This is a genomic window from Parazoarcus communis SWub3 = DSM 12120, assembly GCF_003226565.1.
Lineage (GTDB): Bacteria > Pseudomonadota > Gammaproteobacteria > Burkholderiales > Rhodocyclaceae > Parazoarcus > Parazoarcus communis.
In genome coordinates this window covers 1-53,302 of the sequence record NZ_QKOE01000024.1, presented here as the reverse complement: position 1 = coordinate 53,302, position 53,302 = coordinate 1, and the positions used below count along the sequence as shown (strand labels likewise).

51 protein-coding genes are annotated in these 53,302 nt (G+C 62.1%); 30 read left to right on the top strand and 21 right to left on the bottom strand.

Features of this window, described 5'->3' with window-relative positions:
* On the top strand, window positions 1-335 hold a 335-nt coding region (locus DNK49_RS20655; RefSeq protein ID WP_110529298.1), incomplete at its 5' end, for an ISAs1 family transposase.
* Here DNK49_RS20655 and DNK49_RS23960 read toward each other — a convergent pair.
* The 4 genes from DNK49_RS23960 to DNK49_RS25050 all read right to left on the bottom strand — a co-directional run bounded on the left by DNK49_RS23960 (window position 289) and on the right by DNK49_RS25050 (window position 4,851).
* The gene (locus DNK49_RS23960) at window positions 289-705 is read right to left on the bottom strand and encodes a hypothetical protein (protein ID WP_133255137.1); all 417 of its coding nucleotides are present in this window, start codon (window positions 703-705) and stop codon (window positions 289-291) included. The genes DNK49_RS20655 and DNK49_RS23960 overlap by 47 nt on opposite strands.
* Before the next feature lie 32 nt (window positions 706-737).
* Window positions 738-1,634: a hypothetical protein gene (locus DNK49_RS20650; protein ID WP_110529296.1), complete on the bottom strand. Its 897-nt coding sequence runs from the start codon at window positions 1,632-1,634 to the stop codon at window positions 738-740.
* Window positions 1,631-3,838, bottom strand: a complete 2,208-nt coding sequence (locus DNK49_RS20645; protein WP_110529293.1) for a peptidase domain-containing ABC transporter — start codon at window positions 3,836-3,838, stop codon at window positions 1,631-1,633. The genes DNK49_RS20650 and DNK49_RS20645 overlap by 4 nt, the downstream gene beginning before the upstream one ends.
* 707 nt (window positions 3,839-4,545) lie before the next feature.
* Window positions 4,546-4,851 carry a nucleotidyl transferase AbiEii/AbiGii toxin family protein gene (locus DNK49_RS25050; protein WP_207807060.1) on the bottom strand — a complete coding sequence of 102 codons (306 nt, stop codon included), beginning with the start codon at window positions 4,849-4,851 and terminating at the stop codon, window positions 4,546-4,548.
* A 504-nt stretch (window positions 4,852-5,355) separates the two neighbouring features.
* Between DNK49_RS25050 and DNK49_RS20635 the strand changes: the two genes are divergently transcribed.
* Window positions 5,356-7,332, top strand: coding sequence for a peptidase U32 family protein (locus tag DNK49_RS20635; protein WP_110529291.1), 1,977 nt, complete (start codon window positions 5,356-5,358; stop codon window positions 7,330-7,332).
* 27 nt (window positions 7,333-7,359) lie between these two features.
* On the opposite strand, the gene DNK49_RS20630 is transcribed toward DNK49_RS20635, so the two are convergent.
* Both DNK49_RS20630 and ylqF read right to left on the bottom strand, forming a co-directional pair.
* Window positions 7,360-7,560 carry a SlyX family protein gene (locus DNK49_RS20630; RefSeq protein ID WP_110529307.1) on the bottom strand — a complete coding sequence of 67 codons (201 nt, stop codon included), beginning with the start codon at window positions 7,558-7,560 and terminating at the stop codon, window positions 7,360-7,362.
* A 425-nt stretch (window positions 7,561-7,985) separates the two neighbouring features.
* Window positions 7,986-8,906 (bottom strand): ribosome biogenesis GTPase YlqF, encoded by a 921-nt coding sequence (ylqF, locus tag DNK49_RS20620; RefSeq protein WP_110529284.1) that lies wholly within the window; start codon window positions 8,904-8,906, stop codon window positions 7,986-7,988.
* Between the two features lie 316 nt (window positions 8,907-9,222).
* Here ylqF and cspE point away from each other — a divergent pair, with 316 nt between their 5' ends.
* From cspE to DNK49_RS20600, 4 genes are all read left to right on the top strand, one after another.
* On the top strand, window positions 9,223-9,432 hold the full coding sequence (cspE, locus tag DNK49_RS20615; protein WP_110529282.1) for a transcription antiterminator/RNA stability regulator CspE: 210 nt from the start codon (window positions 9,223-9,225) through the stop codon (window positions 9,430-9,432).
* A gap of 143 nt (window positions 9,433-9,575) precedes the next feature.
* Entirely contained in the window at window positions 9,576-11,630 is a 2,055-nt protein-coding gene (locus DNK49_RS20610) for a DEAD/DEAH box helicase (protein ID WP_110529279.1), read from the top strand.
* On the top strand, window positions 11,631-12,635 hold the full coding sequence (locus DNK49_RS20605; RefSeq protein WP_110529276.1) for a serine/threonine protein kinase: 1,005 nt from the start codon (window positions 11,631-11,633) through the stop codon (window positions 12,633-12,635). It abuts the gene before it with no gap.
* A 78-nt stretch (window positions 12,636-12,713) separates the two neighbouring features.
* Window positions 12,714-13,607 carry an alpha/beta fold hydrolase gene (locus DNK49_RS20600; RefSeq protein ID WP_110529273.1) on the top strand — a complete coding sequence of 298 codons (894 nt, stop codon included), beginning with the start codon at window positions 12,714-12,716 and terminating at the stop codon, window positions 13,605-13,607.
* A 22-nt stretch (window positions 13,608-13,629) separates the two neighbouring features.
* Here DNK49_RS20600 and DNK49_RS20595 read toward each other — a convergent pair whose 3' ends face one another.
* From DNK49_RS20595 to DNK49_RS20585, 3 genes are all read right to left on the bottom strand, one after another.
* Entirely contained in the window at window positions 13,630-14,178 is a 549-nt protein-coding gene (locus DNK49_RS20595) for a YaeQ family protein (RefSeq protein ID WP_110529270.1), read from the bottom strand.
* 7 nt (window positions 14,179-14,185) lie between these two features.
* On the bottom strand, window positions 14,186-14,962 hold the full coding sequence (locus DNK49_RS20590) for a hypothetical protein (protein WP_110529267.1): 777 nt from the start codon (window positions 14,960-14,962) through the stop codon (window positions 14,186-14,188).
* Between the two features lie 111 nt (window positions 14,963-15,073).
* A complete protein-coding gene (locus DNK49_RS20585; RefSeq protein ID WP_110529263.1) occupies window positions 15,074-15,574 on the bottom strand; it encodes an HAD domain-containing protein in 501 nt (166 codons plus the stop codon).
* Between the two features lie 206 nt (window positions 15,575-15,780).
* Between DNK49_RS20585 and fabI the strand changes: the two genes are divergently transcribed.
* The 3 genes from fabI to folE all read left to right on the top strand — a co-directional run bounded on the left by fabI (window position 15,781) and on the right by folE (window position 17,888).
* The gene (fabI, locus tag DNK49_RS20580) at window positions 15,781-16,563 is read left to right on the top strand and encodes an enoyl-ACP reductase FabI (RefSeq protein ID WP_110529261.1); all 783 of its coding nucleotides are present in this window, start codon (window positions 15,781-15,783) and stop codon (window positions 16,561-16,563) included.
* Between the two features lie 16 nt (window positions 16,564-16,579).
* Window positions 16,580-17,176 (top strand): hypothetical protein, encoded by a 597-nt coding sequence (locus DNK49_RS20575; RefSeq protein ID WP_110529258.1) that lies wholly within the window; start codon window positions 16,580-16,582, stop codon window positions 17,174-17,176.
* An 82-nt stretch (window positions 17,177-17,258) separates the two neighbouring features.
* Complete coding sequence (gene folE / locus DNK49_RS20570; RefSeq protein WP_243632462.1) at window positions 17,259-17,888, top strand: GTP cyclohydrolase I FolE; 630 nt, start codon at window positions 17,259-17,261, stop codon at window positions 17,886-17,888.
* 32 nt (window positions 17,889-17,920) lie between these two features.
* On the opposite strand, the gene DNK49_RS20565 is transcribed toward folE, so the two are convergent.
* The 4 genes from DNK49_RS20565 to DNK49_RS20550 all read right to left on the bottom strand — a co-directional run bounded on the left by DNK49_RS20565 (window position 17,921) and on the right by DNK49_RS20550 (window position 21,270).
* Entirely contained in the window at window positions 17,921-18,253 is a 333-nt protein-coding gene (locus DNK49_RS20565) for a DUF3301 domain-containing protein (protein WP_110529252.1), read from the bottom strand.
* Between the two features lie 49 nt (window positions 18,254-18,302).
* The gene (locus tag DNK49_RS20560) at window positions 18,303-19,886 is read right to left on the bottom strand and encodes an inorganic phosphate transporter (RefSeq protein WP_110529250.1); all 1,584 of its coding nucleotides are present in this window, start codon (window positions 19,884-19,886) and stop codon (window positions 18,303-18,305) included.
* A 173-nt stretch (window positions 19,887-20,059) separates the two neighbouring features.
* Entirely contained in the window at window positions 20,060-20,428 is a 369-nt protein-coding gene (locus DNK49_RS20555) for a nucleotide pyrophosphohydrolase (RefSeq protein ID WP_110529247.1), read from the bottom strand.
* Window positions 20,425-21,270 carry a 23S rRNA (adenine(2030)-N(6))-methyltransferase RlmJ gene (locus tag DNK49_RS20550; RefSeq protein WP_110529244.1) on the bottom strand — a complete coding sequence of 282 codons (846 nt, stop codon included), beginning with the start codon at window positions 21,268-21,270 and terminating at the stop codon, window positions 20,425-20,427. The genes DNK49_RS20555 and DNK49_RS20550 overlap by 4 nt, the downstream gene beginning before the upstream one ends.
* A 162-nt stretch (window positions 21,271-21,432) precedes the next feature.
* Between DNK49_RS20550 and DNK49_RS20545 the strand changes: the two genes are divergently transcribed.
* The gene (locus tag DNK49_RS20545; RefSeq protein WP_110529242.1) at window positions 21,433-23,037 is read left to right on the top strand and encodes an NAD(P)/FAD-dependent oxidoreductase; all 1,605 of its coding nucleotides are present in this window, start codon (window positions 21,433-21,435) and stop codon (window positions 23,035-23,037) included.
* 38 nt (window positions 23,038-23,075) lie between these two features.
* Here DNK49_RS20545 and DNK49_RS20540 read toward each other — a convergent pair whose 3' ends face one another.
* From DNK49_RS20540 to DNK49_RS20510, 7 genes are all read right to left on the bottom strand, one after another.
* A complete protein-coding gene (locus DNK49_RS20540) occupies window positions 23,076-25,193 on the bottom strand; it encodes a TonB-dependent receptor plug domain-containing protein (protein ID WP_243632461.1) in 2,118 nt (705 codons plus the stop codon).
* 355 nt (window positions 25,194-25,548) lie between these two features.
* Window positions 25,549-26,361 (bottom strand): peptidoglycan-binding protein, encoded by an 813-nt coding sequence (locus DNK49_RS20535; RefSeq protein ID WP_110529239.1) that lies wholly within the window; start codon window positions 26,359-26,361, stop codon window positions 25,549-25,551.
* A 105-nt stretch (window positions 26,362-26,466) separates the two neighbouring features.
* The gene (locus tag DNK49_RS20530) at window positions 26,467-28,527 is read right to left on the bottom strand and encodes a TonB-dependent receptor plug domain-containing protein (protein ID WP_110529236.1); all 2,061 of its coding nucleotides are present in this window, start codon (window positions 28,525-28,527) and stop codon (window positions 26,467-26,469) included.
* 280 nt (window positions 28,528-28,807) lie between these two features.
* Complete coding sequence (gene speE / locus DNK49_RS20525) at window positions 28,808-29,695, bottom strand: polyamine aminopropyltransferase (RefSeq protein WP_110529232.1); 888 nt, start codon at window positions 29,693-29,695, stop codon at window positions 28,808-28,810.
* Entirely contained in the window at window positions 29,688-30,305 is a 618-nt protein-coding gene (locus DNK49_RS20520) for an acyl carrier protein phosphodiesterase (RefSeq protein WP_110529228.1), read from the bottom strand. Before DNK49_RS20520 ends, speE begins: the two co-directional genes overlap by 8 nt.
* A gap of 15 nt (window positions 30,306-30,320) precedes the next feature.
* Window positions 30,321-30,953, bottom strand: coding sequence for a DUF2238 domain-containing protein (locus DNK49_RS20515; RefSeq protein WP_110529225.1), 633 nt, complete (start codon window positions 30,951-30,953; stop codon window positions 30,321-30,323).
* A gap of 162 nt (window positions 30,954-31,115) precedes the next feature.
* Window positions 31,116-32,021, bottom strand: a complete 906-nt coding sequence (locus tag DNK49_RS20510) for a LysR family transcriptional regulator (protein ID WP_110529222.1) — start codon at window positions 32,019-32,021, stop codon at window positions 31,116-31,118.
* Between the two features lie 161 nt (window positions 32,022-32,182).
* Between DNK49_RS20510 and DNK49_RS20505 the strand changes: the two genes are divergently transcribed.
* From DNK49_RS20505 to DNK49_RS20475, 7 genes are all read left to right on the top strand, one after another.
* Window positions 32,183-33,223, top strand: coding sequence for a cupin domain-containing protein (locus DNK49_RS20505; protein WP_110529219.1), 1,041 nt, complete (start codon window positions 32,183-32,185; stop codon window positions 33,221-33,223).
* 27 nt (window positions 33,224-33,250) lie between these two features.
* A complete protein-coding gene (locus DNK49_RS20500) occupies window positions 33,251-33,961 on the top strand; it encodes a fumarylacetoacetate hydrolase family protein (RefSeq protein ID WP_110529216.1) in 711 nt (236 codons plus the stop codon).
* A gap of 81 nt (window positions 33,962-34,042) precedes the next feature.
* On the top strand, window positions 34,043-35,242 hold the full coding sequence (locus DNK49_RS20495) for a 3-hydroxybenzoate 6-monooxygenase (RefSeq protein ID WP_110529214.1): 1,200 nt from the start codon (window positions 34,043-34,045) through the stop codon (window positions 35,240-35,242).
* A 13-nt stretch (window positions 35,243-35,255) separates the two neighbouring features.
* Complete coding sequence (gene maiA, locus DNK49_RS20490) at window positions 35,256-35,897, top strand: maleylacetoacetate isomerase (RefSeq protein WP_110529301.1); 642 nt, start codon at window positions 35,256-35,258, stop codon at window positions 35,895-35,897.
* A gap of 69 nt (window positions 35,898-35,966) precedes the next feature.
* Window positions 35,967-36,956, top strand: coding sequence for a TRAP transporter substrate-binding protein (locus tag DNK49_RS20485; protein ID WP_243632460.1), 990 nt, complete (start codon window positions 35,967-35,969; stop codon window positions 36,954-36,956).
* 132 nt (window positions 36,957-37,088) lie between these two features.
* Window positions 37,089-37,592 carry a TRAP transporter small permease gene (locus DNK49_RS20480; protein ID WP_110529208.1) on the top strand — a complete coding sequence of 168 codons (504 nt, stop codon included), beginning with the start codon at window positions 37,089-37,091 and terminating at the stop codon, window positions 37,590-37,592.
* Window positions 37,589-38,866: a TRAP transporter large permease gene (locus DNK49_RS20475; protein WP_110529205.1), complete on the top strand. Its 1,278-nt coding sequence runs from the start codon at window positions 37,589-37,591 to the stop codon at window positions 38,864-38,866. Before DNK49_RS20480 ends, DNK49_RS20475 begins: the two co-directional genes overlap by 4 nt.
* A gap of 39 nt (window positions 38,867-38,905) precedes the next feature.
* On the opposite strand, the gene DNK49_RS25045 is transcribed toward DNK49_RS20475, so the two are convergent.
* Window positions 38,906-39,823 (bottom strand): AraC family transcriptional regulator, encoded by a 918-nt coding sequence (locus tag DNK49_RS25045; protein ID WP_120719294.1) that lies wholly within the window; start codon window positions 39,821-39,823, stop codon window positions 38,906-38,908.
* A 347-nt stretch (window positions 39,824-40,170) separates the two neighbouring features.
* Here DNK49_RS25045 and DNK49_RS20460 point away from each other — a divergent pair, with 347 nt between their 5' ends.
* From DNK49_RS20460 to DNK49_RS24165, 13 genes are all read left to right on the top strand, one after another.
* Window positions 40,171-41,391 carry an amino acid ABC transporter substrate-binding protein gene (locus DNK49_RS20460; protein WP_110529200.1) on the top strand — a complete coding sequence of 407 codons (1,221 nt, stop codon included), beginning with the start codon at window positions 40,171-40,173 and terminating at the stop codon, window positions 41,389-41,391.
* A 90-nt stretch (window positions 41,392-41,481) separates the two neighbouring features.
* Window positions 41,482-42,354: a branched-chain amino acid ABC transporter permease gene (locus DNK49_RS20455; protein ID WP_110529197.1), complete on the top strand. Its 873-nt coding sequence runs from the start codon at window positions 41,482-41,484 to the stop codon at window positions 42,352-42,354.
* Window positions 42,351-43,322, top strand: coding sequence for a branched-chain amino acid ABC transporter permease (locus tag DNK49_RS20450; RefSeq protein WP_110529194.1), 972 nt, complete (start codon window positions 42,351-42,353; stop codon window positions 43,320-43,322). Before DNK49_RS20455 ends, DNK49_RS20450 begins: the two co-directional genes overlap by 4 nt.
* A complete protein-coding gene (locus DNK49_RS20445) occupies window positions 43,319-44,053 on the top strand; it encodes an ABC transporter ATP-binding protein (RefSeq protein WP_110529191.1) in 735 nt (244 codons plus the stop codon). Before DNK49_RS20450 ends, DNK49_RS20445 begins: the two co-directional genes overlap by 4 nt.
* Window positions 44,046-44,765 carry an ABC transporter ATP-binding protein gene (locus DNK49_RS20440; protein ID WP_110529188.1) on the top strand — a complete coding sequence of 240 codons (720 nt, stop codon included), beginning with the start codon at window positions 44,046-44,048 and terminating at the stop codon, window positions 44,763-44,765. The genes DNK49_RS20445 and DNK49_RS20440 overlap by 8 nt, the downstream gene beginning before the upstream one ends.
* A gap of 19 nt (window positions 44,766-44,784) precedes the next feature.
* Window positions 44,785-46,236 (top strand): aldehyde dehydrogenase, encoded by a 1,452-nt coding sequence (locus DNK49_RS20435; RefSeq protein ID WP_110529185.1) that lies wholly within the window; start codon window positions 44,785-44,787, stop codon window positions 46,234-46,236.
* Window positions 46,237-46,374: 138 nt separating this feature from the next.
* Window positions 46,375-47,160 carry a coniferyl-alcohol dehydrogenase gene (locus tag DNK49_RS20430; RefSeq protein ID WP_110529181.1) on the top strand — a complete coding sequence of 262 codons (786 nt, stop codon included), beginning with the start codon at window positions 46,375-46,377 and terminating at the stop codon, window positions 47,158-47,160.
* 291 nt (window positions 47,161-47,451) lie between these two features.
* Window positions 47,452-47,706: a hypothetical protein gene (locus DNK49_RS20425; protein WP_110529177.1), complete on the top strand. Its 255-nt coding sequence runs from the start codon at window positions 47,452-47,454 to the stop codon at window positions 47,704-47,706.
* Window positions 47,707-47,841: 135 nt separating this feature from the next.
* Entirely contained in the window at window positions 47,842-50,277 is a 2,436-nt protein-coding gene (locus DNK49_RS20420) for a type VI secretion system Vgr family protein (protein WP_110529173.1), read from the top strand.
* A 61-nt stretch (window positions 50,278-50,338) separates the two neighbouring features.
* The gene (locus tag DNK49_RS20415) at window positions 50,339-50,815 is read left to right on the top strand and encodes a hypothetical protein (protein ID WP_110529170.1); all 477 of its coding nucleotides are present in this window, start codon (window positions 50,339-50,341) and stop codon (window positions 50,813-50,815) included.
* Entirely contained in the window at window positions 50,812-51,417 is a 606-nt protein-coding gene (locus DNK49_RS20410; RefSeq protein ID WP_110529167.1) for a hypothetical protein, read from the top strand. Before DNK49_RS20415 ends, DNK49_RS20410 begins: the two co-directional genes overlap by 4 nt.
* 7 nt (window positions 51,418-51,424) lie before the next feature.
* A complete protein-coding gene (locus DNK49_RS24170) occupies window positions 51,425-52,846 on the top strand; it encodes a Tle-like phospholipase domain-containing protein (protein WP_110529165.1) in 1,422 nt (473 codons plus the stop codon).
* Window positions 52,785-53,302: ankyrin repeat domain-containing protein (locus DNK49_RS24165; protein ID WP_207807059.1), on the top strand; the 518-nt coding region annotated here is incomplete at its 3' end. The genes DNK49_RS24170 and DNK49_RS24165, both read left to right, overlap by 62 nt.

Genomic DNA, 53,302 nt, shown 5'->3' with positions numbered 1-53,302 from the left:
TCGTCGAGCGCGAGCGCATCGCCGCGGGCAAGCGTACCCGCGAGCGCCGCTACTACATCAGCTCCCTGCCGGCCGACGCCGCGCGCATCGCGCGCGCCGTTCGCAGTCACTGGGAAGTAGAGAACCGCCTTCACTGGTGCCTGGACGTCCAGTTCAACGAAGACCAATCCACCGTCCGTACCGGCTTCGCTGCCAACAACTTCGCCATCGTCCGCCACATCGTGATGAACCTCTTCCGATTGAACACATCACGCAAGGGCAGCATAAAGACCAAGCGCATGCTGGCCGCTACGTCGGACAAATTTCGCGCAGAACTGCTCGGGGTGATGACATGAAGGTGCGATTGCCCTGGTGAACATCCTTGGTTTCTTTGTAGGTCAAATCGCGCTCAAGTTTACCGTTGGGGGAGTTTTCCGCAATTTTGATGTACTCGTCCAGAGTGCGTTTCGCCATGTCCGCACGAATCTTGTCGATCTGGGCGTCTGAAAGCTTTTTGCATGTGGCTGCAAAATATGAGTCTTTCAAGAAATCGAGTGCAGAAAGACCGGTGATGCTATTGCCCCTGGCAACACCTTCAGCCCAGCCTGCATAGTTATAACCTTGGGCGTAGAGTTCGGCGTACACCTGCGCGGCCGCACTGGCTCCCCCGTTTTCGATGGCCTGTCTGTATTGCTGTAGTTGTGCTGTGGTAATAGCGTTTGGCACGAAATAATCCCCTTGAAAAAAATCAATAAAATTTACTTGACCGACAAATGAGGTGATCTGTCAGCGTTGGTCATAGATGTTTCCTTGGCTTCAAAACTCAGAAACAAACCAGTGACGGACTCCTTGATGGTTCGCCACTCTTTCAGGAGTTTGGGGTAGAAGCGCACGGTGACCGCCACTTCGGCTTTGGGCTCAAGACCGAACTCAAGAGCGCATCTTGAAATGCCTCCCGGCACGGACGTTCTGCCGCATTGAATATAGGTATCAACATGGCCTGATGTGTCTCTATGGATATAGATGTCGTAGGTGGAATCACTTTCGCGCGCTGATTTTCCGGTTTTGGGGTCGGTGCCGCTTGGTACATAGGCTTCTAATCCATAAATGTCACTTGGCAAGCGCTCATAGTTATTCCACCAGTACTCGCTGCGCTCCCAAAGTTTTTTTGCGCGCCCTTCACGGGCCTTAGCCCCTAGTCCAGGATAAATCTCACCTGCGTTAATTCCGATGCTAATCCACGGATTCTCTGGGTTGAGATCGTAGGATCTGTATTCATCCCTCGTTGCTTGATTTTCTAGGCCTTTCATATCCGGGAAACGCACATCGATTCCGAAGCTACGCAACCTCGATTCGAATGTGCGTTCAGGAGCAGGCCCTTTGCTCTTCTCACCAAATCCCGGATCGCCGTCGTATTCCACATATTCAGCGTAGTGCCGGGGAATGCGAACTTTCATTCCGCCAAGGTCGCCAATAACATCTTTCGGGGTGTATTGCGCCAGGGCCATTTCTGGCGGCTGAAAGCCAAATAATTGATTTTTTGTCGACTGGAATTTCCAGAAGACATAACCGCTTGCTATTGACAGCCCTATCAATAAATAAGCTATCCAGCGCCATGCCCGCGAACGATTGCTGTATTTGTTTTCGCTGCTCATATTTCCTCCTTCACCAAACTCATATGCATGGCATGCTGCCCCATATTCACCACCTCATCCACTTGCAAGCCCTTGGGCACTTGATGCGTGATGAAGATCATCGTTACCTTGCCTTTGAGCCGGTTGATGGTCTGTGCAAAATGCTCTGCGGTCTGTTGATCCAGATTGGAAATCGCCTCGTCGAAGATCAGCACCTTGGGGCACTTGAGCAGCGCCCGGGCAATCGCAATGCGCTGCCGCTGCCCGCCCGATAGCCCGGTACCGCGCTCGCCGATTTCGGTCTGGTAACCCTGGGGGAGTTTCTCGATCACATCGTGGATTTCCGCGGCCTTGCAGGCGGCGATCACATCCTCGAAACTCGCGTGCGGATGAGCCATGATCAGGTTGTCGTACACCGTGCCGGAGAACAGCACGGTCTCCTGCGGCACCACACCAAAAGTCGCCCTGAGTTCGTTGGCAGCCAGTTGGCGGATATCTCGCCCGTCCAGCGTGATCTGCCCTTCCTGCGGCCAGTAAAAGCCCTGCATCAGCTTGGCCAGCGTGCTCTTGCCACAGCCGCTGGGGCCCATTAGCACGGTGAGCTTGCCGGTGGGGATGGTCAGACTCAGGTTGCGGTAGAGCCAGGGGTGTTGCTCCGAGTAACGAAAACCCACGTCGCGGATGTCGATGCGGCCTTCGCCACCCGCGGCGCGTTGCGGGGTGAGCGTGAAAGGCTCTTGCGGCATGTCCAGGATGTCGCCCAATCGCTTGACGGAAATGCTGGCCTGCTGGAATTCCTGCCACAGCCCGACCAGGCGCAGCAGCGGTTGGCTCATGCGGCTGGCGAACATTTGGAAGGCCACCAGCATGCCCACCGTCATGCCCGCTTCGGGCTGCATCACCAGCCACGCCCCCACGATGAGGATGGCGAGCGTCATCACCTGCTCCAGACCGGAGGCGACCACCTGATAGGTGTTGCTGACCTGCCGCGTCGCAAAACCTGCCGAGAGGTATTGCGCCAGATAGGTGCCGTAGCGCTTGCCGACATCCGGCTCCAGTTGCAGGGACTTCACCGTGGCCATGCCCGCCAGGTATTCGGTGAGGAAGGCCTGATTACGCGCGCCAAGCAGGAACTGTTTGTCCAGCCGCGCGCGGAAGATGGGCACCATGATCAGGCTGGCGAGCACGATGAGCGCGAGGATGCCCAGCACGATCAGCGTGAGCTGCCAGCTGTAGGCGAACATGACCCCGAGGAAGATGAACAGGAATGGCAGATCAAGCACGAGCGTCACCGCCGCGCCGGAAACGAACTCGCGCAACTGCTCCACCCCGTGCAGGCGGGCCACCAGGGTGCCGGTGGGCCGCGCCTCGAAGTACGGTAACGGCAGGTGCAACAGGTGCTTGAGCACCTTCTCGCCCAGCACGGCATCGATGCGGCTGCCGGTATGCAGCACAAGATACTGGCGCAGCCAGCTCATGCCGCTGGTAAAGAGCATGAACACCACCAGCGCCACGCCCAGCACGATGAGGGTGCTTTCCGAATGGTGGGCGATGACCTTGTCGATGATGACCTGGGTAAAAAGCGGCGTGGCCAGGCCGACCAACTGGATGGCAAGGCTGGCCAAGAGCACGTCGCGCCAGATGCGCTTGTGGCGCAGCAGCTCGGGCACGAACCAGGAAAAACCGAAGGGCTTTTTCTGGGACTCGGGCGATTCGACGCGGCTGACGGACTCCGACACCGGAGGGTCGGCCTGCGCCACCAGCAGCAGCACCGGCGCGGCCTGGGCGCGGGCGGCGTCGAGCGCCACGGTTTCCGGCGCCGACTGACCGGGCTTGACCCAGGCCAGGGTGTCGTCGCCGTGCTGGACGATCAGCGCCGGGGTAAGTGTGGTGCGGGATGGATGCTGGGGTGAAACGGTGCTTGCCGGTTCGGCAGAGGTCTGAGAGGCTTCTAAAGCCGGAACAGCCAGCAGCGCCACGGCGGGCAGCGGCAAGGCCGACAGCCCCGCGTCGGGCCAGTGCGCCAACCCGGCCTTGAGGCCGAGCGCGCCCAAAGCCTCGATCAGCGTGGGCAGATCGATCGGCGGCGGAAAACGCTTGATCACCAGCTCGGCATCGAACGGCTGGCGATAGAGTCCGGCCAGACTCGCCAGGAGCCACAGCGCGGCTGGTGTGTCTACGTGCTCTTCCGGATCGGCAACAGTGTCCTGATGCGCTCCCTGCATGCTTTGTTCTTCTTCGTCATGGGTTATTTATGTCAAAATGATTATGTAATTGCAATAATTTGGGCTGCCAATAGCAATATGACATTTTGTCGCAGACATTTTTCAGAAGTGTTGTGCTTTCGATACGGCGGCGTGCGCTCACAGATGCGGGCAAGCGCTCAAGCTGAGGTTGAGTCCGTTCATCCGCTGGCGTACAATTCTGCGCAGGCACTCGCCCGAGTTGTGAGCGACTCAAAAAGGTCTTCCCGTTGCACCCTAAAGTTTTCATCCGACCATTGAGATTCCCACTGTGCTGAATGCGTAATCGCTCAACGCCCCGCGCAGAATTTGGAGAATTTCAATGAAATCCGACTTCAGTTTCCTCGCGTTTGTCGCCCGCCAAAACCTCGTGGCGCCTGGCGTTTTCGTGCCAATTGCATACGCAGCAGTTGCTTGCGGCCAGCCTGGGGTATGGCAGCCTGGCGGTCATCCAGGCATCCACTGAAGAAGCCCCCGGTATCGCTGGGGCAGACTTTGTCATCCTGGACGTGGCAGGCCTGTTCGCCCGGGCAGCCTCCCTCGGCTATGGGGCTGCATCGAATCAAATCACCGATGCGATTGCCTCCGCCATCAAGCGTGATCCTGAGCCGCCAGCCGTTTTCCTGGCCCTGCTCGACTTCATCGAAGAGGTCGCAGCCCGGTTTGCCAATGAACGGGATAGACCGAATCTACAGGTGCCGGGGTCGGGGTACCGGGGTGCCGGGGTGCCGGGGTGCCGGGGTGCCGGCGTCACCGAAGCCGACATCGATTTGGGTCTTGCAGCGTACTCTGGCCAGATCGCCTGCAATCATCACGCGAACGCCACCGTAGCCAGTTTCCTTGCGGATCTCCTCGACCGCGACGGAGGCTGGGTCGAACGCAATGCCGTCGTCGACCGGTACAGCTGCGATGTCCCGGAATACTTGGGCCACTGACCCCAGATCACTGGCACCGAAACCCAACAGATCGGCGTCGCGTGTGGCCCGGTGTGGCATGTCGTACCAGCGCGTGAACAGCAGCGCACCCTAGGAGGCTGTCGGACTTGAGCGATCGTAGCGAGCCGAGGGGGAAAACGAGGACAGATTCGGCCATTTTTGAGGCGCATAGTCATTCTATGCAACGAAAAAACGGGCGGATAAGGACCGTTTCTCCCACTGGCGCAGCAGATCGGCCTCAAGCCCGACCGCCTCCTAGGCATGGCGATCCAGGTCTGACGTGGCAGCTGCGTGGTCAGCTCATGAAACTGCAGCGCCGTAAGCAGGCAGAACACCGCTTGAGGTACCTTGGTGGCGATGGTGCCAAGGCTCTCGAATTCCGAAACCTGTGCATCCGGCAAACGGTACAGGCCTCGCCCCACCTTCGTCAGTAAGTGGCGTACAGGAACGCAAGCACCCGAGTGAGACGCATATCTTACGCGCTGCATGGACCGGGATGCCTTAAACGCACACAACGCGGTATCATCTTCGCTATTAGATCAAATACTTGAGTCATCCCCCAGAATGAGCGCCCGCCACACCCTCGAACTGCTCGCACCGGCCAAGACGGCCGACATCGGCATCGAAGCCATCAACCACGGCGCCGATGCCGTCTACATTGGCGGCCCGTCCTTCGGCGCACGTTCGGCAGCCGAGAATACCGTGGCCGACATTGCCCGCCTGGTCGAGCATGCCCACCGTTATCACGCCCACATCTATGTGGCACTCAACACCATTCTGCGCGACGAGGAGCTGGAGCCCGCACGTACGCTCATTCATCAGCTCTACGACGCTGGCGTGGATGCGCTGATCGTGCAGGACATGGGCCTGCTCGAGCTCGACCTGCCCCCCATCCAGCTGCATGCCAGCACCCAGACCGACATCCGCGACGCGGCCAAGGCGCGCTTCCTGCAGGATGTGGGCTTCTCGCAGATCGTGCTGGCGCGCGAGCTGACGCTGGACGAGGTGGTCAAGATTGCGGCAGCCACCGACTGTCAGCTCGAATACTTCGTGCATGGTGCGCTGTGTGTGGCCTTCAGCGGCCAGTGCTACATCAGCCACGCCCACACCGGCCGCAGCGCCAACCGTGGCGAGTGCTCGCAAGCCTGTCGTCTGCCTTACGACCTGGCCGACAAGGACGGCAACATCATTGCCCGCGACCAGCACATGCTGTCGATGAAGGACAACAATCAGAGCGCCAACCTTCGCCGCCTGGCCGCGGCCGGCGTCAGCTCGTTCAAGATCGAGGGGCGCTACAAGGAACTGGCCTACGTCAAGAACATCACCGCCCACTACCGGCAGCTGCTGGACGAGATCATCGACACCCCCCTGCCCGGCGAGCCAGCCTGGCAGCGTGCATCCAGCGGCCGGTGCAGCTACACCTTCACCCCCCAGGCGGAAAAAACCTTCAACCGCGGGTATACCGACTACTTTACCAACAAGCGCCAGCACGGCATCGAGGCCTTCGAGTCGCCCAAGTTCGTCGGCGAGGCGATCGGCCGGGTCACCCGTATTGACACCAAGAGCCGCAAGTTTTTCGACATCGAGCGCGTCGCGCCACTGCACAACGGTGACGGTCTCACCTGGTACGACCCCAAGGGCGAGCTGACCGGCCTGCGCGTCAATCGTGCCGAACACGATGCCGGCGGCCCGGGCATCGACCGGGTGTTTGCCGCCGACAGCCTGCCCGCCGACCTGGTGCCCGGCACGTCGGTGTTCCGCAACCACGACCACGAATTCGAACGCGCGCTGGAGAAGAAATCCGCTGACCGCCGCATCCGCGTCGATGCGCGCTTCTTTGCGACCGACAACGGATTTGCCCTGAGCCTTCGCGACGAAGACGGCGTCACGGCCAGTGCCAGCATCGTTGCCTCGCACGAGGTCGCCCAACAGGCAGAACGCGCCCTTGCCAGCCTGCGCGAACAGATTGCCAAGCTTGGGAACACGATTTTCCAGATCGGCGACATCGAGCTCGACGTCTCGCCTGCCCCCTTCCTGCCGGCTTCGGCACTCAATGGACTGCGTCGCGACGCAGTTGAACAGCTCGAGCGGGCGCGGCAGAAGGCCCACCCGCGCTTACTGCGCGCGCAGCCGGTTGAGCCGCCAGTGCCCTATCCGCAAGATGCGCTCAGCTACCTTGCCAATGTGCTCAATGACAAGGCTCGTGCCTTTTACGCCCGTCACGGCGTGACGCTGATCGACTCGGCCTACGAGGAGAACGAGGAAAAGGGCGAGGTGTCACTGATGATCACCAAGCACTGCCTGCGCTACAGCTTCAACCTCTGTCCGAAGGAGGTCAAAGGCATCCGCCCCGACCCGATGACCCTGGTCAACGGCAAGGAAACGCTGACGCTGAAATTCGATTGCAAGCGCTGTGAGATGCATGTGATGGGCGAGCTGAAACCCCACGTCGCCCGCCTGCATGAACAGGTCAAGCCTCAGAAGGTCAGCTTCTTTCCGAACAAGGCCGGCAAGGTCCGGGCGCACGATCACGCCGGGTGATAAACGCCATCCGGCGCCGCCCCGCCATCAGTAGTGGGGCGGGATTTCATCCTCTGGACGCCGGGCCTCGCCCGGCTGCACGCTCTGCACCTGCTGGGCAAGCTGGCGGATATGCTGCTGCATCAGGTCAATCTGCTGTTGCTGCCGGTAGACAGTCCGGTTCAGCTCATCGAGCAGATCCTCGACGTACATCAGCTTTGATTCCAGGGTTTCGAGGCGGGATTCCATGGCAGACACCATCTTGCAGGGGCTGAGATTCTATCCGATGCTGTGCACTGCACCGGTACTTGAGCATCAGGCAACACCCACACGGCAGTTCAGTCATCTCCACGATCAGCCCCGGACATGTCAGCAAGCCCTCCCCAGCCCGAGACGCCCCACCCCGTGAGGCTCATCGCAGAACTGCGGCGCTGTCCAACCTGCCAGCGCTGGGCAGGCAGTCGCCGTATTGGCGACGACGGCCACCAGGTTGAACTGGATCCCGCACAGCCACGCGGCAATTGCACGGAAGGGCCCTGGCACGGCAGTTCCCGCGGCCCCCGCAACGCCTGCGGACAATGGCTGAAGTGGGAATGCATCGCCCCCCCGGTTACGGACGACTGCAGCGCCCCACCCAAAGCCTGAGACCCGGCAACCAACGTAGCCGGCAGCGCTCACTCCTCGGTATCGTCATCCACAGCAAGATCCGGATTGACCGGCGTCGGGCCGTTGGCCGCGGCGTCTGCCAGCATCACTTCGCGGGTGGCAGGGGTTTCCAGGCTGATCTGCCCGAGCGCCCCGCTACGGTAGTCAAGCAGCAGGATCTGAGCGGCCTTCTCCAGATCCAGACCACCACCTTTCTGCAGGCAACCGCGACGACGGCCGACCTCCTCGAGCAGGGCCGGTGCATCGAAGCGGCTGGGGTCGATGCGATAACGTGCCGCCAGAAGCTGCGGGTAACGCGCCAGCAGAATGGTGCCGAGAAAGGTCGCCACCTCTTCGTCGATCACCGCATTGCGCCCGATCGCATGGCTGGCGGCAAGCATGAAGCCGTCCGAATCATGGTTGATCTTGGGCCACATCAGCCCCGGCGTATCGGTCAGCGTCATGCCCGGCCCCAGGTCCAGCGTCTGCTGACTCTTGGTCACGGCCGGCTCGTCGCCGACCTTGGCCACCTTACGCTTGAGCAGGGCATTCATCAGCGTGGATTTGCCGACATTGGGGATGCCCATCAGGATCATGCGCAAGGGTTTGGTGCCGTCGTTACGATGCGGCGCAAGTTGCCGGCACAAGGACGGGATGCGTGATACGTCAGCCGGTTTCTTGGCCGACAGCGCCACCGCCTTGACGCCCGGCTGGCGGTTGTAGAAATCCATCCACGCCCGAGTGGCCTCCGGATCCGCGAGATCGGATTTGTTAAGCAGTTTAAGGCAGGGGCGATTACGGAACTGGCGTAGCTCGGCGATCATCGGATTGCTGCTGGCCTCGGGCAGGCGGGCATCGGTCACCTCGATGACGACGTCGATCGCAGCCAGCGTTTCAGCCGCCTTTCTGCGCGCCGAATTCATGTGACCAGGGAACCACTGGATGGGCATCGGAAGTCCGGGATCAATTACTTAAGGGCGAGTATTATCCCACTGCTGACGCGGTCGCGAATCGAATCTGTTGAAGCCTGTGCGGGGCACACGTTCGCCCGAGATAAAAAAGAAGGCGGGCGGCATTAAAAAAAACTACACAAGCCCGCAAAACCGTGTATTCTGGCGTCGCAGTCGATTCAAGCAGTTGTCTTTGTGGTGTCGTTTCCGCGTGTTCGTTCCGCGAACTTTCCGGTTTGATTCCCTCGATACGTTTCTTGATCGTTCCTGCACTCCGGACGATAGTCCACCAACATGTTTTTAAGGAACGCATAAAATGAGCACTCAAACCGGTACCGTGAAATGGTTCAACGACGCCAAGGGCTTCGGCTTCATCACCCCGGAAGGCGGCGGTGACGACCTGTTCGCCCACTTCAGCGAAATCCAGTCGAAGGGTTTCAAGAGCCTGGCCGAAAACCAGCGCGTTGAATTCGAAGTCAAGAACGGCCCCAAGGGCCTGCAGGCGGCCAACATCCGCCCGCTCTGATCAGCCCTCGCTGATCATGCAGAACGCGGCCTGCGGGCCGCGTTTTTGTTTTTGTGGCGCCGGACAGCCATACTGGGAATCCGACCAGACTGCGGCTCGATGCGCCCACCCGGCCACGGCCCCATTACGTTTGATGCCCCATCATGACTGAATCCATCCAGACCTTCGCCGAACTCGGCCTGCCCGACAACCTGCTGTCGGCCCTGACCGCAGTGGGCTACGAAACCCCGTCCCCCATTCAAGCTGCGTGCATTCCGCACCTGCTCGAAGGCCGCGACCTGCTGGGCGAAGCCCAGACCGGCACCGGCAAGACGGCTGCCTTCGCGCTGCCCCTGCTGGCCAAGCTCGACCTGAGCAATGGCAGCCCCCAGGTATTGGTGCTGACCCCCACCCGCGAGTTGGCCATCCAGGTTGCCGAGGCCTTTACCAAGTACGCCCATGATCTGAAAAACTTCAATGTGCTGCCGATCTACGGTGGCCAGAGCATGGTCGTGCAACTGCGCCAGTTGTCGCGCGGTGCGCAGGTCATCGTCGGCACACCGGGGCGGGTCATGGACCACCTCGAGCGCGGCAGTCTCAAGCTCGACACCCTGAAGGCCCTGGTGCTGGATGAGGCCGACGAGATGCTGCGCATGGGCTTCATCGACGATGTGGAGTGGATTCTCGACCACACCCCGGACAGCCGCCAGACCGCGCTGTTCTCGGCCACCATGCCCAACGTGATCCGTGATGTAGCCCGTCGCCACCTGCGCGAACCCGAAGAAATCAAGATCCGCGCCAGCACGGCCACCGTCGCCAAGATCCGTCAGCGCTACTGGCTGGTGCGTGGGGTGGACAAGCTCGACGCCCTCACCCGTATCCTCGACGCCGAAGAAACCTTCGACGCCGCCATCGTCTTCGTGCGCACCAAGATCGCCACCGAAGAGCTCGCCGACAAGCTGCACGCCCGCGGCTATGCCGCCGCTGCGCTCAATGGCGACATGACCCAGGGCCTGCGCGAGCGTGTGATCGAGCAGCTCAAGAACGGTAGCCTGGACATTGTCATCGCCACCGACGTCGCCGCACGCGGCATCGACGTTCCGCGGGTCAGCCACGTCATCAACTACGATATTCCCTACGATACCGAAGCCTACGTTCACCGCATTGGCCGCACCGGGCGCGCCGGACGCGAAGGCTCGGCCATTCTCTTCGTCGCGCCGCGCGAGACACGCATGCTCAAGGTCATCGAGCGCGCCACTCGCCAGCCGATCGAACCGATCGCGCTACCCAGTCGCGAGGAAGTCTCCAACCTGCGGGTCAGCCAGTTCAAGCAGCTGGTGCTCGACACCCTGAGTAGCCAGGATCTTGGCTTCTTCATGGACGTGGTCAACAGCCTGTCGGAAGAGAACGAACTCGAAGCCCATGAAATCGCCGCGGCGATGGCCTTCCTCGCACAACGCGAACGCCCGCTGCAGATCGAAGAGAGCGGTCGCGGCTGGGATCTGGCGACCGCGCCCACCCGCGACGGTGGTCGTCCGCCGCGCGAAGAGCTCTTCACCACCGGCGTCGCTCGCGAACGCGCGCCCCGCCCCAACCGCGACGAAATCCTGACTCGCCGTCGCGCCTTTGCCGATGGCGCACTGGTGCGCTACCGCATCGAGGTCGGCCGCAACCAGGGGGCGAGCCCCAAGGAAATCGTCGGTGCGATCGCCAACGAAGGCGGTATCGAAGGCCGTTACATTGGCCAGATCCACCTGTTCAACGACTTCTCCACGGTGGAACTGCCGGCCAACCTGCCAGAAGACCTGCTCGGCATGCTCAAGCGCACCCGGGTACGCCAGTGCATGCTCAACATCCGTCCGCTTACCGACGAAGAGGCCAGCACCGTCCCGGATCGCCGTCGTCCGCCACGCGAGGAGGGACACCGTCGCGACGAAGGTCCACGTCGCGACGATGGCCAGCGCCGCGAATTCACCCCGCGTCGCGAAGACAGCGGCGATCGCCGCCCGCCCCGCCCGTCTGGCGACAAGCCGGCCTGGGGCAACAAGCCCGCAGGCGGTGGCTACGGCAAGCCCGGCGGTGGTGGTTATGGCAAGCCCGGTGAAGGTGGCTCGGCACGCAAACCCTGGGACAACAATGCACCGCGTCGCGATGATCGTGGCCCGGGACGTTCTGCCCCGTTCTCGGCCGGCAAGCCGAGAAAACAGCGGGACGAGTGATTGTCGCCCACCGATGACGCCGGCACGGCCCCCTTTGCCGGCCTGACCCCGGATTTCGTGCTCGACGCCGTAGAGAGCGTCGGCTTGCGGCCCGACGGCCGCATGCTGGCGCTCAACAGCTACGAGAACCGGGTCTATCAGCTTGGCATCGAAGATGGGCCGATGCAGGTGGTGAAGTTCTACCGCCCCGGCCGCTGGAACGACGACGCCATCCTCGAGGAACACCGCTACACCGCCGAGCTGGCCGAGCGCGAGATTCCGGTTGCTGCGCCGATCTGCATCGCCGGTCTCAGCCTGCATCAGCACCAGGGCATGCGCTTTGCGCTGTTTCCGCGCCTGAGCGGCCGTGCGCCAGAGCTATCCGACCCGGCCACGCTGGAGTGGCTGGGCCGCTTCATTGCACGCATTCATGCAGTCGGTGCGATCAGGCCGTTCAAGGCCCGCCCCGCCCTGGACATCGCCAGCTTCGGTGAAGAACCGCGCCAGTGGCTGCTGGCGCACGACTTCATTCCGCCCGACCTGCTGCCGGCCTGGACCAGCACCATCGATCAGGCACTGGATGGCATCCGCCGAGCCTACGACCGCGCTGGCCGGGTGCGCACGCTGCGTCTGCATGGTGACTGCCACATGGGCAATGTGCTGTGGTCGCAGCACGAAGGCGGCGGACCGCAGTTTGTGGACTTTGATGACGCCCGGACGGGTCCGGCAGTCCAGGATCTATGGATGCTGCTGTCGGGTGAGCGCGGCGAACAGGTGCGCCAGCTTGCGGACATCCTGGCGGGTTACGAGGATTTCATGGAGTTCGACACGCGGGAACTTCACCTGGTCGAAGCCTTGCGAACGCTACGCCTGATCCACTATTCCGCCTGGCTCGCCCGCCGCTGGCACGACCCGGCCTTTCCCGCGGCGTTTCCGTGGTTCAACACCCAGCGCTATTGGCAGGACCGGATCCTGGAGTTACGCGAGCAGATCGCCTTGATGGATGAGCCTCCGCTACCGGCCTGAAGCGACCACCGCAGTGCACCATCGAAGCCGATAGCCGGTAAACTCGGTGGCATCGAATCGAGCCTCTACACCCCGTACATGCAACTCCAAGCCTGGTACCACTCCTGCTCCGCGGGCTACACCCTGCGCGGCGAGCACTCGCTACCCTCAGGCAAACCCGTGCTGCACTTCCTGCATGGCAATGGCTATTGCGGACGTACCTACGAACCGATGCTCGCCCGCCTCACCCCACACTTCGATCTGTTCTTGTCAGACGTCCAGGGGCATGGCGACAGCGATCACGGCGGCCGCTTTCACGGCTGGAACCGCACCGCCGAGTTGTGTCTGGAGGCCTGGCGCGCACGCGGCCGGATCTTTGGCAATGTGCCAGTGTTTGCCGTCGGGCACAGCTTTGGCGGCGTCATCACCAGCCTGATGCTGGCGCGTGCGCCAACGCTGTTCAGCCGCGCGGTGCTGCTCGACCCAGTGCTGTTTCCGCCGGCGATGATCGGCCTGATGGCCTTGTCCGACGTGGTCGGCCTGTATTCGCGCAACGCCCTGGCCAGCCGTACCCGCAAGCGTCGGCATCACTGGCCGGACCGGCTCACCGCCTATCAGGCGCTGGAGGGCCGCGGCATGTTCAAGGGCTGGAAGGAAGAAGCCTTGTGGGCCTACGTCAACCATGCGCTGCGCCCGGCGGCGGACGGCGGCGTAGAACTCAAGTGCAAGCCGGCGCGAGAGGCGGAGATCTTCAGCTCATACCCCAAGCGCCTGTGGTCGCAACTGGACAAGATCCGGACGCCCACACGGGTGTTGCGCGGCGAGGATACCTATCCCTTTGCCGCCAAGGGTATCGCCCGTCTGTGTGCAAGCAACGCCGTGGTCAGCCAGCGAACCATGGCTGGCGGGCACTGCTTCATGCAGGAGGATCCTGCCAGCAGTGCGGACGCCATCCGCGCCTTCCTGCTGGCCCCGTCAGCAACGGACACCTGAAGCAGCCCCCTGACCAAACCGCTCAGTAACGCGGCTCGCCCATCAGCAGTTCGGGCTGAACCTCGACCGTCTCCTGGCCGTTGGTGACCCATACATGCCCATCCTGCAGGGTGAATTGCAGGCGCATGCCGCGGTCGGTCAGGCGCGCCAGCGCCGGCGCGACCTCGGCCGCCAGGTTGATGACCGTCAGGTTGCTCTGGCGGCTCAGCTTGTCACGCATGCCGCCCCACCAGATCGATGCCGCACGTCCGTAGCTGATCACAACCACCTTGTCGGCACGACCGCAAGCCTTGCGGATCCACTTCTCGTCAGGCTGGCCCACATCGATCCAGCGCTCGATCGCACCCGTCAGGTCGCGTTGCCAGAGGTCCGGCTCGTCATCGACGCACAGGCCCTTGCCGAAACTCAATGCCGGGTCGGCGTAAAGGGCAAAGGCCAGCAGCCGCACCATCATGCGCTCATCGGTTTCGGACGGGTGGCGAGCCAGGGTCAGGCCATGATCGCCGTAATAATTGCGGTCCATGTCCGCAATCTGCAACTCGGCCTTGTAGACCGTTGCCTTCAGTGCCATGAAAATCTCAGTGTAAGGTGTCGGAAGGACGGCTGGCACGCTGCCACGCAAGCACGGCCTGTGTGGAGTGCGCCATGACCGCATCGCGGCAATCGGCAGGCAATTCGCGCGACAGTGCCCCGAACAGGGCCTGGGTTGCCTCCTGCGCAATGCCTTCGCTGGCCAGCCCTTCGGTCAGACAGCGGATCTGGATGTGTGCCAGCGCATCGGCCAGCAGCCGCCAGCCGGCTACCGGCATCTCACGCACCAGCGCCAACATCAGGCCACCGAGTTGACCCGCCAGGCGCAATGCCTCATCGCGATCCTCGGCGGCAATCGCCGAGTGCCACAGCGCAAGGTGAATACCGCGACGCAATTCAACCTTGAAATCGATCGCGCATTCCTCGCGCGCACCGAGCGCTTCGAACTGCTGCAGGAAACGCGCATCTGCCTGCGCGTCAAGCCCGGTACGCAAGGCGCCGACCAGTTCGGTCAGACCGGGGATGGCAGTCAAGCCAAAAGCACGACTCCAGGCCAGTCCCCATTGATCCGCACCCGCCAGCAGCATGGCCAGCCGCAGAGCGCCGGCCTCGTCTGCGCCGCCAGCCTGTGCCCAGTTCCGCATCGCCTCGACCAGGGCCGCCACGCCCTCACGACGCCCCGCCTCATCGGCCTCCAGCGTCAGCCGGAAGACCCGGCCGAAAGCATCTTGCGCCATCCGCGCGGCCTGGCGCTGAACGTCGGCGGAAGCGAGCGCCGCCATCGGATCGGCAGGCAGGACAGCTTGATTGGACGCAGCGGACATGATCGGCTCCGGATAAAGGGCGTGTATTGTGCCGGCCCCGGTGCGATCGGGCAAACTCAGGCAAATGACATGCGTGCGCGCAACGGGGTCACCCCCAAGAGCAGCTGCAGTTCAGGAGGCCCAGCGGAATCCCGAACGCGGCTTTTCCAGTGCGGGAACGCCTTCGCGAAAACCTTGCAACATGCGACGCATGGCGCCTGCATCCTCGTCGGTAAAGCCGCGCTTGAAATCAGTCAGGATCAGGCGTGAGCGGCTGAGCCAGTTGCCGGGAGCATCATCGATCGCACACCAGGGCGCGGTGGTGAAATCGGCTTCGTGCTGCGCCAGCCACAGCATGGATTCGCGCTCACGCAGACCGTGCAATTCGGCCCCCTGCTTGGGCAAGACGTGCGGCGTCACCCCGACAACCCGCGGACGGATGTCTTCGGCAAAGCGCGCAACCAGCTTCTGCAGCGAGAAAAGCATGCGCCAGTCAGAGGAGATGACGATGCGGACTTCCTCGAACTCCCGCACCACGGATTCGATCAGCGGCAGGCAGCGGAAATCCTCCACCTCGCCCCAAGGGTGGGTCACCCCGTCGAAATCCATGAAGACATACGTGATTCGGTCCATGCGTCACACTCTTGGAAACACCGCAATGCACAATCGTCACCGCGGGCAGGCTGGCAGCCTTGCCTGAAGGATATACCGGAAACTTTATTTTGTGCACTGCACAACAAAGATTATTCAACTACGTCTAGAATCATAGACAATTCTTGCCGGTCCCATCGTGCACCGCAACCCATTCCTTCACGACTGACTCATATTTGGAGAGCAATATGGCCGCCCCCATCGTCAACCTGGAAGGCAAGATCGGTCTCATCACCGGCATCGCCAACGAGAAATCCATCTCCACTGGCGTCGCCGAAGCCTGCGCCCAGGCTGGTGCCAAGCTGATCATCACCTACCAGAACGAAAAGACCCGTGCCTTCATCGAGCCGGTCATCGCCCGCCTTGGCGTGACCGACGCCTTCCTGCTCGACGTCACCAAGCCGGAAACCATGGATGCAGTGTTCGCCGAGATCGACGCCCGTTATGGCAAGCTCGACTTTGCCCTGCACAGCATGGCCTTTGCCAAGCGCGACGACCTGCACGGCCGCGTAGTGGATACCTCGGCCGACGGTTTCGCGCTGGCAATGGACGTATCGACCCACTCCTTCGTCCGCCTGGCCAAAAAGGTCGAGCCGCTGATGATCAAGGCCGGTGGCGGCTCGCTGGTGACGATGACCTATCTCGGCTCGGAGAAGGTCATTCCCAACTACGGCGTGATGGGCCTGTGCAAGGCCGCACTCGAGGCCGCAACCCGCTACCTTGCGGCCGAACTCGGCGAAAAGAACATCCGCGTCAATGCCGTCTCCCCTGGCCCGCTGATGACCCGTGCCGCATCGGGTATCGCCGGCTTCGACGGCCTGATGGCTGCCGCCGTCGAGCGCTCGCCGATGCACAGCCTGGTGACGCCGGAAGACATCGGTGCGCTGACCGCCTTCCTGGTGTCGGATGCCGGCCGTCTGATCTCGGGAGGCGTACACTTCGTGGATGCCGGTTACAACATCATGGGCTGACGCCCGGAGCACAACCGTGATCGATCTCGCCGAGGCACGCAGCCGCATGGGGCGCGAAGCGGTGGTCCTGCCGGACCCCGTCCCTGCGCATCCCTTGCTGGATGGCAAACCCGAGATCGGTCGCGGCGAATACTCCATCGTGATCGACAAAGGCGACGGCGAGCGGGTCTACAAGATCGTCAGTTCGCCTGCCGACTATTTCCTGTACACCGCAGACGATCGCCCGGCCGGGGAACACTTTCCTCAGGTTTATGCCGATCACGGCATCATCGGCCGCGCCGTGTCCGGCTACCCCTTTCACCTGATCGAGATGGAGCGCCTGTATCCCTTGCCGGATAACAGTCCCGCAGCCGAACTCGCCACCCGCCTGATCGAGGTCTATTGGTCGGCCTGCCAGCAGTGGAGCCAGCTCGGCATGGACATGGGACGGATTGCGCTCTACCACATGACGGTCGACCCACTGGGCGTCGGTGACAGCCTGCAGCAGGCCCTCAAGGCCCTGTCAGACTTCATCGAGGAATACCACGTGCTGCCGGACATCCTCAACGCGAACAACCTGATGATGCGCAAGGACGGCACGCTGGTGTTTTCCGATCCCGTCTTCATCGCCTGAGCGCAGCACTGTCGCACTTGAAGCGGCGCACCGGCGCGCAGTGACAGAGCCGCGCGTTATCATGTCCGCACAGGAGAGATGCATGAGTCACGATCACACCCCCACAGCACGCCCGAGCGGCATCGGCATTCCCCGCAGCGCCCCCTTTGACGCCCCTGCCTTCGAACAGGCCGTATCCGACCTGCTCAAGGCCTGCGGTATTGCACCGCAATCCAGCCATACCGCCCGCACTGCTGAACGCGTTCGTGAGTTGTGGCAGCGGCGCCTGCTGGGCGGCTACGATCTGGACCCGGCCGAAGCGCTGGGGGAAGGTTTTGAGGACAGCCGTCGCGACATGGTGGTCGTACGAGGTATCGCGATCCACGGCGTCTGCCCACATCATCTCGTCCCGTTTCGCGGCTACGCGCATGTCGCTTACCTGCCAGGCGGCAGGCTGCATGGTTTTGGCCGCATTGCCCGTCTGGTGGATGCCATTGGCCATCGCTTTACTTACCAGGAATGGATGACACGTGACATCGCCGATGCGCTCATGCAGCACGGTCAGGCTGCGGGCGCCGCCTGTGTCATCGAGGCAGAGCAGCTTTGCCTGTTGCTCGGAGAAGACCGCCGCGGCGACGAACGTGTGATCACACAGGCTTTCGCCGGCGAGTTCGAACACTCACCGCAGTGGCGCAACGAGTTCCTGCGCGCGATCGACAGCCGGACGGTCTGAACCCCTGCGTCTCGTCTCTGGAAGGAGACGGGTCAGAACAGTGAGCGGACCGTGTTGCGGTGGTGCGAGGCCAGCTCAAGCAGCACCACCTCACGTCCGAGCAGCACGACCGCCCCGCGATGGCGATCATCCCCCGAGTCCGAATACTCAAAATCGTAAGCCCGCCGCACGACCATCCGCCCGTTGTCGTCGCGCGCCAGGCGCAAACCACGCCCCACCACGGTTTCGTCCAGCAGTTGTACGCCCTCCCTGGCACAAGCTGCACGCGCGGCAGCCACACCCGCCTCACGGGCTTTCAGGCTATCGAGCCAGAACCAGGCGCCAAGACAGAGCAGGATGAGGGCAAGCAGTTCGGGGAAGGACATGTCGGCAGTCGCACAAGTTGCACCGTTCGACCGCCAGGCAAGCGGCCGATCAGCTGATCATCATGCCCCGGATCATATAGAAAATCATCGCAGCCATCAGCGCAGACGCCGGCACGGTGATGATCCAGGCCGCGGCAATGCGCAACAACTGCGAACGCTTGACCAGTTCGCGTTTATAAACCTTGCGCAGCCCCTTGCGTTCGACCTTGGAGAAGTTGGCCGGATCCTCGCTTTTCTTCGAGCGCAGTTTCAGGTCACTGAGCATCTCGCCCTTCACCTCGATCGAGGCCTTGTTAAAACGCACCAGGAAGGCATCAATCGCCGCCTGGTCACCTTCGGGGTGATGCGCCTTGATCTCGGCCACCATGCGGTCGTAATTACTCTTGAGATACTCGCGCAGGAAGCCGACACCAAACACCCCACCCACGGCGATATGCGTGGAGCTGACCGGCAGACCGAACTGACTGGCCACGATCACGGTCAGGGTGGCCGCCATCGCGATGCAATAGGCACGCATCTGGTCCAGTTCGGTGATTTCCGAGCCCACCGTACGGATGACCTTGGGGCCGAACAAGGCCAATCCCAGGGCAATTCCCAGGGCACCGATCATCATCACCCACGTCGGGATGCCCGCCTTGTCGTGAATGGCCCCCCCACTACTCACCACATCGACGATCGCAGCCAGAGGGCCGACCGCGTTGGCCACATCGTTTGAGCCATGAGCAAAACTGAGTAACGCTGCAGCGAAAATCAGCGGCACGGTAAACAGCTTGTTGACACCGCTCTTGGTATTGGCGATCACATGGGTTTCACGTCCAAGATGCCGCTTCACCAATACAAACACCAAGAACGCAATGATCAATCCGTAAACGACTGACTCGACGAAGCCCACCTTCCAGATCTTGCTGAGCCCCTTGAGCATCAGATAGCTCGAGAACGTCCAAGCCATCAGACCTACCAGTACTGGTACCATGCGTCGCGCCGCCTGTGCCATGTCCGGTTGATAGGTGATGCTACGCTTGATCAGGTACAGAAAGCCCGCCGCAACCAGCCCACCCAGTATCGGCGAGATCACCCAACTGGAAGCAATGGCCGACATCGACGACCAATTTACGATAGCGAAGCCTTTAGCCGCCACCCCAGCCCCCAGCACCGCACCCACGATCGAGTGCGTGGTCGATACCGGTGCCCCGACCGCCGTCGCGATATTCAGCCACAAGGCGCCGGCCAGCAGGGCCGATAGCATCACCCAGATGAAGGTGTCGGCAGAATCACTCAGCTTGGTCGGATCGATGATGCCGCTGCGGATGGTGCTGACGACCTCGCCACCTGCGATCAAGGCACCGGCCGCCTCGAAGATTGCCGCAATCATCAGCGCCCCCCCCAGCGTCAGGGCACGTGAGCCAACTGCAGGGCCGACGTTGTTGGCAACATCATTGGCGCCAATATTCATGGCCATGTAGCCACCGACCATCGCCGCGATGACCAGGATCATGCTGGCTTCGCCCTGCCCGCGCATGGCGGCGTAGAGCATGACGCCCACGATGAAGATCAGGCCAAGGCCAAAACGGAAAAGCTCGGTGCGACCACGCTCGGTCGCGCGCTCGATTTCACTGATATGTTGCAGTTCCACGCGGGAATATCCGGCAAAAACAAAGGCGCTATTGTTTCAGAAAAGTGACACTTGCCCCAAGGCAAATTTCACCCTTTGCCGGATCCAGGATGTGGAGGACGGTATTCGCGCAACAACCGGCAGCCGTGATCCGTTGCACAGATGTGAAACGATGACGCGGCCGCGCGTCCGGACTATAGACGGTCGTACTTGTCTGCCCGCCCGCGCGCCTTATCTACAGGATAGCGCCCGGCGTTGATCTGCATCTTCCTGCGGGCAGCGTCAGCGAGATCAACCCCCAGCACATCGCTCAGACGGATCAGGTACAACAGCACATCGGCCATCTCGAGGGCAACGGCCTCCCGCGTAGCCTCGTCGAGTGTGACGGATTGCTCCGCACTCAACCACTGGAAGTGCTCGATCAACTCGCCAGCTTCACCAGACAAGGCCATCGCAAGATTCTTCGGCGTGTGATACGGCGCCCAGTCACGCTCGTCGGCAAAACGTCGCAAGGCCAGGCGCAATTCGGTCAGGGCATCGCCACCTGTCGCATCGTCCTTCATTCGATGTGGTGCTCCAGATCAAAACCTGCATCTTCGTCCTGACGCAAGGCCTCCACCAACCAGGGCATCATCGTCTCAAGCCGCTCGGGTAGCACCCAGGGCGGATTGATGACAAACAAGCCACTACCGAACATTCCAAAGCCGTCACGCGGCGCCCCCTTGATCGCCAACCGGACATCCAGCCAGCTTTCTGCGCCCAGCGCAGCAAGGCGCTCCGGTAGCTGACGCGCCTCCGGTCGCGCCAGCAAGGGATACCACAGCACGTAGGTGCCATTGGGAAAACGCCGCATCGCATCGCGCAGGGTATCGACCGCCAACCGGTAGTCATCCTTGATCTCGTAAGGCGGATCGATCAGCACCACCGCGCGGCGTGCCGGCGGCGGCAGCAGGCTGCGCAAACCGGCAAAGCCATCCGCCTTGCGTACCTGAACACGCTCGGTCTCGGTGGAAAAGGTCTGCTGTAGCGAGACGTAGTCGGCAGGGTGCATCTCGAACAGGCGCAGCCGGTCCTGCGGACGGGCAAGGGTCATCGCGAGCGCAGGCGAGCCCGGGTAAAACACCAGACGTCCGTGCGGATTGAACTGGCGCACGGCTTTCACATAGGCGGCGAGCGGCGCAGGCAGATCACTGCGATCCCACAAACGGCCGATGCCATCAACATACTCCGACGTTTTCTCAGCCTGCTCGCTGTCCAACGCATAACAGCCTGCTCCGGCATGGGTATCGATGTAATGCCAGGGCTTGTCCTTGCGATTGTAATAATCGAGCAATTCAAGCAGCACAGTGTGCTTGAGCACATCGGCGTGGTTGCCGGCATGAAAGGCGTGACGATAACTGAGCATGGGCAGAAGGCTTGGGCGAAGGGCAGAATGCTACCACCGCAGTCGGCTCCATGCTGCACCGGGTGACACGTGGACATCACATCTGGAGACATCGGCAACTTTGCCGATACGCTAGAATCGCGCCTTCTGGCGAGTCGATCGCCCATCTGTGGAACTCATCTCATGCTGCGCATCACCGAACTCCGACTGCCACTCGAACACCTGGAAGACGCCCTCCGCCCCGCCGTCGTCAAGCGCCTGGGCATCGCCGATGGCGACCTGCTCGGATTCACCGTATTCAAGCGCAGCTATGATGCGCGCAAGAACAACGCACTGACCTTCATCTACACCATCGACGCCGATGTGCGCGATGAAGCGAAAGTTCTCAAGCACTTCGCTGGTGATCGCCACATCAATCCCGCACCCGACACCCGCTACCACTTCGTTGCGCAGGCCAGCACGCCGCCTGCGCACCGGCCTCTGGTGATCGGCTTCGGCCCCTGTGGCATCTTTGCCGCGCTGATCCTGGCGCAGTCCGGTTTCCGCCCGATCGTGCTGGAGCGCGGCAAGGCAGTGCGCGAACGGACCAAGGATACCTGGGGTCTGTGGCGCAAGAACGTGCTCAATCCCGAATCCAATGTTCAGTTTGGCGAGGGCGGAGCGGGCACCTTCTCCGACGGCAAGCTCTACAGCCAGATCAAGGATCCGAAACACTACGGACGAAAGGTGCTGACCGAATTCGTCAAGGCCGGCGCCCCGGAGGAAATCCTCTACGTCAGCAAGCCGCACATCGGCACCTTCCGCCTGGTTGGCATGGTCGAGAACATGCGTGCGGAAATCGAATCGCTCGGCGGCGAGATCCGCTTCCAGCAACGCGTGGTTGATGTGCTGATCGAGGATGGACATTTACGCGGGGTGGTGCTAGACAGCGGCGAGCAGATCCGCAGCGATCACGTCGTCCTTGCCCTCGGCCACAGCGCCCGGGACACTTTCGAGATGCTGCACGAACGCGGCGTGTTCATGGAGGCCAAACCGTTCTCGGTCGGTTTCCGCATCGAGCATCCCCAGTCGCTGATCGACAAGGCCCGTCTCGGCAAGTATGCCGGCCACCCCCTGCTTGGCGCTGCCGACTACAAGATCGTGCACCATGCGCGGAATGGGCGCGCGGTGTACAGCTTCTGTATGTGCCCGGGCGGCACGGTCGTAGCCGCCACTTCGGAGCCGAACCGGGTCGTGACCAATGGCATGAGCCAGTATTCCCGTAACGAGCGTAATGCCAATGCCGGCATCGTCGTGGGTATCACGCCGGACGACTACCCCGGCGGTCCGCTGGCCGGCATTGCCCTGCAGCGTGCGCTGGAATCCCGCGCTTTCGAACTGGGTGGCGGCACCTACGAAGCCCCTGGCCAGCTGGTCGGCGATTTCATCACCGGGCGGCCATCAACGGCACTCGGCTCGGTCGAACCGTCGTACAAGCCTGGCGTCAAGCTTGGTGACCTTTCGACCGCCCTGCCTGGCTACGCCATCGAAGCCATGCGCGAAGCCCTGCCCGCCTTTGACCGCCAGATCAAGGGCTTTGCCATGCACGACGCCGTACTGACCGGCGTCGAAACCCGGACCTCGTCACCCCTGCGCCTGACCCGCGGCGAGAACTGCCAGAGCCTGAACGTCAAAGGCTTGTACCCGGCTGGCGAGGGCGCTGGTTACGCTGGCGGCATTTTGTCTGCTGGCGTGGACGGCATCCGCGTGGCAGAAGCGGTCGCACTGGCGATCAGCAACGGCCGCTGACCCCCCAGACACGACAAACGGGTCTCCTACCGGCTGCGTCAGAAATCCAGCCTCAAGGAGACCCAATGTCGGGTATGTACGATGCGATCGTCCGGATCTCCTTCCCACTTGAACTCCCCGTGCCTACCGTTGATCGACTGGGCCGTGTAGGCCAGTTCGCCGCGTTGACCGGCAATATTGAAGGGATAGCCCAGACGCATGTCGAAGCGACGGTAGAAATCCACTGCCGTGTTGCGCGTCCATTTCATGCTATCCACCCAGTAGCCCGCCAGGGAAAAATCCACCCCCCAAGGCAGGCGCTGCATCAGCAGCAAGGACGTTGATCTGCGGGGGGCTGACTGCTCGGTCTGCGCCTCGACGCGGAAGCGATCATATATGCCCTCGAGAGTCAGCAAGGATGGATCCGCCAGCGCCGAATCAAGGAAAGTGGAGTCAATGCGGGTGAAGGCTTGGCCAAACATCACCCGAGTCGAATCAAAAGGCTGCCAGCGCCATTGATACTCCAGCCCGCGAATGGTCACACGCTGGATCTCGGTCAAGGTGTATGGCGCAGCACAACCTGCAGTCGGCGGATAGTCACACAGCACCGGTTCGGAGATGAAACGCCTGACCTCGTAAAGACGATTCGGAATACGCTCACGGAACAGACGCACATCCAGGTTGCTGCGCAACGCGCGGAATTCACCCAAATATGCCAATTCAATGGTGTTGATTTCTTCAGGCTTCAGGTTCTCATTGCCGTAATAGAGCCTGCGATACGGATTCGGAGAAGGCAAAGGCGCCCCATTCGTCGTTGCATAAGGCTCAACCAGATAGTTTCCCCGATAATCGAGCGTACTCGCAGTGCGGTAGGCACGAGAGGCGCCGATACGTACGGTATGCTCGGGTGCCAGATGGAAGCTGGTACTGACCCTCGGTGCGAAATTCCGCCCGGCCATCGAGTCGTACTCGCTTGCCGCGCCCAGATTGGTCGTTATCCATCCAGCAGGACGCCATTCCAGGTTGCCGAAAACACGGGCAACCCTGCGATACTCCGTACCCAGGCCATGCAGCATCTGTTCCGATCGGGCGCTATCCAACCGATAGCCGCCTCCCCACACTACGCGGGCATCCTCTGCCAACGCAAACGTATGCTGACCTTCGAGTTCATGACGTGCCCCCAGCCCACCGAATGCATCGACCCTGATGAGCAGGTTCCCCAACGCGACGTCATGGGCTTCCGACCCACGATCTTCCGTGTATGCATAGCGCAACTGGAAATCAGACGAATCGTCCAGTACCCGGCGCCACGAAGCCTGGAAATGAGTGTTCGACTGAGTAAAGTTTCGCAGTGGATTATCCACCTCCTCCTTTCCCGTCAGAACCTCGATCCAGCGCCCGTCAACGAATACATCTTCGGTATCCAGACGCCCGCGACGCGTTACGGCATCCACATGCCCAAGACTAAGCTTGAGCTCATCCCGATGGCTCAGCCAGAAATCTGCACGTAGGGTAAACAAACGCGACCGGAACGAATCCTGCCAATTGAAACGGTCGTTGAGTCCGTCGTCGTCCTTGGACTGGTAGCTCAGACGGAAATCCCCTGCGCTCCCCAAGCGCCCCCCTGTACGCACCATGACATCACGTACCCCCTGGTTACCGTGATTGACGCCTACGGAAGTGCCATGGGTGAGAGCAGGATCCACGGTGATGATATTGATCACCCCCATGAAGGCATTCGAACCGTAGGAAACTGCATTAGACCCACGCACCACCTCGATACGCTCGATATCATCCAGCGTCACGGGCAGCGTAGCCCAGTTCACCCCGCCCCGAAACAATGGCGAGTAGAGGGAACGCCCATCGATCATGACTTGGAGTCGGGGCGAGAACTCATCGTCGGACAAGCCGTGATAGGTTACCCGCGCGGCATCGGTGGTATTGGGGAAGGTCTGAAATCCGGGAATCAGGCGGAAGACATCGTTGAGATCGCGAGCACCACTACCCTTGATCATGTCGCGATCAATGACCGTCACAGAGGCTGACGCATCTTCTACACGCTGTGGCAGGCGGCTGACCGAAGCGACGATCGGCAGATCACTGAAGAACAGGTCATCGTCGGAGAAGGCATGGGCCTCCCCCCCCAGCAGTGACAGCGCCGCAAATAGACCAGACACAGAAAGCCCTGCCTTACGCGGAAATCGCCGCCGGCAGAAAAGCCTGGACACATCGGCAAGCGCAATCTCCCCCTTGCCCACCATCACACATCGCAACGCTTGCACCACCAATTGATCGCCCAGCCTCAGATTTTCCAAGCTTTGGCACCCGCCTCCGGACACCTCCACACATCCCGCCCATAAGGGCCTTACAACAGGCCACAGGAAACAACTGCCCCCGAACCCAGGCATCGTCAAAAAAAGACAGCGCCATCATTGGGGGCTATTACTATAGTAACAGGCTGGAAACGATTGTAACCGGCTTGTATCGCGTGGTGTAAACAGATAAATAGCCTGCCCTGCAGAGAAAGACGGATCACGTCATCATATCGGGAATGACAGACTCGCCACGACGAAAAGCGTCACTGAACCGGTCCAGACCGTGGCTACCGCCATTGACCAGGCGACGGGCGTGACGCAAATCCCCCTCCAGCAGCGCTCGCTTGACCTGAACCTCCTTGTCCTTCAGAAAGGCGGCCAGCAGACGGCCGGCAATCAACGGATCCGAAGCCAGTTCAGGGTTGTCGATCAGGCCCTGTCCCAAACCAAGCTGTTCACTGTATCGCTGGTAGTTGAACCGCCCGGTCAGCTGAATGTAGCCACGACCACGAAAACGCTCCCCATCAGGGGCTCCCCGATTACCCAGATCGCGGCGATTATCGTAAAGATCAAAGGGATGGCCACGCGGCGAAGTGTTGTAACGCGACAAACCCTCTGCCACTGGCTTGAAGCTCTCGGTCTCTGCACGGATCGTTGCCATCGCCATCAAAACCATCGGTTTGTCGGTCAGCCCATATTCGGACAAAGCTGTCGTCACCGGCGGCAGATTCTCGATGATGTTGCCGATGGGCGTAAAGGGAAACATCTGCGAAACAGCTTGAACACTGACGCCAGGCAGCACATCCGGCCAGATGTCAGCAGGTTTGGCCAGTTCGAGCGCAGCGAGTGACCGCGGGCCGGCAATGCCGTCCGACACCAAACCCTCGCTGAGTTGAAAGGCAATTAATGCCGCCTCAGTCCCACCACCGAAATCTCCGTCGACCAATCCAGGATCGAAACCCCGGGCCTTGAGCTGCTTTTGCAGACGCTTGACCGCCGCGCCTTTCATTCCCCGCTTGAGCATCGCCATTGCCGTCCCCTCCCTTGAGCATGACAATCCCAATATAGGTCAGGCGGCAGGACAAATCAGGCAGGTATCGGGCAGAGGTCTCAGAGCATGGAGCAGTGATTCCGCTCAGAAATCGAGGCGCAAACTAACCCACTGACGGGTATCGACAACGCGATCCGCGGGACTGCCGTCCGCCTTGAATTCGCCATGAGCGCCATTGATCGATTGTGCGGTGTAGGCGATCTCGCCCTTCTGCCCCCCGATATTGAAGGGGTAGCCCAGACGCAGATCGAAGCGACGGTAGGCATCCACCGCGGTATTCTGCGTCCATTTCATGAACTCCATCCAGTATCCGGCGATCGACAGATCCACACCACCGGGCAAGCGCTGCATGAGCAGCACAGAGCTGCTGCGACGCGGTGCCGAACGCTCGGTATGCTCATCAATCCGCCCCGCCCTCCATGCCAGCCATGGTGAAGCTGCCAGCGCCTCTGCACGGTAGTCGGATGAGATGTCAGTCCAGGCCTGACTCAGCACAATCCGGGTCGAATCGAACGGCTGCCAACGCAGCTGGTACTCCAGACCGTCAATTTCCAGATCCTGGATCGGCATGGTGGTGTAGGCATTGCCGCAACTCGCAATCGGCGCAACGCCACAGACCTCCACCTGCACATTGAACAGACGCCCCTTGACTCTCTCCCGGTACAGGCGAACATCCAGACTGGCATGTACAGCCGGCCACTCTCCCAGGTAGGCCAGCTCAGCCGTATCCACCCGCTCCTGCGGCAGGTCCGGATCCCCGATGTACGACCGACCCAAGATCACGGGTGAATCCAGCGGGGTACCATCTGCCAATGCAAATCCTCGTACCACCCAGTCACCGCGGTAATCGACAATACCTGCGGTTCGGTACGAACGCGAACCTCCCAGTCGGATCGTATGCGCCGGCGACAGGTGGAAACTTGTGCTCAACCGTGGGGAAAAGTTACGTCCGGCCATCGAGTCATACTCGGTTGCGGCCCCCAGGTTACCCGTAAACCAGGTCAGCGGCTTCCATTCGGCGTTGGCGAATAGTCGCGATACACGACGACTAACCTCATCCCGACCCTCGATGTAGGTATCCGAACGCAGGCTGTCTATCCGGTGTCCAGCCCCCCACACCAGGCGCATCGAATCGATTGGCGAGAACATGTGCTGCCCTTCGAGCTCATGCCGGCTTCCCTGGTCCCCGTAGAGATCGATCGATGCCAGATAATTGACACCGCTCAGCCTACGCCGCTCGACATGCTGCTCTGACCCGCGATCCTGAGTGAAGGAATAGCGCAACTGAACATCCGAATCCACGCCCAGCGCTCTACGCCAGAGCGCCTGCAACTGCGTTGATGACTGATCAAAGTAACGGAACGGGTTTCCGGGAGACTCTCCACCCAGCAGCACCCCGCCACTTTGCGCCAGCCTGCCCAAACGCGTCCGCGCTTCGACATGCCCCAGGCTGAGCATCAACTGATCCGCCGGGGTCAGCCAGAAATCCGCATGCAGGTTGAACAGGCGGGACCGGAACATGTCCTTCCAGTCGAACTGGTCCTCCAGTCCGTCATCGTCCCTGGACTGGTATGTAAAGCGAAAATCACCGCTTTCCCCCAAACGTCCCCCGGAACGGAGGGTCAGGTCGCGCACGCCCTGATTGCCGTAGTTGACGCCCACCGACACGCCCCTGACCAACGCAGGATCAACAGTGATGATGTTGATCACGCCGAGGAAGGCATTCGAACCATAGGAGACGGAATTCGACCCCCTCACCACCTCGATGCGTTCGATATCCTCGATCGCAACCGGCAACGTTGCCCAGTTGATACCATTGCGGAACAGCGGAGAATACTGCGACCGGCCATCGATCAGCACCTGCACCCGCGGTGCAAAATCCTCATCGGTCAAGCCGTGATAGGTCACCCGGGCCGCATCGGTATTGTTGGGATAGGTCTGAAATCCGGGCACCAGCCGGAATATATCGTTCAGGTCACGTGCGCCGCTGGCCTTGATCATGTCACGATCGATCACCGTCACCGACGCCGACGCGTCAGCCAAGCGTTGAGGCAAACGGCTGACCGAGGCCACGATCGGCAAGTCGCTGAAGAAAAGATCATCATCAGCCGCCCAGACCACAGCCTTTGGCCATGCAAGCGCCATGACTGCCACAGCAACACACGCACCTCTGCGAGGGATAGCCAGATCAGGATGATCCGAAACCTTGAACAGTTTGTGTTGGACTTGAGGCTTCACAAATACTCGCAAAAATAATCTCCGGCATCCAGTACCAGCCTGGCACCGTGAAAGCCTGTTTCAATCCGCCCGCCAATGCTGAACACAACAGCCTGCATCAAGACACGGACACGTTTGCCAAAACTATATCAAAAGTAATAGTTACAAACCTACAGGAAAGCAAGATTCAGATGCCGTACCGACCGACTCAAGTTCCCAGCAGGCGACGCAGATTGTTCGGCAAGACGAACTGGGCGCGGTGGATGTCGCCGTTATAGTACTTCAGCCCGTCCACCCCTCGTTCGCGCACACGCTGATCCAGGTTATGTGGTTGACATGCAGCAGGATCCAGGCTTGCCGAAGCCGTCGCCAGCCCCCACAAACTGCCATACAACGGGATATAGAGGAAATAGGGGCTTACCACCGCAAAGGTCGCCCTCAAGGCATTCACCACTGCGCGGACCTGAGCGGGTTGAAAGACGGGCGACCCCAGATGCAGGCTCAACACACCACCAGGTGAAAGCAGACGCGAACACGCCTCAAAAAAGGGCTCGCGATAAAGCGCATCGGCGGGCCCGCCCGGATCGGTCAGGTCGAGCACGATCAGGTCATATGCATCCCCAGTTGCCGCTGCCTCAACCGTCACATGGTGAAAGCCATCGCCGATGACGAGCTCTACCCGGGGATCGTCCAGCGCCCCGCAATGCACGCCTGATAGATGACGCCTGGCCAGCTCGACCACGCACGCATCAAGCTCCACCAGACGAATCTGCTCGATGCTGGCGTATTTCAGCAACTCCTTGGCGGCGCCACCATCACCACCGCCGATGATCAGCGCCCGCCGGACACCGGCATGCGCCATCGCGGGAACATGAACGACGTTCTCGTGGTAGTAGAACTCGTCGGCCTCCGAGCTCATGAAGCATCCGTCAAGGCGAAACAGCGTCCCAAACTGCGGGGTGTCCCACACCTCGTAGCGCTGAAAGCTCGACTGCCCCTGCTCCAGCAGACGTGCCCCCTGCAGAAAGAAGCCCACGTGTTCGTTGAGCCGCTCGATGATCAGCCCCTCTTCGCCCATCCGCTCCAAATCACCCATGTGACTCACCCCGCTCGCCCGTGGACGCTTCCTTGACCGCAAACGCCATGAGTTCAGGATAAAAACGCAGAAAGCCCGCTTCCAGCGCCATCCAGCGCGCCTGATCCAGAGACCCGACGCCATCCCCCAGGGGCACCGGCTGCCGCAGCCGACGCCCGATGCCATCCAGCGCCCGCTGCACATCCGCGACCTCTGCATAGCTGGAGAGCCAATCCTGCTCCGCCATCCGGATCAGCACAGGCGGCAGGGCAGGCGCATGCCCCGCACGACCTGCGTCATAGTCGAACAGGGCCTGATAATGATTGTCCAGAAACGTCCGCATCGGCAGCACCTCGAAACGCGCCCAGTGCCTGCTCAACAGGTGGTCGTAAAGCACATCGACCAGAATGCCCCCATAGCGTCGCCACGGCGCCTCGAAAGCGCGCACCGCCGCACGATGTTCCGGATGCGCATCGGTGAAGCCGTCAATACTCCGGTGCAGGCGGATGCCTGTCGCAATGGACGACGGCAGTGCATCCGGCACGGGCCCCTTGACGAAATCCCCCAGCAGATTCCCGACTGGCGAGGTACCCGTCAGATAAGCCAGATGCAGGTGCGCCAGAAAGTTCATTGCATGCCGCTTCCGCTAAGGCCTGACCAGGCGCGCCAGCTGACGATCATGCAAACGGGACAGCAGCATGATCGCCACCGCAGCCCCCAGAAACGCCATGAACATATCCGACTGCGTATCCCACTCGTCGCCCTGCGTCCCGAGGAACTCATCCGCCCCCTGCCCCATGAACAGCGCAGCCGCCCACTCGATCAGCTCGTACCAGGCACTGATTGCCATGGCAACACAGATCGCCAGAAAGCCCACCATCCGCCGCCCCTGCGCATACGCGCCACGCAGCAGGATTTCGCGTGCGACCAAGGCCGGTATCAGACCTTGGGCAAAGTGCCCGATCTTGTCATAAGGGTTGCGTTCGGTCCCGAGCAGATCCTGCAGCCAGAACCCCAGCGGCACCCTCGCATAGGTATAGGCCCCCCCCAGAATCAGGATCAGAGCATGAACAAAGATCAACGCATACAGCAGTGAAGTCAGTGGATAACGCTCACGGGTGGCAACCAGCACCGGCAGCGCAATCAACACCGGTGCCACCTCCATCAACCAGGTCGCTCTGTCATAGGGCTGGATGCCGGAAACAAGCAGCGCAATCAGGATGACCATTAACGCACCCTTCAGCACCCACAGATCAGGGGAATCCTTTTGATCAACCATGCACGCTCCACACCACGTCACGACACCGATAGAACCCGGAGCATGCCAGTCCCCAACGCAAATGAACATCCGGTACAAGTACACGGGAAAACGCGACCGCAAACAGACTATCGCCGGGTGCGCTTGCATGATCTGGCAACCCGCTCATGATCTGGGCATCAATCAGGCAGAACCCGCATCCGACAGCAACTCGGAGATCACCCCGCGCAACCAGCGATTGCCCGGATCGTGATGAAAACGCTCATGCCAGTGCTGCTTCACCGCATACTCGGGCAAGGGAAAGGGCACCGACAGCATCCTGAAATGCCCCCGTCCGGCCAGGACTTCGCCCAGGCGCTGCGGAATGGTCACCAACAGATCGGTATGCTCGATGACGAATGCTACCCCGAGAAAGTTGGGGATGCGCAACGCGATGCGGCGCTCGATGCCCTGCCGCGCCAGCTCGCGGTCGATGATCAGGTGGCCGGTACCTGACGAGGTCACCACTGCATGGTCGGCGGCCTGATACTGCGCCAGATCCAACGTCTTACCAATACGCGGATGGTCGGCGCTGACCATGCAGACGTAGTTCTGGCGGAACAGCGCCTGCTGATAGAAACCCGCCTCCAGCTGCGGCATGAAACCCAGGGCCAGATCGGCCTCACCCGCCTCCAGCATGCGTCCGGTATCGCTCGACAAAGGGGCAATGTCGATGCGGATGCCCGGCGCGGCCACCCGCAGGCGAGCCCACAGCCGCGGCAACAACACAAGCTGGCTGATGTCGGTCATGCAGATCCGGAAAGTGCGATCGGACGCTGCCGGATCAAAGGTGTTGCGATGCCCGGATACCCGTTCGAGCGCATCGAGCGCCTCGCGCACCGGATGCAGCAATTGCGCCGCCAGCGGCGTGGGCTCCATGCCCTGGGAGGTACGCACGAACAGCGGGTCGGAGAAATGCTCGCGCAGTTTCGCCAGCGCAATGCTGACCGCGGGCTGTCCCAGCCCCATGTTGTCGGCCGCGCGCGTGACACTGCGAGTCTTGTAGATCTCGTCAAACACCGCCAGCAACCTGACATCGAGGGCATCCATAGCATTATTCGATTATTGAATTGAATGGATTGATACCATTGCATGGACCGAATGTCGAGCGATCGATACAGTGCGCCCATCACAAACAAGGCCGCAACACTCTGATCCGGATCAAATTTTTGTCGATTCGGGAAGTGCGGCAACCGATGGAGGAGCACACCATGCAGGAACTCGGTCGCCTGGAAGACCTGCCCGCAGACTATCGCGACGCACTGACCGCTCACAACCTGGTACCGCTGTGGCCCAGTCTGCGCGCGGTGCTGCCTCCCGGCAAACCGGCGCTGCGTACCCGCCCCACCTACTGGGCTTACGAGACCATCCGCCCCCTGCTGCTTCAGGCCGGCGAACTGACCCCGATCGAAAAGGCCGAGCGCCGCGTGCTCGTTCTCGCCAACCCCGGTCATGGGCTGGAAAAGATGCAGGCCAGCGCCAGCATGTATCTGGGCATGCAATTGCTGCTGCCGGGCGAATGGGCACCGGCACACAAACACACCCCCAACGCCGTCCGCATGATTGTTGAAGGCGAAGGCGCCTACACCACCGTCGACGGTGAGAAGTGCCCGATGAGCCGCGGCGACCTGATCCTGACCCCCACCGGGCTATGGCACGAACATGGCCACGACGGTACGGCGCCGGTGGTGTGGCTCGACGTGCTGGATCTACCTCTGGTGTACTACACCGAGACGTCCTACCACAACGAAGGCAAGGCGCAGGACGTCACCGCGACCTGTGCCGAGCGCAACTATGCCCGCGGCGGCGTCGTGCCCTCGCCGGTGTTTTCGCGTGGCAGTTCGCGTCGTTACCCGATGCTGCGCTACCCCTGGGCCGACGCCCGTGCCGCCCTGCTGTCGCTGGCCGAAACCCAGCCCGGCATCGACGCAGTGCAAGTCTCATACGTCAACCCCGAGACGGGCGGTGACTGCGAAAACATCCTCGGTTTCTATGCCCTGATGCTGCGACCGGGCGAAACCCTGCGCCTGCCAGCCCGATCCCCAGCCATGGTGTTCCACCAGATCGAAGGCGCAGCCCGCGCAGAGATCGACGGCCATACCTTCCAGCTGGGCGCAGCCGACACCTGCTGCGCGCCGGGCTACACCCCGGTCACGCTCAGCAATGCATCGAGCACCGAAGCCGCCTTCCTTTTTGTCGCCGACGAGACGCCGCTGCACAAGAAGCTCGGCGTCTACGAAGTCCGCGCCTGACCCCCATCCGAACAGAGAGCCCCCGCCATGAGCCAGAACACCTACCTGTGGAACCCCGCCCCGGTATACTCCCTGCCCGTCCGTGGCAGTGATGCCCGCCTGCCGGTCAAGCGCATCTTCTGCGTCGGCCGCAACTATCACGCCCACGCGGTGGAAATGGGCCGCCCGGTCGACAAGTCGACGATGAGCCCCTTCTACTTCCTCAAGGACGCGTCCACGCTGGTCGAATCCGGCGCCACCGTACCCTATCCCACCGGCACCGCCAATTACCACTATGAGATGGAACTGGTCGTCGCCATCGGCAAGCCCGGTTTCCGCGTTGCCGAAGCCGATGCACACACGCTGATCTACGGCTACGCCGCCGGTCTGGACATGACCCGGCGCGACCTGCAACTGGTCGCCCGCGAACAAGGTCGCCCCTGGGATCTGGGCAAGAACTTCGAGAAGTCCGCAGTGTGCACCGAGATCGTACCTGCTGCTGACCTGGGCGTACTTGAAGCGGGCGCCATCAACCTGCAGGTCAATGGCCAGACCAAACAGACCTCGGATCTGTCGATGCTGATCTGGAACATCCGCGAAATCATCGCTGACCTGTCCAGGTTCTACCACCTTGAACCGGGCGACCTGATCTATACCGGCACGCCGGAAGGTGTCGGCGCAGTCAGCAGCGGCGACCGCATCACCGGCCACATCGACCAGGTCGGCGACATCGAGCTGACCATCGGCAGCGCCGAGTAAGCCCACGCGCGTCCACATGGCCACCGGCTGCCACGTGCAGCCGGCAAGGCCGGCTTCAACCCTCTGATCGAGGAGACAGACATGACCCAAGCACAACAACTTCCCGTTCTGGTCGCTGGCGGCGGCATCGGCGGCCTGGCCGCAGCACTCGCGCTGGTGCGCCAGGGCTTTACCGTCAAGGTGCTGGAACAGGCCCCCGAGATCGGCGAGATCGGCGCCGGCATCCAGCTCGGCCCCAACGCCTTTCACGCCTTTGATGCACTCGGCGTCGGCGACAAGGCGCGCGGTCGTGCGGTCTACACCGACTACATGGTGATGCACGACGCTCTGGATGAATACCAGGTTGGCAAGATTCCCACCGGCGAGGCCTTCATCAAACGCTTCGGCAACCCGTATGCCGTCATCCACCGCGTCGACGTGCACCTGTCGCTGCTCGAAGGCGCCCAGGAAACCGGCCGGGTCGAGTTCCTGACCTCGACCCGCGTCGAGCGCATCGAACAGGATGAGGACAGCGTCACCGTCTACGACCAGCACGGCAATGCCCACCGCGGCCTCGCGCTGATCGGCGCCGACGGCGTCAAGTCCGTGGTGCGCCAGCAGTATGTCAACGACCCCCCGCGCGTCACCGGTCATGTGGTTTACCGCGCCGTGATCGACAAGAAGGACTTCCCGGAAAACCTGCAGTGGAACGCCGCCAGCATCTGGGTCGGCCCCAACTGCCACCTGGTGCACTATCCGCTGCGCGGCGGCGAGCAATACAACGTGGTCGTCACCTTCCACAGCCGCAACAAGGAAGAATGGGGTGTCACCGAAGGCAGCCTGGAAGAGGTCCAGAGCTACTTCCAGGGCATCTGCCCCAAGGCCCGCCAGCTGATCGACCTGCCCAAGAGCTGGAAGCGCTGGGCGACCGCCGACCGCGAACCGATCGGCCAATGGACCTACGGCCGCGCCACCCTGCTTGGCGATGCCGCCCACCCCACCACCCAGTACATGGCCCAGGGCGCCTGCATGGCGCTGGAAGACGCCGTCACACTCGGTGAGGCCCTGCGCGTCAACAACAACGACTTCGCCAAGGCCTTCGACCTGTACCAACGCTCGCGCATCGCCCGCACCGCACGCATCGTGCTGTCCTCGCGCGAGATGGGTCGCATCTATCACGCCAAGGGTGTCGAGCGCCTGGTACGCAACGACTTGTGGAAGGGCCGCAGCGCCGAGCGCTTCTACGATGCCATGGAGTGGCTGTACGGCTGGAATGTGGACAACTGCCTGGCCCGCGACTGAGGACACGATGACGATGAGGCTTTACAACTTCTTCCGCAGCGGCACCTCGCACCGGCTGCGCATCGCACTGAACCTGAAGGGCATCCAGTACGATTACGTTGCCGTCGATCTGCGTACAGAGGAACACCTCGGCACCGCCTTCAAGGCGGTCAACCCGCAGCAACTGGTGCCCGCACTGATGGATGGCGACCTGACCCTGATCCAGTCGCCCGCCATCATCGAATGGCTGGAAGAGCGCCACCCCGCACCGCCACTGCTGCCCTCCGATCCGGACGACCGCGCCCATGTGCGGGCCATGGCCGCCATCGTCGGTTGTGACATCCATCCGATCAACAACCGCCGCATCCTCGAGTACCTGCGCAAGCAACTGGGCCACGACGAAGCGGCCGTACTGGACTGGTGTGCTACGTGGATCCGTGCCGGTTTCGACGCCCTCGAAACGCTGCTCGCCCAGGATACGCGCCGTGGTCGCTTCTGCTTCGGCAACGCGCCCGGTCTGGCCGAGGTTTACCTGATTCCGCAGGTCGAGAGCGCACGCCGCTTCAATGTGGACCTGACGCCCTACCCGAACATCCTGGCCATTGATGCCACCTGCGCCGAACTCGACGCCTTCCGCCGCGCCGCACCCGGTGCCCAACCCGACGCGCCGAAATAAATCCCGCAGCCCCACCCAGAAGAGCCCGGGCGGTATGCATTCCGCAACCGCCCCACCCAGAGAGGAGACATGATGAAGACCCCGTTCCGCCTGACCCTGAAGACCCTGATCACCGCCTGTGCCTGCCTGCTGACGCTTGGCAGCGGCACTGCCAGCGCACAGAGCCTGAAACTGGGCCACATCACCCCGCCCAGCCATGTCTGGCATCAGGTGTCGGAGAAGATCGCCACCGATCTCGAGAAAGCCAGCGGCGGCAAGATGAAGACCGCCGTCAGTCCCTTGCAGAAGCTCGGCAACGAAGCACAGATGATCAATCTGATGCAATCCGGTGCGATGCAGTTGGGCATCTTTACCGTCGGCGGGCTGTCGAATCGCGAGGAGTCCTTCCTCGCCTGGTCGCTGCCCTACACCTTCGACGACGTCGCCGACGCCACCCGCGCCGCCTCCACCCCGGCCGCAAAGGAAATGCTCAAGCGTCTCGAAGCCCATGGCATGGTCGGCCTGGGCTACGCCTTTGCCGGCATGCGCCACGTGCTGTCGCTGGAGCCGGTGAAATCGCCCAAGGACCTCGCCAACAAGAAGATCCGCTCCTTCCCCAGCCCGATCTATAACGACTGGTGGAACGCCAACGGCGCCGCCCCAACCGCGCTGCCGCTGTCCGAAGTGGCCCCGTCACTGACCACCCGTCTGCTCGATGCGGTTGACGTCGACCTCGACGCACTGGTCGGCCTCAAGTTCCACCAGCAGGCCCCAAACCTGACCATGACCAATCACATGGCCTTCCCCGCGGCCATCGTGGTGTCGAAAAAGTGGTGGGACGCCCGCAGCGAGGCTGACCGCGAGATGATCCGCAAGGTCATCGCCGAGGCCGAAGCCTGGGGTTTCCAGCAAGCGATCGCGGCTGACAGTGGCAACCTCGAAAAAGCCAAGGCCGACGGTGCCAAGGTGGTCGAAGCCGACATCGCCGCTTTCCAGGCGGTGGGCGGCAAGGTGCGCGACAAGTACACCGCATCCAACCCGCTGATCGCCGACTTCTACAAGCAAGCCACCACACGCTGATCATGCGGGGTGGCCATATGCCGCCCCACTGAATCAGCCCAAGCAGATCGAGCGCAACGGGCACTGCCCCTGCGCCACCGCCGCCGGCCCCGTCCGGCGGCTTCGCCGTGTTCCGCGTACCCAGAGAGAGACATGTTCATTTACCGCCTGATCCAACACGCCGACGGCTGGCTGGCCGGCGCCGAGCGCTGGTTCGCCATTGCCCTGACGGCGACCATGACCGGCATCATGATGACCCAGGTCGTGCTGCGCTACTTCTTCAGCGCACCGCTGTTCTGGGCAGAGGAAATCTCCGTCCAGCTGCTCGTCTTCATCACCCTGATCGGGCTGTCGCTATTGGTGCGGGCCGGCCAGCTGGTGAGCATCGATTTCCTGCGCAGCGCGCTGTCGGAAAAAGGTCGCCATATTCTTGCGGTGGTGATCGGTCTCGGCTTTCTCGCGTTGTTGACCTTCATTGCCAAGCTGGGCTGGGAGTGGGTCATCCGCCCGGATGTTCAACTCGAGCTCAGCGCCACCACGCGCCTGCCGCGCTGGTACAACTACACCTTGCTGCCCGGCGCCATGCTGGCGATGGCCTTCCATCAATTTGCGGCCGTGCTCCGCCACCTGCATGCGCTCAAGGGGGCACACGCATGATCACCCTCATAGTCTTCTTTGCGCTGTTGTTCTGCGGCTTTCCGATCTTCGGTGCCATTCTTGCCGGCGCGGTGGTGTTCATGGCCAGCAATGATCTGGCCATCCTGTACGACTCGATTCCCATCCAGTTCTATGGCGCGCTGGAAATCAATGGCCTGCTCGCCATCCCGCTGTTCCTGCTGGTCGGCGAGATCATGAACAAGGGCGGCCTCACCCAGCGCCTGATCGCATTGACCGAAGTGCTGGTCGGCGGCTTCCGCGGCGGACTGGCTTACGCCAACCTGTTTACCAATGCCATGGCTGCCTCCATCCTGGGTTCTGCGGTGGCGCAGATCGGCGTCATGAGCAAGGTCATGATCCCGGAGATGGAGAAGAAAGGCTATGACCGCGCCTTCTCCGGTGCCGTCACCGTGTCCGCCGGCCTGCTTGGCCCCATCATTCCGCCGTCGATGCTGATGATCATCTACGGAGTGGTGGCGGTACAGCCCATCGCACCCTTGTTCATTGCCGGCATCGTACCCGGCCTGCTCATTGTCGCCGGCCTGGCTGTGGTGATCTTCTTTGCGGGGGTGTTCGGCCACGCCCTGCCCGAAGGCACCCCCACACAGTGGCGCAAGTCGGTCGGCACCCTTGTCGCCGGCCTGATCCCGGGACTGATTCCAGTCGTCGTCATCGCGGGCATCATGACCGGTGCAATGACCCCGACCGAATCCGGAGCGGTCGCATCGATCATCGCCTTCATCCTTGCGTTTGCCTATCGGGAGATCAAGTTCTCGGATCTGCCTGCGCTCTTGCATACGGTCGCGATCAACACCGCCACCATCACCGGCCTGATCGCCGCCGCCACCGTTTTCAGCTGGGTACTCGCCTTCGAAGGCGTACCCGATCGGGTGGTTGACCTGATTGCCGGTGTCACCGACTCACCACTGGTCTTCCTGCTGCTGGTGATCGTCATGATGCTGGTCCTCGGCATGTTCCTGGAGAGTATCAGCGTGCTCATCGTGGTCGTACCGATCCTGATGCCGGTGGTCAATGCCCTGGGCATCGATCCGATCCACTTCGGTGTGGTGTGCACCCTGGCAACCGTGATCGGCCTGGTCACCCCGCCGGTCGGGCCAGGTCTGTACATCGCGATGATCCAGGCCCATGTACCGATGGGTGCGCTGTTCCGCGCCACCCTGCCCTTCCTCGCCATGGTGATGCTGCTGCTGGTGGCCATTGCCGCGTTTCCGCAACTCTCCATCTGGCTGCCGACGATGACCGCCAGGGGATGACACCCGCGACGCCAACGAGCCCTCGCTACGCCCCGGCGTTCAGGGCCAATCGGCATAGCTGCGGGTGCTCGCCACCTGCAGCGCGGCGGGGCTTGCGTGCGCATTGGCCCGGTAACGTGCGGGACTCAGGCCGCTGCGCACGCGGAAAAAACGGCTGAAGTGGGTGGTGCTGCGGAAACCGAGATCCGCCGCCACCTGCTCGATCGACAGCCCGGAACGCACCAGTCTGAGCGCCGCCTCGTGCACCAGGCGCTCGTGAACCAGCTCAAGCGGCGTACGCCCAAGTGCCCGGGTGCACATATCGTGCAGCCGATCATGTGACACGCTCAAGGCCTTGGCATAGTCAGCCACCCGCCAGTGGTCGCGGAAATGGCGTTCGACCAGATGACGAAAGCGCAACAACACGGTGGCCTGTACGCTCTGCCCCCGTTGGGCGACATCTTCCATACCGGAAAGCCGCAGCAGATGTACCAGCGTGATCGCGACATGCGCCCCCAGAAACTGCCATGAACCGCGCTCGTCTCGCTGCAACTCACGCTCGATGGCACGGAAGGCATGCTCCAGTTCGGCCAGCGTCCCTTCCGCCGCGATGTGACCGACCACCGTTACCCGATCAAGCAGATAACGCAGGTGAATCGACTCAGCCCCTTGCCCGGCGGCGTCACGGGCCAGGGTTTCCGACAGCCCCAGCACCCAGCCCGATGCCCCCGCCTCCAGCCGCAGGAAATGCCCCGCCCCCACCGGCAGGCAGGCCAGCGCCGGCGCTGACAGCGTGACCGGATCACCATCGCCCCCCATCTCGCCCTGCCCAGCCTGTAGCAACACGATCACCCGTTCGCGCTCGCGGGTATCGGCCAGCAAGGGGTAACGGCGGCGCTGCAGCGCACTCTCCAGACGCTGGATCCGGATATGGGCATCGATCCCCGACCGATAGGAAAGTGTGGCGGTGTGCGGCATGAAGGCGTCCCGGAAAGAAAGGGGCAAAAGATCGTCACCACCAATATTAGATATCTTTTCACCAAAAAGCCGCCATCCCTGAATCGCGCAGCAGAAGCCCTGACGCAGGCCGAACGAACAGGATTTCTCATTCGACTTCAAGCAGACGGCGCACTACACCCGACCACGACGAACAGATACATTCAGACGTAAAACCCAAAATAGTTTCATCAATACCCAATTTTTTGCATTGGCTCACCCTCCAGCCCACCCTAAAGTTCAGCACAGGAACACGGCAGGCCTGCCCATGCGGCAAGACCCCGATGTGCCGGCCGGGCCCACCCGGCAAACCAATAACGGAGGAAGACATGAAGACTCGCTTTCTGAGGGCGGCTGCGCTCGCCACCGCCACCCTGCTGCCCCTTGCCATCGCCGGCAACGCGCTTGCGCAGGAGATCAAATCCATCCGCATCGGCGCCGTCGCCCCCAAGACCGGCCCACTTGCCGGCGGCGCAGCAATGACGCAGTGGCCCAACGTCCGCCTGTGGGTGGATCAGACCAACAAGGCAGGTGGCATCATGCTCAGCTCGATCGGCAAGCGCGTACCGGTCGAGCTGATCGAGTACGACGACCGGACCAACAACGAAGATACGGTCAAGGCCGTCGAGCGCCTGGCCACGCAGGACAAGGCCGACTTCATCATCGCCCCCTACGCCACCGGCGCCAACCTGGCGGCCGCACCGGTGTTCGCCAAGTACGGCTATCCGCAACTCGCGGTCAACTCGGTCACCGACCGTGGTCCTGAACTGGGCAAGCGCTGGCCCAACAGCTTCTGGATGCTGGGCGGCGGTACCGAAATGACCACCGACCAGGTCCGGATGCTCAAGAAGCTGCAGTCCGACGGCAAGATCGGCGACACGGTCGCCATGTCCTTCGTCGCGGACGGCTTTGGGCTGGACATGGCCAACGGCGCGCGCAAAGCGTTGAAGGACGCCGGCTTCAAGGTCGTCTATGACAAGTCCTACCCCCTGGGGACGCAGGACCTGTCGCCCATCATCAACGAAGTCAAGGCACTGAACCCGGACGTCTTTCTTGCCTTCAGCTACCCGCCGGACACCTTCGGCCTGACCGAGCAGGCGCGCATTGCCGGCTTCAATCCCAAGGTCTTCCACACCGGCGTCGGCACCCCCTTTCCGGACTACCGCGACCGCTTCGGTGCCGCCACTGTGGAAGGCGTGATGGGCACCGGCGGCTGGGATCCGAGCACGCCCCGCATGCAGGCCTACATCGAGGCGCACAAGGCACTCAACGGCAAGGAACCGGACGGGTGGGCCAGTTCGGTCACCTATGCCAGCCTGGAGATCCTGACTCAGGCAATCGAACGGGTGGGCTCGCTCGACCGCAAGGCGGTGATCAAGGAGTTGCAGACCGGCCGCTTCGACACCGTGCTCGGTGACTTCAAGTTCCGCAACAACATCCGCGAACAGCCGTGGGCCGTGGGACAGTGGCAAGGGGGTGTGTTCCGTGCAGTGGCGCCGCACGACAAGCAGGGTGCGGTCGAGCCGGTAATGAAACCGGCCTGGCAGTAAGTCAGACGCCCACCGGCGCGTACCCATGCGGCACACGCCGGTTCTTGTCCAAATCCCTGGGGGCTGCCCGCCGCGGCCCTGGAGAACCCCATGCTGTTCCTCATCCTGTTTACCAGCCTCCTGCTGGGGGGCGCTTACGCCCTGATGGCAATGGGGCTGACGCTGCAATATGGCGTCGCCCGCATCATGAACCTGTCGATCGGTGAAACCCTGGTCGGTGCCGCCTTCGCCGCCTTCTGGCTACAGACCCAGGCGCAGGTCGGCCCGCTGTGGGGTTTGCTGGTCATCACCCCGGCCGCCTTCGTGCTGAACTGGCTGATCTATCGCCACCTGCTGACCCCGCTGGTACGCCGGGCGAAGAATCGCGGCATGCTCGAGGTCGACAGCATCCTCGCGACCTTCGGCCTGCTGTTCATCCTGCAGGGCGTCATGCTCGCCTTGTTCGGCGGCAACTACTACTCGTACTCCTACTTCTCCGAACCAGTCGAGCTGTTCGGTCACACCTTTGCGCTGAACCGCATCGTTGCCTTTGCAGTTGCCGCAGCTGTCGCGCTGGCGCTCTATCTGGGACTGAACCGCACCCGAACCGGCACCGCAGTGCGCGCGGTATCGGTCGACCCGGTCGCCGCCGGCCTGGTCGCGATCGACGTCGCACGCACCTCGGCACTGGCCTTTGCCATCGGCGGCGCATTGACCGCCTGCGGCGGCGCCCTGCTGAGCATGTTCCTGACCTTCAACGCATCGATGGGCGTGGTGTTTACGACGAAAGCGCTGATCATCGTCATCATGGGCGGGGTCGGCGACCCACGTGGCGCAGTGATTGCAGCCCTGTTGCTGGCACTGGCCGAAACCACCGTCGCCACCCTGGTGGATCCCGGACTGACGCTGGCGGCCACCTATGGCCTGTTCGTCCTCATCCTGCTGTTCCGCCCGCAGGGCATCATGGGGAGGCGCACCGCATGAACACCCGCGAAGTCCTGATCATGGCCGCAAGCGGCCTGTTGCTTGCCGGACTCGCCTGCCTGCCGCTGGCCGACGAGGGCTTCTGGCTGACCCTGGGCATCTCGCTCGCCGGCTATGTGGCAATGTCTACTGCCTGGGCCCTGTTCTCCGGCCCCACCAGCTATGTTTCGTTGGCGACCGCCGCTTTTTTTGGCACGGGCGCCTACGTGGTGGTCAACCTGGGCGAGACCGCGCCCTGGCCTGTGGTGCTGGTGGTGGCCGCGGTCTGCGGCGCGCTGCTGGCGCTGCTCGCAGGCATGGCCACGCTACGCCTGACCGGCGTGCACTTCGTGATCTTCACCTTCGGTCTGGCGGAGTTGATCCGTCAGCTGGTGACCTGGTACCAGACCAACATCGGAGGCGCCGTCGGCCAGTACGTGTTCGTCGACATCAGCTCGGCGCAGATCTACTGGCAGTTGCTGGCGCTGTGTGGTCTGGTGTTCCTGGCCGGCTGGGCAATCAACCGCTCGCGGCTTGGTCTGGCGCTGAGGGTGATCGGCGACGACGAGACCGTTGCTGCACATTCCGGCATCAACACCGCACGGGTCAAGCTGCTGCTGTTCTGCATCAGCGGTGCCTTCATCGCCGTCGTCGGTGCGGTGCTCGCACCACGGTGGACCTATATCGAGCCCTCGATCGCGTTCAATTCGATGATCTCCTTCCAGGTCGTAATCATGGCCTTGCTCGGCGGCTCGCGCCGACTGTGGGGACCGCTGGTGGGTGTCATCCCCTTTACCGTGCTCTATGAGCTGATTTCCGGCCACTTCCCCAACCACACTCATCTGCTGCTGGGCACCGCCTTCCTGCTGATCGTGTATTTCCTGCCACAAGGCGTTGCCGGCCGCATCGAACAACTGCGCCTGCGCCGCACACACCGGGAGACCCACGCCGCCCGGTCGCCAGCCACCCTTGGGGAGACCGCGCGATGAGCAATCACCTGCTATTGTCGATTGCCGGGCTGACCAAGGTCTTTGGTGGGCTGGTCGCGGTCAATCAGATTTCCTTCGACATCCAGGCTGGCGAGGTGGTCGGCCTGCTCGGCCCCAACGGTTCGGGCAAAACGACGCTGATGAACCTGATCTCCGGTGCACTGCGCCCCACCCAGGGCAGCGTCACGCTGGAAGGCCGACGGCTGACCGGGCTCCCGCCCCATCGCATCGCGGCCACCGGCGTTGCCCGCACCTTTCAGCTGGTGCGGGTCCTGCCCTCGCTGTCTGCACTGGAGAATGTCATGGTGGGTGCAGTGTTCGGGCCGGACCAGGTGTCACCGGGCGCCGCCCGTGCCGTCGCCCGCAGCGTGCTGGAACGTGTCGGGCTGGGCGGACGGGAGCATCTGCACCCGGCAGAGATGACCTACATCGACCAGAAGCGCATCGAGTTGGCGCGCGCGCTCGCCGCCGACCCACGCATCCTGCTGCTCGACGAATGGCTGGCCGGGCTCAACCCGACCGAGTTGCAAACCGGCATCGAACTGATCCGCAGCCTGCAGGCCGAAGGCCGCACCGTGCTGATGGTCGAGCATGTGATGGATGCGATCCGCTCGCTGTGCGACCGCTGCGTGGTGATGAGCGCCGGGTCCAAGCTGGCTGAGGGAACACCGGCCGAAGTGCTGGCCAATCCCGACGTGATCCGCGCCTACCTGGGAGACGATCATGCTTGAGATCCGTGATATCGCAGTGCATTACGGTCGCCATCAGGCGCTCGACAAGGTGGCGCTCGACGTTGCCAAAGGCGAGATCGTGGTCATCCTGGGTGCCAACGGCGCCGGCAAGAGCACGCTGCTTAAAACGGTTGCCGGTCTTCAGGCTGCCGTCCACGGCAGCACGGTGACACTCGATGACCATCGCCTCGACGGCTTGCCCCCGCACAAGGTAGTGGAGGCCGGGCTGGCCCTGGTGCCTGAAGGCCGTGGCGTGTTCGGCGAACTGACGGTGGCCGAGAACCTGGCGATGGGGGCCTACGCCCAGCGCGCCCGCGGCGACGAAGCACGCCGTCTGGCGCAGGTGCTGGCGCTGTTCCCCAAGCTTGCCGAACGGCGCGGACAGATGGTGCGCACGATGAGCGGTGGTGAGCAACAGATGGTTGCCATCGGCCGTGCGCTGATGTCCGCCCCCGACATCCTGATGCTGGATGAGCCCTCCCTGGGGCTCTCACCGCTGGTATGCGGCGAATTGTTCGACGCACTGGAAAAGGTACGCGACACCGGCGTGGGCATCCTGCTGGTGGAGCAGAACGCCCGCCGCAGCCTGGAGATGGCCGATCGCGGCTACCTGCTGGAGAACGGACGCATCGTCGGCCAGGGCACGGCCGCCGCACTGCGTGACGACGAGAACGTACGCCGGGCCTATCTGGGCGCGGCGTCGGCACACTGACAACGAGAGGAGAAAACCGATGTTCATTACCCCGCTTCTGATCAACAACAAGGACGTCGCCGCCCACGGTGACGCCACCTTCGACCGCCTGAACCCGATTACCGGCGAAGTCTCCACCCGCTCGGCCGCCGCCAGCGTGGATGACGCCCGCGCCGCCGCCGCCGCAGCAGCAGCCGCCTTTCCGCTGTGGTCGGCAATGGCGCCAGGCGCCCGCCGCAGCGTGCTCAACAAGGCAGCCGACCTGCTCGCGGCGCGCACACCGGATTTCATCGCAGCGATGCGTGCGGAAACCGGGGCCTCCGACGTGTGGGCAGGCTTCAACTGCCACCTCGGTGCCAACATGCTGCGTGAAGCCGCCGCAATGACGACCCAGATCAACGGCGAAGTCATTCCCTCGGACAAACCCGGCTCCTTCGCCATGGGCTTGCGCCAGCCTGCCGGCGTGGTGCTCGGCATCGCCCCCTGGAATGCACCGGTCATCCTCGGCGTACGCGCGGTGGCGATGCCGCTGGCCTGCGGCAACACCGTGGTGCTGAAAGGCTCTGAACTATGCCCCAAGACTCACCGCCTGATCGGTGAAGTGCTGTGCGAAGCCGGTCTGCCGGCCGGCGCAATCAATGTGGTGCTCAATGCCCCGGCCGATGCCGGCGCCGTGGTCAATGCACTGATCGCCCATTCTGCGGTGCGACGGGTGAACTTCACCGGTTCGACCCGCGTCGGCCGGCTGATCGCCGAAGAAAGCGCACGCCACCTGAAGCCCTGCCTGCTGGAACTGGGCGGCAAAGCCCCGCTGGTGGTCCTGGACGATGCCGACATCGATGAAGCGGTGAAGGCTGCGGCCTTTGGCGCCTTCATGAATCAGGGCCAGATCTGCATGTCGACCGAACGCATCATCGTCGATCGCAGCATTGCTGACGACTTCGTCACCCGCCTCGCCGCCAAGGCGGCCACCCTGAAGGCAGGCCTGCCCGGCGCCGCCGGCTGCGTACTGGGCTCGATGATCGGCCAGGAAGCCGTCAACCGCGTGCAGGCCCTGGTGCAGGACGCCCTCTCCAAGGGCGCGACGCTGGCTGTCGGCGGCACCGCCGAGGGCACCATCATGCAGGCCACCGTGGTTGACCATGTCACGCCGTCGATGCGTCTCTACGGCGAGGAGTCCTTCGGCCCTGTGGCGGCGGTGGTGCGCTGCAGCGGCGTAGACGAAGCCGTTTCGCTGGCCAACGACACCGAGTACGGCCTCTCCGCAGCGGTGTTCAGCCGCGACCTGACCCGCGCGCTCGATGTCGCCCGCCGGATCGAATCCGGTATCTGCCACATCAACGGCCCCACTGTACATGATGAAGCGCAAATGCCCTTTGGCGGCGTCAAGGCCAGTGGCTACGGCCGCTTCGGCGGCAAGGCGGCAATTGCCGAATTCACCGAGTTGCGCTGGATCACGATGCAGACCGAACCGCCGCACTACCCGATCTGATCCCGCACCAGCCAGTTGTCAGGGACGGAACTGACGGCACAAGGCCGGACGTCCCTGGCGATGCAAGCCCCTCATCACCTTGCTGCCCGCGACCGACCGACAGTTGCGGGCGCACAACCACATCATCAGGAGAATCCGATGAACCTGAAGGGAAAGAACATCGTCGTCACCGGTGCGGCATCCGGCATCGGCGCCGAAACCGCACGCCTGCTGAGCGCCGAAGGCGCGACCGTGATCGGCGTGGATCGCAACCCACCTGCCCCCGGACTGGTGGCGCGCCACATCGCTGCCGATCTTGGTGAGCCGGGATCCATCGCGATCGCCGCCCGCGAAATCGGCAATGGCATCGACGCACTGTGCAATATCGCCGGCCTGCCGCCGACACGCGGCCGTGTTCCGGTGTTGCGGGTCAATTTCCTTGGCCTGCGTGAATTGACCGAAGCACTGATTCCGCAGATGAACGACGGCGCCGCCATCGTCAACCTGGCCTCACTCGCCGGTCTGGGCTGGCCGGACGCCATTCCGGCGATCAAGTCCATGCTTGCACTACGCGACTTCGACGCCGTCGAAGCCTTGTGCGACACCCATGGCATCGACGACGCCCGCAGCTACTTCTTCAGCAAGGAAGTGCTGATCGCATGGACGCTGCAACAACGCTGGACCTGGCGCGAGCGTGGCATCCGCATGAACTGCGTCAGCCCCGGCCCGGTGGACACCCCCATCCTCGGCGACTTTCTGCAGACACTGGGGGCCCGTGCAGAAGAGGACATGCGCGTCATGGACCGTCCCGGCCGCCCCACCGACATCGCGCCCTTGGTCGCCTTCCTGTGCTCGGACGACAGCGGCTGGCTACGTGGCACCAACATCGCCTGCGACGGCGGCATGCATTCGCATGTGCTTGCCAATCTGAACGGGTTGAGTTGATCGGATAGGAGGAGCCAGCCCGCAATCAGCTGCCCATCATTCCACGGCATGGAGCGCCCCGAGCCTGCAGCTCAAGCATTATTAACCCGGCCCTTGAATGGCGTGTTCCCGTTTGATCTGAGCCTGCCGCAGCTCACACGGCCTTCCACCACGCTCAGGGCACAGAATTGTGGAGCCGGAGTAACAATCGGCAAGACCAACTTGCCCAGGAGATGCTCGGGCTTGGGGCTGATCGACTGCATCCACAGGAAAAGCGCTCCATAGCCGTCCGTTTTTTCGCTGCATGAGTTCATGCGTTCCCGGCTGCTGGAGTTGTTATTCGTCGAAGCGATGCGCTCGGCAACAGCCGGAAGCATGCCTCCAGAGTTTCTGTGGGGACTGGGTGACCAGCGAGAGGCGCGTACCCTGAAACAACCGCACAAACACATTAATCGCGCTCGGACCGTGGGGCAACTGGCGAAGATCGCAACCCTTTCCCGCTCTTCGTTCTTCGAGCGCTTCACACGCATGGTAGGCGTGCCACCGATGGAACACCTGCTTTCATGAGGCCTGGAGATCGCGAGGGCACTTCTTCGAGGGCGAGGGAGAACACATTTTCCTTGGACTGCTCAAAATATAACATCGACATATTAATTAAATTCTAATATCATTTTCCAATCTCAAGTCAGCCTACCCATCTTCATGAACCGCCTCCTGATCACCCACACCCCGCTGGGCGATGCACTGTGGGCCGTAAGCCTGGTCGGGCGCGAGGCGTTGTCCACGCTCTATTACTTTGCACTGCGCTTTAAGTCCGACGTCCCCGACATCGACTGCCAAGCCATGATTGGCGAACTCTGTGCAGTCGAACTCGAAGCCGACCGCGGTGGCAAGCGCTACCTGTCAGGCCAGATGATCAACTTCTCGGCCGCCGGCCGTGACGGGCGCCACTGGGTGTACGAAGCCACTCTCGCCCCACGCCTATGGCACGCCTCTCGCCGCACCGACTTTCGCATCTGGCAGAACCAGACCGTCCCCGACATCGTTCGCCAGGTACTCATACAGCACGGCATCCGCTACGACCAACGTCTCAAGCTCAAGTACAAGACCTGGGAGTACCTCACCCAGCACGGCGACACCGACCTCGACTTCATCTGCCGCCAACTGGAACACGAAGGCATCCTGTTCTGGTTCGAACATGATGCTAGAGGCGAAACCTTGGTGCTGGCCGACCACTTCACCTGCCACCCGAACTTTCCCGGCTACGCATTGGTGCCCTTTTACCCACCTGGCGAAGCCCGCGCAGAGGAAGACCATTTCGACACCTGGCGCCTGACCCGACAAGTCGAACCAGGCCGCTTCGAGCACACCGACTACGACTTCACCAAGCCCGTCACCAATCTCACCACCTGCTCCAACGACCCGCGCGGCCACCTGTTCGACCAGTATCAACACTTCGCCTACCCTGGCAACTACACCGAACCCTCAGACGGCGATCACTACGCAGCCAACGCCCTTGAGCGCCTACAGTGCAAGCAGGAGATCGTCCACCTTGAGGGCCGAGTTCGCGGCGCCGCCCCTGGCTACTACTTCACCCTCACCGAACATCCACGTGCGGATCTAAACCGCGAGCTTCTCACCACCGCCGCCCGCTACGACATCGCCGACAATGCCTACGAAGCCAGCCAGGCCAGCACTGCCAGCCGCTTTCGCATCCGGATTGAGGCAATGCCCGCCAACCGCCCATTCCGCCCCCCGCTGGTCACCCCCAAGCCGCGCACACGCGGCCCTCAGACCGCCGTTGTGGTCGGGCCTGCTGGCGAGGAGATATTCACCGACCGTTACGGCCGGGTGAAGGTCCACTTCCACTGGGACCGCTATGGCAAGAAAGACGGCACCGACACCTGCTGGATCCGCGTCGCCCATGCCAGCGCCGGCGCCAACTTCGGCGCCATCCACATCCCTCGCATTGGTCAGGAGGTGATCGTCGACTTCGAGCACGGCGATCCCGATCGCCCCATCATCACCGGGCGCGTCTATAACGCCGCCCAGATGCCACCCTGGGATCTGCCCGAGAACAAGACCCAATCGGGCATCCTCACCCGTTCGAGCAAGGGCGGCAGCGCCGCCAACGCCAACGCACTACGCTTCGAAGACCTCAAAGGCGCAGAACAGGTCTGGCTCCACGCCGAGCGCAACCACGATATTGAAGTCGAACTCAATGAAACTCACTGGGTCGGCCAAGACAGATGCAAAACCATCGATCGCGACGAGACCACCTACGTCAAGCGCCACCGAACCGAAACTGTGGACGGCAACGAAACCCTCACCGTACTGATGAACCGGACCGAGGCAGTCTCACTCAACGAAACCATCGCCATCGGGCTGAATCGCACCGAATCGGTGGGTGCCAATGAAACCCTCAGCATTGCTGCCAACCGAAGCGTAGCCATCGGCGTCAATGAAACGCGTTCGATCGGTGGCCAGCAACGGGAATCGGTCGGTAGCGTGCGATCTGTATCGGTCGGGCGCTCCGATACGCTCAAGGTCGGTACCTCACGCAGTACGAAAATCGCACGAAACGACACCACGACCATAGGACTGAAAGCCACCGACTCGGTCGGCCTGCTCAAGATGACCAATGTCGGTGCGCTCTACTCGATCAACGTGTCCGGTGCAATGAACACCGCAGTGATGGGCTTCTCCATGGAGGAGGTCGGCGTCACCAAACAGATCCAGGCTGGACGCGAGTTCAACATCAATGCAGGAGAACGCATCCAGATCACCTGCGGCAAGTCGATGATCTCGATGGATAGTACTGGAATGATCAAGATCGTGGGTACGCTGGTGCAACTCGAAGGTCAGGACATCGTGCACGCCGAAGGTGCCATCAGCACAGCTCCACCCACCCATGCCGTAGCGGGCAGCGGCGGTTCGCTGTTATCCGGCTTGGCGTCGAGTGACATCGGCTCGGTCTTGGGCATCGCCAGACAGGTGGCCGGCATCGCCAGCGCAGTCTCAAGTGGCGACCTAGCCGGCGTCCTCGGCAACGCCTCGAGCCTGCTCGGCCTGGGTAGTCCCACGCTCGGCAACGCCGATGCGAACAAGCTGGAACAGCATCTGATCAAGGATCTCTAGACCACGATGACCATTCCGTCCCAATTGAAATCCCGCCCACACAAATCCGCACGGTAACCCCATGTCAAACCCCCGCCGCCCCACCGAATACGTTGCGCTCGACGAATGGTTGCCTTGGCTTCAGAATCTATCCGTGCCGGCAGCAATTGCGCCTTTCATCATCGCGCTCGTCCCCCGCTATGGCGGCTCCCATTGGCTGATGCACGCGAGTGCCCCACGTCAGCGCGACATCGTCCTGGCAGAAATCGATAAACGAAAGCACCCCGCCTGGCGTCAAGCGACGCTTGCAAGCGCGCCTTTGCAGTCCATCGAAGCCGCGCTCATACACGTGCTGGCAAGGCCTTTTCTCGATACGCCCCGAATCTGCCACCTGCCATCCGATTTCATTGTCCAGGCGCTGACTGATGAAGTCGGGGCCAACACCATTGGCGATGCGCTGATAAGGGGAGACGCGCCCGCGATTGCGCGCATCGAGTTGTGGCTGCGCATACCCCACTCCGCTGCCCATGAAGCCGACGACTCGCAGGTCACGCCTTGACCCTGGATGCCGCCCAACTATCCCCTTTGCCCGATTGGGTGGGCAACTATGCATGTTTGCGGCCCAGCCCAGACCATGTACACGCAGCACGTTTCACCCTCCTGGTCTCCCAACTACTGCCCGTCGCTGCACATGGTCTTGAGCCGCCGGAGCGGCACATCGTCGAGGCTCTGCTGTTTGCGCGGCTGATGCTCGATGCCGGCGACCTGCCCGCCGACAGCGCCGCACTCTCCGCACTCGACATGTGGCTAGGCAGCACAGTATTTCGCCATGTTGACGGGTCAAGCACGCAGCGTAGGGCATGGTGGCAAGTCGAGACACTGTCGATCGGCGTCGAGGTTCTATCGCGCTGGACGCAGCGTAACGTGCTGCTGGCCACAGATGAGCAGATCTCGGCACACAAGCCGCAGATTGGACAGATCGTCTCCCACTGGATCGAACTGGCCCGCATGACGCATTCCGCTGGCCCAGAGATCGCCGCGCTGTATGCCCTCGAGGTTTCCGAGAGCCTGCTCGACTGCGCCCATGCTTATGGCTTCAAGCAGGCTCAAAGCCTGCGCGGAGCACGCAGGCAAACCCGGCAAGACACCACCGAGGACTAGAAGCCCCATGCCACACGTAGCCCGCAACGGCGACAAGGGACCAAGAGGCGTCATCGAGACGCAGCGCCGCAGCCACACCAATCTATCCGACAATCGCCACACCGCCACGGTGGCCGACCCGTACCGGTGCACCAAAAAGGGTCACAAGAACACGACGCTCAAGAACGGCTGCTTTTTCTTCAAGATCGACAAACAACCGGTAGCCATGCAATACGCCACCGTCGCCACCTGTGGCTGTCGCATCCTGGAAGGCTCCACGGTCCACCGCTGTTGCCCCCACCTGGACGCCAAGGCCCGCCGACTGGCCGAACGCGAGATCCGGATCGAGGCCGCTCGCGATCTGATCGCCGAAGCCGAACGCCGTCCCGGCGAGAGCCCTGCCGAGTGGACGCGACGCACCGGCCTGCCGATGAACAAGGCGCGCTACGACGCCCTCGGAGATGCCGCCGACGAACTGGAACGGCTCAACCGAGACGTCCGCCGGGCCGAAGCCAGTCAGGCGGAGTATCAGAAACCGGCAGACACCAATGATCCGCGCTTCAGCGGTGGCAACGCCGGGCTGAAAGATGCCGAACACTCCGCGCCGGAAGCGATGCTCAACCTGCGCAAGGAGGAATTCCGCGATCTGGGGATACTGCCGGAGGAGGTCCTGAACGACGATAGGCTGTGGGAGAACGACAAGAGCAACTACTACGCAGCCCCCTACTACGACGAACTGACCGGCGAGACCATCATCGCCTACCGCGGCACCGAAATCGAGGGGGCCCTGAACGACCCCGAGAGCAAGCTGCATAAAGACATGGTGCTGACCAATCTGCCACAAGGCATCGGGGAACAGACCGAACAGTACGATGCGACGATGAGGCTGGCGGCAGCAATACGCAAGTCGGGTGATCGTGCCGACTCGGTCGTTTTCACCGGCCATAGCAAGGGTGGCGGCCAGGCCAGCGCGGCCGGGATCATCGCCAACCGCGCCTTCGTCTCCTTCAACCCGGCCACACTGTCCCCGATGACCCCCTATCGCTTCAGCGAGGGCGAACGCACCATCGAACATGGTGGCCCGCTGGGCACCCGCTACCGCACTCACTTCGACTACGTCAGCGGCCCGCTTGATGCGGGCGGAGACAATGTCAAGCTGCGCCTGGTCGACTGGGTACAGCAACTACTCAAAGGCGACAAGGCTGGGCGGCTCGCCCGCGCCGTCGGCGACACCGTATTCGAATTCCCACCGCAATCGGCTGACACCCACTCCATGCGCGAACTCATCGACGCCATCGAGGCACGCAAGGCCAATGCCTTGGCTGCAATCGATCAGGAACTGGCTGGCGGACGGCCCGGTAGCCGGCTGCCCCCATCGGGAGCGCGCAGTGAACCGCCTCATCCGCCTGCTACTGACCCTGCTCGCCTGCAGCCTGCTCGCTGCCTGTGAAGCCAAACCGTGGGACAAGGATAAAGACATGAACGTCATGCACCTAGGCGCTTTCAAGCTCGATTTGCAGTTGGAGTTTCCTGAATCAAGTCACCGTGCCGTCGTCCTCTCCGCACTGGAAGGACATCTGGACACCTTGAATCTACAGGAAGTGCAAAGCCTGATTGATAAACCCGGCGTCAAGTACTACGTCACGCCACTCATGCTGGCTGTATGGGCGCAAAACATCGATAGCACGACATGGCTACTGAAGCATGGCGCCAACCCCAACTACCGTGCTCCCAAGGGAGACGGCTACCGTAATCCACTCGCAAACGACTCACCCCTGCACTACGCGGTCAATCTGGGCAACCTCAAACTGGCCACCTTGCTCTTCGACTTCGGCGCCAATCCCAACCTGTTCGGGCTGGTCGATCCCATCTTCTTCGAAACCATGGACCTGGGGCGCGGTGACGG

Bases quoted from the DNA above. Each gene is read 5' to 3' on its own strand.
- DNK49_RS20515 (WP_110529225.1), bottom strand. From the start codon at position 30,953: ATGGTTGATCAAAAGGATTCCCCTGATCTGTGGGTGCTGAAGGGTGCG.
- DNK49_RS20535 (WP_110529239.1), bottom strand. From the start codon at position 26,361: ATGGCGATGCTCAAGCGGGGAATGAAAGGCGCGGCGGTCAAGCGTCTG.
- DNK49_RS20530 (WP_110529236.1), bottom strand. From the start codon at position 28,527: ATGGCGCTTGCATGGCCAAAGGCTGTGGTCTGGGCGGCTGATGATGAT.
- DNK49_RS20520 (WP_110529228.1), bottom strand. From the start codon at position 30,305: ATGAACTTTCTGGCGCACCTGCATCTGGCTTATCTGACGGGTACCTCG.
- fabI (WP_110529261.1), top strand. From the start codon at position 15,781: ATGGCCGCCCCCATCGTCAACCTGGAAGGCAAGATCGGTCTCATCACC.
- DNK49_RS20450 (WP_110529194.1), top strand. From the start codon at position 42,351: ATGAACACCCGCGAAGTCCTGATCATGGCCGCAAGCGGCCTGTTGCTT.
- DNK49_RS20480 (WP_110529208.1), top strand. From the start codon at position 37,089: ATGTTCATTTACCGCCTGATCCAACACGCCGACGGCTGGCTGGCCGGC.
- maiA (WP_110529301.1), top strand. From the start codon at position 35,256: ATGAGGCTTTACAACTTCTTCCGCAGCGGCACCTCGCACCGGCTGCGC.
- DNK49_RS20430 (WP_110529181.1), top strand. From the start codon at position 46,375: ATGAACCTGAAGGGAAAGAACATCGTCGTCACCGGTGCGGCATCCGGC.
- DNK49_RS20445 (WP_110529191.1), top strand. From the start codon at position 43,319: ATGAGCAATCACCTGCTATTGTCGATTGCCGGGCTGACCAAGGTCTTT.
- ylqF (WP_110529284.1), bottom strand. From the start codon at position 8,906: ATGCCCATCCAGTGGTTCCCTGGTCACATGAATTCGGCGCGCAGAAAG.
- DNK49_RS20645 (WP_110529293.1), bottom strand. From the start codon at position 3,838: ATGCAGGGAGCGCATCAGGACACTGTTGCCGATCCGGAAGAGCACGTA.
- folE (WP_243632462.1), top strand. From the start codon at position 17,259: ATGAGTCACGATCACACCCCCACAGCACGCCCGAGCGGCATCGGCATT.
- DNK49_RS20595 (WP_110529270.1), bottom strand. From the start codon at position 14,178: ATGGCACTGAAGGCAACGGTCTACAAGGCCGAGTTGCAGATTGCGGAC.
- DNK49_RS20485 (WP_243632460.1), top strand. From the start codon at position 35,967: ATGATGAAGACCCCGTTCCGCCTGACCCTGAAGACCCTGATCACCGCC.
- DNK49_RS25045 (WP_120719294.1), bottom strand. From the start codon at position 39,823: ATGCCGCACACCGCCACACTTTCCTATCGGTCGGGGATCGATGCCCAT.
- DNK49_RS20590 (WP_110529267.1), bottom strand. From the start codon at position 14,962: ATGTCCGCTGCGTCCAATCAAGCTGTCCTGCCTGCCGATCCGATGGCG.
- DNK49_RS20415 (WP_110529170.1), top strand. From the start codon at position 50,339: ATGTCAAACCCCCGCCGCCCCACCGAATACGTTGCGCTCGACGAATGG.
- DNK49_RS20460 (WP_110529200.1), top strand. From the start codon at position 40,171: ATGAAGACTCGCTTTCTGAGGGCGGCTGCGCTCGCCACCGCCACCCTG.
- DNK49_RS20565 (WP_110529252.1), bottom strand. From the start codon at position 18,253: ATGTCCTTCCCCGAACTGCTTGCCCTCATCCTGCTCTGTCTTGGCGCC.
- DNK49_RS25050 (WP_207807060.1), bottom strand. From the start codon at position 4,851: ATGCCACACCGGGCCACACGCGACGCCGATCTGTTGGGTTTCGGTGCC.
- DNK49_RS20650 (WP_110529296.1), bottom strand. From the start codon at position 1,634: ATGAGCAGCGAAAACAAATACAGCAATCGTTCGCGGGCATGGCGCTGG.
- DNK49_RS20505 (WP_110529219.1), top strand. From the start codon at position 32,183: ATGCAGGAACTCGGTCGCCTGGAAGACCTGCCCGCAGACTATCGCGAC.
- DNK49_RS20420 (WP_110529173.1), top strand. From the start codon at position 47,842: ATGAACCGCCTCCTGATCACCCACACCCCGCTGGGCGATGCACTGTGG.
- DNK49_RS20440 (WP_110529188.1), top strand. From the start codon at position 44,046: ATGCTTGAGATCCGTGATATCGCAGTGCATTACGGTCGCCATCAGGCG.
- DNK49_RS20610 (WP_110529279.1), top strand. From the start codon at position 9,576: ATGACTGAATCCATCCAGACCTTCGCCGAACTCGGCCTGCCCGACAAC.
- DNK49_RS20585 (WP_110529263.1), bottom strand. From the start codon at position 15,574: ATGGACCGAATCACGTATGTCTTCATGGATTTCGACGGGGTGACCCAC.
- DNK49_RS20635 (WP_110529291.1), top strand. From the start codon at position 5,356: ATGAGCGCCCGCCACACCCTCGAACTGCTCGCACCGGCCAAGACGGCC.
- DNK49_RS20425 (WP_110529177.1), top strand. From the start codon at position 47,452: ATGCGTTCCCGGCTGCTGGAGTTGTTATTCGTCGAAGCGATGCGCTCG.
- DNK49_RS20555 (WP_110529247.1), bottom strand. From the start codon at position 20,428: ATGAAGGACGATGCGACAGGTGGCGATGCCCTGACCGAATTGCGCCTG.
- DNK49_RS24170 (WP_110529165.1), top strand. From the start codon at position 51,425: ATGCCACACGTAGCCCGCAACGGCGACAAGGGACCAAGAGGCGTCATC.
- DNK49_RS20630 (WP_110529307.1), bottom strand. From the start codon at position 7,560: ATGGAATCCCGCCTCGAAACCCTGGAATCAAAGCTGATGTACGTCGAG.
- DNK49_RS20500 (WP_110529216.1), top strand. From the start codon at position 33,251: ATGAGCCAGAACACCTACCTGTGGAACCCCGCCCCGGTATACTCCCTG.
- DNK49_RS20510 (WP_110529222.1), bottom strand. From the start codon at position 32,021: ATGGATGCCCTCGATGTCAGGTTGCTGGCGGTGTTTGACGAGATCTAC.
- DNK49_RS20475 (WP_110529205.1), top strand. From the start codon at position 37,589: ATGATCACCCTCATAGTCTTCTTTGCGCTGTTGTTCTGCGGCTTTCCG.
- DNK49_RS20495 (WP_110529214.1), top strand. From the start codon at position 34,043: ATGACCCAAGCACAACAACTTCCCGTTCTGGTCGCTGGCGGCGGCATC.
- DNK49_RS20550 (WP_110529244.1), bottom strand. From the start codon at position 21,270: ATGCTCAGTTATCGTCACGCCTTTCATGCCGGCAACCACGCCGATGTG.
- DNK49_RS20455 (WP_110529197.1), top strand. From the start codon at position 41,482: ATGCTGTTCCTCATCCTGTTTACCAGCCTCCTGCTGGGGGGCGCTTAC.
- speE (WP_110529232.1), bottom strand. From the start codon at position 29,695: ATGGGTGATTTGGAGCGGATGGGCGAAGAGGGGCTGATCATCGAGCGG.
- DNK49_RS20545 (WP_110529242.1), top strand. From the start codon at position 21,433: ATGCTGCGCATCACCGAACTCCGACTGCCACTCGAACACCTGGAAGAC.
- DNK49_RS20600 (WP_110529273.1), top strand. From the start codon at position 12,714: ATGCAACTCCAAGCCTGGTACCACTCCTGCTCCGCGGGCTACACCCTG.
- cspE (WP_110529282.1), top strand. From the start codon at position 9,223: ATGAGCACTCAAACCGGTACCGTGAAATGGTTCAACGACGCCAAGGGC.
- DNK49_RS20435 (WP_110529185.1), top strand. From the start codon at position 44,785: ATGTTCATTACCCCGCTTCTGATCAACAACAAGGACGTCGCCGCCCAC.